Here is a 57,497-nt window from a genome sequence, read left to right on the forward strand (position 1 = left end):
CGTCAGCAGGCCCGAACCTACGAAGCCCTGTGCAGCGCCATAGCCAACACCCTCGACAGCATCACGCCAAAGGAGTGCGCCAACTACATCACCAATGCAGGATACGCTTCAATCTAATATTGGAACGCTCTAGAGCGCTCCATCATTTGATTTGAACGGCCAGACGCACAGGCGGTCATCCCCGCCTCCGTGCGGGGGCAGCGGAAGACCCGGCGAATGCTGTCCATGTCGGCCATTCAGGAAGGCTCCCCCGGATAAACCAGGGGTGACAGTCCGGAAACCGGCGATTCATTCATACTGTCTGAACGGTTCAGAGCCGTTGTCCCGGCGCGCTGTTGCCCCTGTCAGCCTGTGCCGCCGACCGTCAGGCCGTCAATGCGCAGGGTGGGCTGACCAACGCCGACAGGGACGCCCTGTCCGGCCTTGCCGCAGGTGCCGATGCCGGGGTCCAGGGCCATGTCGTTGCCGATCATCGCGACCTTCTTCAACACTTCCTCACCCGAACCGATCAGGGTCGCGCCTTTCAGCGGACGGCCCAGCCTGCCATCCTCGATCTCGTAGGCTTCGGTGCAACTGAAGACGAACTTGCCGGACACGATGTCGACCTGGCCACCGCCGAAGCTGGTGGCGTAAACACCCTTCTTCACGCCCTGCAGGATCTCCTCGGGGTCGCGGTCGCCGTTCATCATCACCGTATTGGTCATGCGCGGCATCGGCATGTGGGCGAAGCTCTCGCGGCGGCCGTTGCCGGTGGGGGCAACCCCCATCAGCCGCGCGTTCAGCCGGTCCTGCATGTAACCGGTCAGGATCCCGTCCTCGATCAGTACCGTGCGCGACGAAGGCGTGCCCTCGTCGTCGATGGTCAGCGATCCGCGCCGGTCCGGGATGGTGCCGTCATCGACCACGGTCACGCCGGGTGCGGCCACGCGCTGTCCCATCAGGCCCGAGAATACAGAGCTTTTCTTGCGGTTGAAGTCGCCTTCCAGACCGTGCCCGATGGCTTCATGCAACAGGATGCCGGGCCAGCCCGGACCCAGCACGACGGTCTGTTCGCCCGCAGGCGCGGCGATGCTGTCGAGATTGACCAGCGCCTGCCGCAGGGCCTCGTCGACCTCCTGCTGCCAGCGAACGGGGTCCATGTAGATATCGAAGCCCGTGCGCCCGCCCGTGCCTGCCGAGCCGCTTTCCTGCCGGTCGCCGTCGCCGACCACGACCGCGACGTTCAGACGGACCAGCGGACGGATATCGGCCGCGCGCTGACCGTCGGCGCGGATGATCTGCACGGCCTTCCATGATCCGGCCAGCGAGCAGGTGACCTGTCGTACGCGCTCGTCCTTCGAACGGGCATAGGCGTCGATCTCCTGCAACAGCTTCACTTTCTGCTCGAAGCTCGGCTGACCCAGCGGGTTCTCATCGCCATAGAGGATGCGGTTGGTGCCTGCTGGGCCATCGGCCTGAGTGCCCGAGTGGCCGCTGGTGACGGCCTGTACGGTGTCTGTCGCGCGCCCGATGGCGGCTTCGGACAGTTCGGATGCGTGGGCGTAACCCTGAGCCTCGTCGGCAACGGCGCGCAGGCCGAAGCCCTGCGCCGTATCGAAGCTTGCGTTCTTCAGGCGTCCGTCATCGAACGCCAGCATCTCTGACTGGCTGTATTCCAGATAGAGCTCGCCGTCGTCGGCGCCTTTCAGCGCCTCGGCGACCTGGCGTTCCGTCTTCCCCAGATCCAGACCTGCGCGGTCGAAAAACAGGTCGTCGGTCTGGGAAAGATTGGACATCGGGTACTCCGGCTGTTGGGCAAATGCTGCTACGCAGAGAATAGGGTGGCGGACCCTTCACTCCAAGAGGCGTCGTCGGCCTCGGCGTCTTTGCTGCTCAGGCTGAGATGCAGGGCCTCGGCAATCGGCGTGTGCGGTTCCTCACCGATCCGCTCCAGCAGCCGGGTGTTGTCCAGCGCCGCATCGACCTGCCAGAGGTAGCGCATCTCCCGGATCTCGCGCAGCAGGGGAACGAAGGGTGCTGCGAAGAACGTGGCGGCCCACGGAAAGGATTTCACTTTCGACGCGGGTAAACCCGATGCCTCGGCGATCTGAACGGCGAAGTCACGACCGTTCGCGAAGTAATGACCCGCGAAGTGCAGGTCCTCGAACCGATCCATGCGCGCATCTTCCTGCATCAGGCGCACAAACGTACGGGCGAGGTCGGGCAGGTAGGCAAAGGCATGGCCGGCGTCCGTGCCGGGCCAGATCACCTTTCGCACGGGCTTGCCCGGCGTACGCATGACCGTTTCGAACCAGGACGCCGGTGCGTGGCGGCCGAAGAAATCGCCGGCCCGTAGGATCGTGACCTTCGCACCGCTGTCTTTCAGCATCCGCTCCATCTCGACCCGGACGCGGCCCTTGGCGGAAACCGGATTCTGTTCGGCCCCCTCGCGGATCAGCGGCATGGCATCCGGTCCGAAATTATAGATGCTGCCCGGGATGAACAGGCGCGCGTCGACGCTCAGCGCCGCGCGGGCTGCGTTGCGCGCCATCTTCACCACCGTCCTGTCCCAGTTCCGGTAGCGGGGCGGATTTGCGGCATGCAGGATGAAATCGCATCCCCCTGCCGCCCGCACCACGTCCGCTGTCACCATCGCGTCGCCGGCCACGACGTCGATGGCCGGGTTGAGGTCGAGTGCGCCGGGGTGCCGGTGCATGGCGCGGACGTCATATCCGCTGTCCAGCGCGGCGCTGGCCATCTCGCAGCCCGCGCCGCCGGTGATTCCGATGATCAGGATTCGCTGTGTCATGGTTTGATCCTCCAACAGGTTCATTGAACATGACGGAAGAATGGTCGCGGCTGTGACGAATGGAAATTGACTGAAATCGAACTTTATCTATACTTTTTTGTATGAATGAGAATCTTGACTGGGATCATCTTCAAAGCTTTCGGGCCGTTCTGCGCGAAGGGGGCCTGTCGCAGGCGGCGCGGGCGCGTGGCATGAGCCAGCCCAGCATCGGGCGGCATGTCGATGCGCTGGAGGTTCGGCTGGGCGGTGCGCTGTTCACCCGTTCCCGGATCGGCATGACGCCGACGGCCCTGGCGCTGACGCTGGCACCGCATGCTGACGCCATGGCCCATGCGGCTGCCGCGCTCAAACGGACCGCAGCGAGTGACAGCACGGCCATCAGCGGCCCCATCAGGCTGACTGCCGCGGAGGTCATGGCGCAGGAAGTTCTGCCGCGGATTCTGACTGAATTCGCCGACGACCATCCCGATATCGAGTTCGAACTGGTGTCCTCCAACCAGCCGCTGGATCTGCTGACCCGCGAGGCCGACATGGCGGTGCGGATGGTGCGCCCGGAGCAGCAGGCCGTCATTGCCCGCCGGATCGCGACCAGTCGCATTCACCTCTATGCTCATCGCGCCTACATCGAGGCGCACGGCATGCCGCAGGCGATGAAGGATCTGCAGGGGCATCGTCTCATCGGCTATGACCGCAACCCGATGGCGATCAGGATGGCCGCCGGGCTTGGCATCCCGGTGACGCCGGACACCTTCACCTTTCGCAGCGATTCCGAGACGGCACAACTGGCGATGCTGCGCGCCGGGTACGGGATCGGCGGGGTACAGGTGCCGCTGGCGGCGCGCGATCCGGATCTGCTGCCTGTGATGTCGGACCGGCTGTCGTTCGATCTGGAAATCTGGCTGGCCATGCACGAACGGCTGAAGACCAGCCTGCCCATGCGCCTGCTGATGGACCATCTCGCGTCGGGTCTGGCCGACTATGCGCGTGGTGCTGACGCCGTTTGACAGTACACTCCCGCCCGGAGCGTTCTGACGGGGGAGGAAAACGGGCATGCGCGCATGGGAAATCATATCGGGAGACGGTGTCGACGCGCTGCATCTGGCGAAACGCGAAACGCCGGAGCCGGGTCCCGGACAGGTCCGGATACGGATGCACGCGAATTCGATCAACTACCGCGACCTGACCACCATCGAGGACCCGGTTAGCCGGAAACTGCCGTTCCCGACGGTACCCAATTCCGACGGGGCGGGCGTCGTGACGGCCGTCGGCGCCGGTTGCAGTCTGAAGGAGGGGGACCGTGTCACCTCCTGCTTCTTCGAGGACTGGACCGGCGGTGAGATCAGTGCCGCCGCCATGGCCTCGGCTCTCGGCGGCGCGCGTCAGGGCGTGCTGGCGGAAGAAGTCGTCCTGCCGGAACGGGGCGTTGTCCCGACGCCGGACCATCTGACGGATGCCGAGGCGGCGACGTTGCCATGTGCGGCATTGACCGCCTGGCATGCGCTCACCCTGCCGCGGCCGGTGCTGGCGGGAGAGACCGTCCTTCTGCTTGGCACCGGTGGTGTGTCGGTCTTCGCGCAGCAGTTCTGCGCGATGATGGGCGTCAATACGATTGTCACGTCGTCCTCCGATGCGAAACTGGCACGCATGAAAGAACTGGGAGCCGGTGAGGCCATCAACTATCGCAATACACCCGACTGGGATGCAGCGGTGCTGGAACTCACCAACGGCAAGGGTGTCGACCGGGTGGTCGAGGTCGGTGGACCCGGAACCTTCGACAGGTCCGTGAACGCCGTCCGCGTTGGCGGTCTCGTGGGTCTCATCGGCATTCTGACCGGTGTTGCCGGACAGGCCAGTCCGACCGCGATCATGCGAAAATCCGTGACCGTGCGCGGTATCTATGTCGGGTCGCGTGACATGTTTCTGGACATGAACCGGGCGATCACGACGCACGGGTTGAAGCCTGTGATCGACCAGACGTTCGATTTCGACGATGCCCGCGCCGCCTATCACACGATGCGCGGTGCCGGCCATTTCGGAAAGCTGGTGATCGAGGTCTGAGAGATACGCGTTGCCTGCTCAGATATGGCGTGACTGCAGAACGCCGTCGGCGCTGAGTCTTTCAATCTCGCTCGCGGACTTGCCGAGCCGTTCGGACAGCACCTGTGCGTTGTGCTCGCCCATGAACGGCGCGGTGAGATCCAGCTCTTCGGGGAAGTCCGAGAAACGCAGCGGGCTGCGCGGGATGCCGAAACTGCCGACGCCGCGATCCTCGATCCGCCGGATCGTGCCGCGCTCGATCAGGTGCGGATGCTCGACGGCCTCGGCGACGGTCAGTACAGGCGCGCAGGGGACACGGGCTTTCTCAAGCGCATCCAGCACCGCGCGATCGGTCTTGAACGTCTGCAGCCAGCCTTCGATGATCGCCGCAAGTGCCTCACGGTTGGCCAGACGGTCGGTGCCATCGACGAACCGTGGATCGTTCATCAGTTCTTCCATGTTCATGGCCCGGCAGAGGCGCTGCCACTGGTCACCCAGCGCGATGATCACGATGAATCCCTCGGGTGCCTTGAAGATACCCAGCGGCGCGACCAGCGGGTGATGACTGCCGTTCCGGGTCGGCTGTGTCGCGCCCCGGGTCATCGTGTAGGACTGCACGTTCAATTCATGGGCGTGGAAGTAGAAATCCAGCAGCGAGATATCGAGATACTGTCCGTCTCCGCCCGTACGCTCGCGATGGAACAGTGCCGCATTGATGGCGGCCAGCGACGTGATCGCGGTCCCGATGTCGCCGACCGCCAGACCCGCAACGGGCGGGGCCTTGTCCGGTTCGCCGATCATCGAGGTCACGCCGGCAACGGCCTGGGCGATATAGTCGAAGCCCGGCAAGTCACGCAGCGGACCGGACTGACCGAATGCCGAGATCGAGCACATGATGGCACGCGGGTTGATCGCGTGGACGACGTCCCAGCCGAGGCCGAGGCGGTCGATGACGCCGGGCGAGAAATTCTCGATCACGACATCGGCCTGCGCGATCAGGCCCTTCAGCAGATCGACGGCCTCCGGCTTGCGAATGTCGACACAGACCGACTGCTTGCCCTGGTTGTGCTGCACGAAATAGGCGGAGCGGCCCTCGCGCAGTTCCGGCAGCACCCGGCAGAGGTCGCCGTTCGGGGCCATCTCGATCTTGATCACGTCCGCGCCCATTTCGGCCATCAGGCGCGTACAGGCCGGACCCGCGATGAATTGCGTGAAGTCCAGGACGGTCACGCCGTCCAGCACGTGTGTGTATGTCACTGTTCCCTCCCCAAGGAGCAGATCCGGGGCGATGTATTCCCGGTGCCGAAGCCAGCTTAGCTGAGCAGAGCGGTCAGAAAAAGAAAAGCCGGCCAACATGTTGACCGGCTTCCCTTCGTTTGCCGTATTTCTCACCCGGCGGCGCGCGTCTGTGGCAGCGCTCGGCCCGGGCTTCCCTCCCGAGACTTGGGCAAAAGATGAATATCTATTACGCAAACATCGCACCTGCCGCAAGGGAATTTGCACAGCAGATGATCATGCCGCGTGAACTATGCCGCCATTTCGTCCAGTTCGCGGATCAGCGCCTCGGTCATCTGCTCGGTCGAAACCGCCGTGCCGCCCGACGCCATGATATCCGGCGTGCGCAGGCCCTTGGCCAGCACGTTGTTCACGGCCTTCTCGATCAGGTCGGCGTCGTCGGGCAGGTCGAACGTGTAGCGCAGGGACATGGCATAGCTGAGCAGGGTCGCCAGCGGATTGGCCTTGCCCTGACCGGCGATGTCGGGTGCCGACCCATGCACGGGCTCGTACAGCGACTTGCGGCGGCCGGTCTCGTCCACATCGCCCAGCGATGCCGACGGCAGCATGCCCAGCGAACCGGTCAGCATCGCGGCGGCGTCCGACAGCATGTCGCCGAACAGGTTGTCGGTGACGATCACGTCGAACTGCTTCGGTGCCCGGACCAGCTGCATCGCGCAGTTGTCGGCGTACATGTGGGACAGCTCGACGTCGGAGAACTCCTCGGCGTGCAGCTTGGTCACTTCCTGCCGCCAGAGCACGCCGGATTCCATCACGTTGGCCTTCTCGACCGAGCAGAGCCGGTTGTTGCGCTTGCGGGCCAGGTCAAAGCCGACCGCGGCGACGCGGCGAATTTCTGATGTCGTGTAGACCTGTGTGTTGATGCCCCGGCGTTCGCCGTTGGGCAGGTCCTCGATACCGCGCGGTTCACCGAAATACACGCCGCCGGTCAGTTCACGCAGGATCATGATGTCCAGCCCGGCGATGATCTCCGGCTTCAGCGATGACGCCTCGACCAGCGCATCGAAGCACAGCGCGGGCCGCAGGTTCGCGTAGAGACCCAGATCCTTGCGCAGGCGCAACAGGCCGCGTTCCGGTTTCTGATCGAACGGCAGTTCATCCCACTTCGGCCCGCCGACCGCGCCCAGCAGCACCGCGTCGGAGTTCATCGCCGTATCGACGGTCTTGTCGGTCACCGGAATGCCGTGGGCATCGATGGCCGAGCCACCGACCAGGTCTTCCTCGACGTCGAAGGAGACCGCGCGGCGCTTGTCCATCCAGTCGATGACCTTGCGCACGGTGACCATGACCTCGGGGCCAATGCCGTCGCCCGGCAGGATCAGAAGCTTGCGGTTGGATGCCATTGGTGATGTCTCCTTCAATCTCGATGGTCATCCCCGGGACTTGATCCCGGGGTCCATGCCAGAGCGCGTCTGAATGCGCGAGGATTGCGGCAAAGCTCAGGCGTGGGCTCCGGCATCAAGTCCCGGAGCAGGTGGTGGTCTATTGCTTCAGGCGCCGGCGTAAAGCCAGGGCTGGGCGGCTTTCTGGGAACCTTCGTAGGTGTCGATGGACTTCTCCGACTGCATGGTCAGGCCGATATCGTCCAGCGCGTTCAGCAGGCAGTGCTTGCGGAACGGATCGATCTCGAACTCGAAGGTCTTGCCGTTGGACGCCTTCACCGTCTGGCTTTCCAGATCGACGGTCAGTTCCAGGCCCTCGGCGGCGTCGGCCAGCAGATAGTCGATGGCCGCCTTGGGCAGCGGCACCGCCAGAATGCCGTTCTTGGAGCAGTTGTTGTAGAAGATGTCGGCGAAGCTCTCGGCGATCACGCAGCGGATGCCGAAATCGACCAGCGCCCATGGCGCATGCTCGCGGCTGGACCCGCAGCCGAAGTTCTTGCCGGCCACCAGGATCTCGGCGTCGCGATAGGGTGCCTTGTTCAGCACGAAGTCCGGTTTTTCCGCACCGTCCTCGGTATAGCGCATCTCGTCGAACAGGTTCTTGCCCAGTCCGGACCGCTTGATGGTTTTCAGGAACAGCTTCGGGATGATCATGTCGGTGTCGATGTTGTCGATCTTCATCGGCGCGGCGATGGCCGTCAGCTTGTCGAATTTCTGCATGGTGGACTGCTCCCTCAATGTCTTGGGCGTTGTCATAGCGCCGCGCGCCGCATAATTAAAGACGATAGCAGCAGAGAAAGCGCAAACAGTCATGTCTCGACCCGATGCCGAATTTCCCGGCGGCAACGACAATCAGGCTTCGGCAAATGCCGCAGAATATGAAGACAAGCGGAAATCCGTTCTGGCAGCCTATGTCGTCTGGTTCTTCCTCGGCTGGCTCGGCCTGCACCGGGTCTATCTGGGGCGGATCGTGTCGGCGGTGCTCATGTTCGTGCTGTGGTTGATCGGATCAGGCATCACGGCGGTGATCTGGCTTCCCATCTTCCTCATTCCCTGGGGATTGTGGTGGCTGCTCGATGCCTTCCTGATTCCGGGCATGGTGGCATCCGAAAACAAGGCGCTTTTCGACCGCATCGAACGGGGTCGGTAACGACCGGGCGCACAGGTTCCGGCTGCCGTCGGTCCCTGCCCGATCGGCTGTCGAATGTCACATCAAAGGTGTCACCCCCACGCAGAGGCGGGCATGACACCGAGGAAGCCCATGGAAGCCCAGACTGCCCTCAATCCAGATCGCGCACGTCCGCCAGCTTGCCTTTTACCGCCGCCGCGGCGGCCATGGCCGGGCTGACCAGATGGGTGCGCCCGCCGCGGCCCTGACGGCCTTCGAAGTTGCGGTTTGATGTCGATGCGCAGCGCTCGCCCGGCTGCAACCGGTCGGCGTTCATGGCCAGACACATGGAACAGCCGGGTTCACGCCAGTCGAAGCCGGCCTCGATGAAGATCTTGTCCAGACCTTCCTGTTCGGCCTGTTCCTTCACCAGACCGGAACCCGGCACGATCATGGCGTAGACGCCGCTCGCCACCTTGCGCCCCTTCGCCACCGCAGCGGCGGCACGCATGTCCTCGATCCGCCCGTTGGTGCAGGATCCGATGAAGACCTTGTCGATGGGAACATCCGTCAGCTTCACGCCCGGCTGGAGGCCCATGTAGTCGAGCGCGCGCTCCAGCGAGGAGCGGCGGATCTCGTCTTCTTCCTCGGCCGGGTCGGGCACGCGTGACGTGATCGGTGCGACGTCCTGCGGGCTGGTGCCCCAGGTGATGTGCGGGGTGATGTCCTCGGCGGCGAGATGGATTTCCTCGTCATACCGCGCGCCCTCATCGGAAACGAAGGTCTTCCAGTAGTTGACGGCGGCTTCGTACTGACCGGCCTTCGGCGCCATCGGACGGCCCTTCATGTAATCGAAGGTCACCTGATCGGGCGCGATCAGCCCGGCGCGCGCACCCGCCTCGATCGACATGTTGCAGACCGTCATGCGGCCTTCCATTGACAGGTTGCGGATCGCCGACCCGGCATATTCGATGACGTAGCCGGTGCCGCCTGCCGTCCCCGTTCGACCGATGATGGCCAGGATCATGTCCTTGGCGGTCACGCCGATGGGCAGGTCGCCCTCGACCGTGATGCGCATGTTCTTGGATTTCCGCTGCAGCAGGCACTGGGTCGCCAGCACGTGCTCGACCTCGGACGTGCCGATACCGAAGGCCAGCGCACCGAATGCGCCGTGCGTTGCCGTGTGGCTGTCGCCGCAGACGATGGTCATGCCGGGCTGGGTGAAACCCTGCTCGGGGCCGATGATGTGCACGATGCCCTGACGGATGTCATCCATGCCGAAATAGGGCACGCCGAAATCGGCGCAGTTCTTCTCCAGCGTCTCGACCTGGATGCGGCTTTCCTCGTCGGTGATGCCGGCGGAGCGGTCACTGGTCGGCACATTGTGGTCGGCGACGGCCAGCGTGGCGTCGGTGCGGCGCACGGTGCGGCCGGTGTTGCGCAGCCCTTCGAATGCCTGCGGACTGGTGACTTCGTGCACCAGATGCCGGTCGATATACAGAATCGAGGTGCCGTCCTCGCGGGTCTCGACGAGGTGTGAATCCCAGATCTTGTCGAACAATGTTCTTGGTGCGGTCATGACGGCGGTCTCTTCCCCGGATGGCGGTACAGGTACGTACGGAAAACGGGGCTATCCCTATGCAAACCGGGGCCGCAGGTCAACGACAGAGAGTGGGTCGCACCGCTGTCTGCCGGTCACACGACCGCATGCGGCGGCGCGCCGTGTTCAGGCACCCATCTGCTTGCGGGCGTTGCGCAGGCCGATCTCGTCCATCTGCTCCTGCTCGCGCCGGTCGAGCCGTCGTTTCCGCTCGGCGCGCCGGTTCTCCAGCACCTGCTCGTAGCGCTTGCGCTCCCGGAAGGCTTCGGAGACCTTCTCGCGGGCCACTTCGATCTGCCCGTCCAGTTCGGCGATGGAGATGCGCAGACGCGACTGGCGGTCCCGCGCCGCTTTCAGGAAACCGCCGAGGGTGTTGGTCAGCATGGGGTTGGTCTGGGCGGCCTGCATCTCGTGGGCGATCTCATTGTCGATCTGGATCACGCGGTCGGCCAGGTCGGCGCGCACGACCTCCAGATCGGTCAGCGCCTGCCGGGCCTGATCCAGCGTCAGTTGCGCCATTCCGATCAGTCTTTCGAGGGTCTTCATGCGGCAGCCCTTTCATATCCGAGCAGTTCGGCCAGCCGGGCGAAACCGCCGTCGATCGTTTCATGCTCTTCCATGTCCTGTGACAGGAAGGCCTCAAGTTGCGCGTTGTAGGCAATGGCTTCGTCGATGCGCGGATCCGAGCCCTTGCGATAGGCACCGATGCGGATCAGTTCGCCCATCTCGTCATAGGCCGCCAGCAGTTCACGCGCCCTGCCGGAGATCTCGCGCTGCTCCTTGGTCTGGCAGGCGGGCATGGTCCGGGAGATGGATTTCAGAATGTTGATGGCCGGATAGCGGCCCCGCTCGGCGATGGCCCGTTCCAGCACGACGTGGCCGTCCAGAATGCCGCGCACCGCATCGGCGATCGGTTCGTCGGTATCGCCGCCTTCGACCAGCACCGTGAACAGGCCGGTGATGGCCGATCCGTCGGTGCCCGGGCCGGCACGTTCCAGCAGTTGCGGCAGTTCGGCGAAGACGGACGGTGTATAGCCCTTGGCGGCGGGCGGCTCACCCGCGGACAGGCCGATCTCGCGCTGCGCCATGGCGAAGCGGGTGACCGAGTCCATCATGCAGAGCACATCCTTGCCCTCGTCGCGGAAATACTCCGACAGGGTCAGGGTCATGTGCGCGGCCTGGCGACGCATCAGCGCCGGTTCGTCCGACGTGGCGACGACCACGATGCTGCGGGCGAGGCCTTCCGGTCCCAGATAGTCCTCAATGAATTCCTTCACCTCGCGGCCGCGTTCGCCGATCAGACCGATCACCGCGACATCGGTTTCGGTGAACTTGGCCAGCATCGACAGCAGCACCGACTTGCCGACGCCGGAACCGGCGAAGATGCCCATGCGCTGCCCGCGGCAGGTGGTCAGGAAGGTGTTCAGCGACCGGATGCCGGTATCCATCGGCTCACCGACGCGATCCCTCAGATGGGCTTGCGGCGGACGGCCCCGCAGCGGGCACGAGCGCGGGCCGTTCCTGAGCGGCGGGCCGCCGTCGATGGGGTCGCCCAGCGCATTGACAACCCGGCCCAGCCAGCTTGCGTCCGGCTGTATCACCGGTTGATCGGCCTTGATCACAGCCTGACAGCCGACGCCGACGCCATCCAGCGCGCCGAAGGGCATGGCCAGCGCCGTTTCATCGCGGAAGCCCACGATCTCGGCCTCGACCTGGCGGCCATCGCGCGCGCCAAGGGCAACCCGGGCACCGACACTCAGCCGCCATGAGATGCCGCCGATCTCGACCATCAGGCCCTGAACCGCGGATACGCGACCGAAATAGCTCTTTGGTTCTATCCGTTCCAGTTCTGCAAGCAGGCTGTGCACGATACCGACCGACCCCGTGAATTGTTTAACGAAGCGACCGTCACACGATTGGCTTAATGTCGGGTTAAACATGGCCGGGCCCGGAAAATTAGGGTTCTCGACATAAAAGTTAACGCTGTTAACCTTTGGTTAAGATTAATCGGAAATTATCCTTCGCATGGCCTGCGGGCACAGGTAAGGGAACAGAAACATGCGCGTACTGCTGATCGAAGATGACATGGCGATGTCACGCGGTATCGAAACGATGCTGGCTTCCGACGGGTTCAACGTCTATGCGACCGACCTCGGGGAAGAGGGCGTCGATCTTGGCAAGCTCTATGACTATGACATCATTTTGCTGGACCTGAACCTGCCCGACATGCACGGCTATGACGTGCTGAAGAAGCTGCGGGTCTCGAAGGTCGATACCCCGGTTCTGATCCTTTCCGGCATGGCCGACGTGGGCGGGATCGTGAAGGGGCTGGGCTTCGGTGCCGACGATTATCTGACCAAGCCCTTCCGCCGCGAGGAACTGATCGCGCGCATTCACGCCATCGTCCGCCGGTCCAAGGGCCACGCCCAGTCGGTCATCCGCACCGGCAAGCTGACCGTCAATCTGGACACCAAGTCCGTCGAGGTCGAGAACCAGCGCATCCATCTGACCGGCAAGGAATATTCCATGCTGGAACTGCTGTCGCTGCGCAAGGGCACGACCCTGACCAAGGAAATGTTCCTGAACCACCTGTACGGCGGCATGGACGAACCCGAACTGAAGATCATCGACGTATTCATCTGCAAGCTGCGCAAGAAGCTCGCGTCGGCCACCGGCGGCGAGCATTACATCGAAACGGTCTGGGGCCGCGGGTATGTGCTGCGCGACCCGGAAGCTGCCGAAGCGGCAGCCTGACCCGGTCAACCTCCTTTAGCGTCCCTCCCTGTCGGGGGCTCCGGTTCTGCCGGAGCCCCTTTTTCGTTCGGGGCGGGCGGTCCGGCTCAGTTCACGCCTTTCTCCACGCCTTCCCAATAGGGTTTGCGCAGTTCCGTCTTCAGGATCTTGCCGGCGCCCGAGACGGGCATCGGTTCGGTCCGGAAACTGACGCTGCGGGGACACTTGTAGTTGGCGATCAGGTCATGGCAGAAGGCGATGATCTCGGCCTCGGTCGTCGACTTGCCCTCGTGGCAGCGGACGATGGCGTGCACGCGTTCGCCCCACTTGTCGTCCGGCACGCCGATGACCGCGCATTCGACGACGGCAGGATGCTGGTAGACGGCGTTCTCGACCTCGGCGGAATAGACGTTCTCGCCGCCCGAGATGATCATGTCCTTCACCCGGTCGACGATGTAGACGAAGCCGTCCTCGTCCAGATAGCCGCCGTCGCCGGTGTGTATCCAGCCGTCCTTCAGCGTCTGCGCCGTCAGTTCGGGCTTGTTCCAGTAGCCCTGCATGACATTCGGCCCCTTCGCGCAGACCTCTCCGATCTCGCCGGGCTTCAGGATGTTGCCGTCCTCGTCCTTGATGCACAGCTCGACGCCATAGGTGGCGCGCCCGGCGGACTTCGCCTTGCCGCCCTCGCCGAAGCTGTGGAACTGCGGTTTCAGGATGGTCAGCAGGGGCGACGTCTCGGTCTGGCCGTAGGCATGATAGAAGCCGACGCTCGGGATCAGTTCCATCGCCTTGCGGATCACGGCCTCCGGCATCGGTGAAGCGCCGTACAGGATGCCGCGCAGCGAGGACAGGTCGCGCCTGGTGACGTCGGGATGGTTGACCACCATGTTCATCATCACCGGCACGAACAGACCGTTGGTGACCCTGTGGGTCTCGATAGCTTCCAGCGCCGCCGCGGGTTCGAACTTCGGGATGAAGCGGTGGCTGGCCGCCAGCATGGTTGCGGCAAAGGTCGATGTCCCGTCCGCCAGATGGAACATCGGGCCCGAATGCAGCCAGATCATGTCCTCCTCGAAGTCGGAATCGCGCATCATGTGCAGGGCGTTCGACACGAGGTTGCGGTGGCTCAGCATGACGCCCTTGGACACGCCGGTCGTGCCGCCGGTGTAGAAGAGCCCGGCCAGATCCTCGCCCTCGCGCCCGGCGTCTTCGATGGCGCTCTGGCTGTCGATCAGGGATTCATAGTGGATCAGGCCGTCGGGCGCGTCGCCGTCGCCGACATAGACGATCTTCTCGACCGACGGCATGTTGCCCTGCAGCTTTGGCAGGAACGGCAGGAAATCATCGTCGATGAACAGCACGCGGCTCTCGGAGTCCGACAGCCAGTAGGCCACTTCCGGCGGGGCCAGGCGTGTGTTGACGGGTACGAAGACGTTGCCGGCCCAGGGCACGGCGAAGAAATATTCCAGATAGCGGTCGGAGTTGTTGGCCAGCAGGGCGACCCGTTCGCCGGCATCCAGACCGAGTGATTGCAGTCCGGCCGCCAGCCGGGCGACGCGGTCGTGGAATTCCGACCAGGTGCGCGTGCGGTCGGCGAAAACGGTCGCGACGCCGTTGCGATTGACCTGCGCCGCGCGCCGGACTCCCTGCGTCAGTGACATGTGCATTTCCTGAACCCTCCCCGGAACCTCGAAACAAGCGGCCAGAGCGTATGGGGCAGGCCCGATGGTGACAAGCCTCGCTGAAACGGGGCAGGCCGCCATGCTGTCCGGAACGGCGATGCCGGTTGCCTGGCCGTGCCGCAGCCCGATCCTGTTTCAATAATGGTGTGATCCGAACCGTTCGGCGCGCCAGACGGCGGGGCTCTTGGGCAGCATGACGCAGACCGCCGCGATCAGGCAGAGCATGGCCCCGACGAGGATCGGATATTCATAGGATCCGTAGGCATCGAACAGGTCGCCGGCCAGGGCCGGGCCGATCAGTGCGCCGACGCCGACCGACGCATAGACGAAGCCGATGATGGAGCCTGTGTGCTGCACGCCGAAATAGTCGGCCAGCAGTGTCGGCGCGAGCGCGACGAAGCCGCCGTAAAGCGTGCCGAAGACAACGCCGAAGACCAGCAGGTGCCAGTATTCGGTGGAAAAGTTCCAGCCGACCATCGACACCGCCAGCCCGAAGTACAGGAACGTCACCACCGGCTGACGACCGAATTTCTGCGCCACCGGACCCAGCGCGATGCGGCCCAGAATGGAACCGATTCCGATGGTGCTGATCACCCAGAACCCCTGATCCTCGGAAAGCCCGATTCCTTCGGCGAACTTGGCGATGTGAACGAAGGGGACGAACAGGCCGATCGAGACCAGCATCGCGCCGGCAAAGATCATCCAGTGCGGAAAGGTCCGGCGCGCCTCGGGTCCGGTCAGGGACGGACCGGCATTGATGCCCGTGGGCGGACCGTCAGACCCATCGGGGAACTGGCCACGCGAATCCGGCGCATTCGAGAGCAGGGCCGCCGCGCCGACGCCGATCACCAGCACCGCGAGGGCCAGAATCGCATAGGCATTGCGCCAGCCGCCCTGTTCGATCAGCAGGTCGGCCACATGGGGCGCGATGAAGGTGCCGACGCCGATGCCCATGATGGCCATGCCCGACGCGGTGGCCCGCCGCACCGCGAACCAGCGCTGCACGACACCGATGGCGGGGACGTACATGCAGCCGACACCGACGCCCACACCCAGGCCATAGGCCCAGTAGACCTGGGTCACGCTTTCCGCGCGGGATGCCAGGAACAGCCCGAGCGCAGTCACGATGCTGCCGAAGATGACGACGGGACGGGCCCCGATCCTGTCGCCGGCCGGTCCGCTCCATGCGCCCAGGAAGAAGTACAGGAAACCGGCGATACCAAAGATTCGCGAGGTGTCGCCGCGATCGATGGCGTACTCGCTGGCCAACGGGTCGAAGAAGGCGGGAAACGTGTAGGCCACACCGAATCCCACCATCAGGATCGCGAAGGACGCCCAGACCATGATCCAGCCGTGGAACGGGCGTTTCTGCGCCGGTGCCATCGGCCTGTCTGCTGCCATGGATGAGTTGGTCATGCGTTCCCCTCTGCGCGCACAGTCTGGGTGGACGCGCCGGATTGCGCAACTATGATCCTCCGCCGAACAGGGGAGGAATGCAGTGACCGATTGGCCCGACGCCATCTATGGCGAACTGAAGTCGGCGGATGTCCGGCAGATCGCATATGTGCCCGATGCGGGCCACAGCCGCCTGATCGGCCGGTGCCGTGGCGATGCGGACATGCGCGCCATCCCGCTGACCAACGAGATGGAGGGACCGGCGGTGCTTGCCGGGGCCTGGCTGGGCGGACAGCGCGGTGCGCTGCTGATGCAGTCCAGCGGTGTGGGCAACTGCCCGAACATGATCGCGACGTCGGTGACCTGCCGCTTTCCGCTGCTGATGCTGATCACGATGCGCGGGGAGTTCGGCGAATTCAATCCGTGGCAACTGCCGATGGGACAGTCGGCCCGGCCGCTGCTGGAGCAGATGGGCACCATCGTCTACCGGCTGGATGACCCTGACGATGCGGCCTCGACGGTTGCCGCCGCCGCCAACCTGGCATTCGAGGGGCTGACGCCCGTGGCCGTGCTGATCGCGCAGAAGCTGATCGGTACCAAGAGTTTCGGGAAGTGAACGACATGACCGATCGCGCGAACACCTATCCGCTGCGCCGCCGGGACCTCTCGGCGCGCATCATGGGAGACAATCCCGAAGCCCTTTTCATTGCCGGACTTGGCGCGACCGCCTGGGATCTGACTGCCGCCGGGGACCGCCACACGACGTTCCCGCTCTGGGGCGCAATGGGCGGCGCGGCGGCGATGGGGCTCGGCCTCGCGCTGGCGCAGCCGGACCGGCGTGTGATCGTCGTGACCGGCGATGGCGAGCAGCTGATGGGGATGGGCGCGCTTGCGACCGTGGCCGTCCAGCGCCCGAAGAACCTGGCGATTGTCGTCTTCGACAATGAATCCTACGGCGAGACCGGCATGCAGGCGACCCACACGGCCGAAGGCGTCGATCTCGCAGGGGTCGCCCGGTCGGTCGGTCTGCCCGTCGTGGCCTCGGCGTCGACCGCCGACGAGGCGGAACGGCTGCACGGCCTGATCCACGATGCCGAAGGTCCGGTCTTCGCGAGCTTCAAGATCAGGGCCGAGCAACTGCCGTTCTCCCTGCCGCCCAAGGACGGTGCCTGGCTGAAGGACCGTTTCCGGCTGGCGGTGCTCGGCCCGTCGGGTGTCAACGAGGGCTGATCGGAGGACCCGCCCGGGATGCGATCCCGTTGTGACCGCCGATGCAGCAGGGGCGCGAAACCGCCGGGTGACATACCGCCGCCCTTGGCGGGTCCGGCGCGGGCGGGTATAGCAATCTCACATCCATTTCCGCAGGAGCGATCGTGAGCGGCGAGACCGAAAGCATCGAAGTCAGCGAAGTCCAGCACGACGACAAGAGCGGACGCCCGAAGCCGAAGAAGGTGAATGCGCTCGTCCGGCTATGGCCGTTCGCCAGACCGTACCGCCCGCTGATCCTGTTTGCGATCGTCGCGCTGGTCGGCGCCGCGGGTGCCACGCTGGCGATCGGCCAGGCCGTGCGCCGGATGGTCGATTACGGCTTTGCGGCCCCCGGCGAGGCTGCCAACGCGGGTTATCTGGACGAATATTTCCTCGCCCTGTTCGGCGTGTTCGCCATGCTCGCGGTGTTTACCTTCGCGCGTTACTACACGGTGACCTGGCTGGGCGAGCGGATCGTCGCCGACATCCGTAATGCGGTCTATGCGCATGTGCTGCGGCTGGACCCGTCCTTCTTCGAGAAGACCAAGACCGGCGAGGTGATGAGCCGTCTGACAGTCGATACCGAGCTGATCCAGACGGTCGTCGGTTCCAGCGCCTCCATGGCGTTGCGAAACCTGCTGATGTTCGTCGGCGGTCTGGCGATGCTGATCATCACCAGTCCCAAGCTGGCCGGCATGGTGCTGGCCATCGTGCCGCTGGTGATCATTCCCATCATCCTGTTCGGCCGCAAGCTGCGCGGGCTCAGCCGCCAGAGCCAGGACCGCGTCGCAGAGGTGAACTCCCGCGCCGAGGAGAGCCTGAACGCCGTGCAGACGGTGCAGGCCTTCACGCAGGAGGATCACGAACAGCGCCGGTTCGCCGGTGCGGTCAGTGCGACGCTGGCTGTCGCGAAGAAGCGGATCTGGGTGCGGGCCTGGCTGACCGCCGTCGTCATCCTGTGCATCTTCGGTGCGATCGACATCGTGCTCTGGCTCGGCGCGACGGATGTCGCCAACGGGGTGATGTCCAGCGGTGAACTGACGGCCTTCGTGTTCTACGCCATCGTCGTGGCCGGGTCGGTGGGCACCCTGTCCGAGATGTGGGGCGATCTGCAGCGCGCGGCGGGCGCCACGGAGCGGCTGATGGAACTTCTGTCGATGCCGCCCGGTATCGCGACGCCGGCGCAGCCGACCGCACTGAATCCTGCCGAGGGCAGCATTGCTTTCCAGGACGTGGGTTTCCGCTATCCCGCACGGCCGGAAGTGTCGGCACTGGACGGTTTTGCGATGTCGGTCGCGCCGGGCGAGAAGGTCGCGCTTGTCGGCCCGAGCGGTGCCGGCAAGTCGACCGTGTTCCAGCTTCTGCTGCGCTTCTACGACATCGAACGGGGGCAGATACTGGTCGACGGTACGAACATCGCCGATGCGGACCCGGTGGAGGTGCGTCGCCGCTATGGGCTGGTCGCGCAGGATCCGGTGATGTTTGCCGCCACGGCGATGGAGAACATCCGCTACGGTCGCCCCGAGGCGAGCGACGAAGAGGTGCGCGAAGCCGCCGCCGCCGCCGGTGCCGCAGAGTTTCTCGACCGTCTGCCGGAAGGCTATGACACCGAACTGGGCGAGAAGGGGCAGCGGCTTTCGGGCGGGCAGCGTCAGCGCATTGCCATTGCCCGCGCGCTGCTGCGCGATCCGTCGATCCTGTTGCTGGACGAGGCCACATCGGCGCTGGATGCCGAATCCGAACGTGCGGTTCAGCAGGCCCTGGAGACCCTGATGCAGGGGCGGACGACACTGGTCATCGCGCATCGGCTGGCCACGGTCCTGAAGGCGGATCGGATCATCGTGATGGATCAGGGCAAGGTCGTCGCGTCGGGCACGCATGCCGAACTGATGGCCCAGGACGGGCTGTATGCGCGTCTGGCGAAGCTGCAGTTCGATGCCTCCCGCGATGCCATGCATGAAGCGGCTGAATAGATCGCGGCGTATCGCCCATGTCTTCACCGACGGTCACCTCGTGTTCGGCGGGATGCGTCTGAGATGCACTCTGGGCAGAACGGGAATTGTCGCGGACAAGCGGGAAGGTGACGGCGGAACGCCCGTCGGCCTGTTTCCGGTTCGGCATGTCCATTTCAGAAATCGGGCGGGACGCCCCCGCACGCTGCTTCCTGCAACGCCGGTGCTGCGGTCCCATGGCTGGTGCGATGATCCCGGCCATCCGCGCTACAACCGGTTTGTCAGGCTGCCGTTCCCCGCGCGGCACGAAAAACTCTGGCGTGGCGACCGGCTGTATGACTGCCTGATCGTGCTGGGGCAGAACGACCGGCCCGCCGTGCCGGAACGGGGGAGCGCGGTGTTCGTGCATGTCATGTCCCCTGCTGCCGAGCCGACCGAGGGGTGTGTCGCGCTTCAGCCGGGCGATCTTCGCCGTCTTCTGGTCCTGCTGAGGCCCGGCGATCTCTTTCGCATTCACAGTCCGGGCGGAAAAACACCTGCCTTTCCCCTACGTCGGGCTTGTATCCCCCAGACAGCTATGGTCGGTTAACCGGCAACTGACCGGTATTCATCAGGAGAAGGCAAGATGGCGACACTGGAAGAAATCACCGAGGGTATGCGCGACCGCGTGGGCGAGAAGTCCGGGCTGGATGCGACGCTGAAGTTCGATTTTGGCGATGACGGGGTGATCTATGTCGATGGTGTCTCATCGCCGAACACGGTCACAAATGAAGACAAGGAAGCCGATTGCACCATGAAGATGTCGAAAGAAGACTTTCTGAAGATGGTGAATGGCGAACTGGACGGCACGACCGCCTTCATGATGGGCAAGCTGAAGATCGAGGGATCCATGGGCGTCGCCATGAAGCTGCAGAGCGTTCTGAAGTAATTTCAGCTGGATCAGCCGGTTTTACCGGCCTGAAAAGTCGAAAGGGCGGCCCGGGGAGGAGTGGGCCGCCCTTTCTGTATTCGAGCCGGGCGCTATTTCGGGGAGGAGACGCGACCTTGTCAGCTCGAAACTTGTTAAGACATAAACGAATCAAAACTCGATATGCAAAAAGATTGCCATGAAGCAAGCAAATTTGAAACAGAAAGTTTTTTTGCAACGCAGCAATTTATATGCACTGCAACATAGTTCCGGCACCCGGATCCGTCAACACCCTTTTTGTGATTGAATTTCGTTTTTTCCGGGTTCAAAAGGTACGGCATCGCAAGACATATCCGATGATCGGCGGCGCTCGCAATTTCCGGAAATAATATAGTTTCTCCGGGTATTTAACTGTCGTTTCGCGCCTCCCGATTGTTCGATCCGATCGTCCGAACCTGACTGGAAAAATCTGATGGAAAACCTTACCGCCGACGACATCGAAGCGGCGCGCGGTCGGATCGCGCGGGCCGTCCGCCGGACGCCGTTGCTGCATGCCCGTCCGGTGGCAGGCCGCGATCCCGGCTGCGATCTGTTTCTCAAGCTGGAGAATCTGCAGATCGCGGGCTCTTTCAAGGCGCGTGGTGCCGCCAATACGGTACTGTCGCTGGACAGGGCGTCGCTGCAGCGGGGTCTGGTCACCGCGTCGGGCGGCAATCATGGTCTGGGGGTCGCCGCTGCAGCGCAGGCAGCGCAGGTTCCCGCCGTCATCCACCTGTCCACGAATGCCACGCCGGACAAGGTGAAACGGCTGCAGGCCTTCGGTGCCGAGGTCGTGCTGGAGGGCGAGGTCTGGGACGACGCCAACGCTCTGGCGCTCGCGCGCGCGGCGCAGGATGGCAGCACATATGTTCACCCGTTCGCCCAGCCGTCGGTCATCGCGGGGCAGGGCACGGTGGCGCTGGAGCTTCTGGAAGACCTTCCCGATGTCGAGACGGTGGTCGTTGCGATCGGCGGCGGCGGACTGATTTCCGGCATGGCGACCGCCTTGAAGGCGAAACGTCCGAAGGTGCGCGTCATCGGAGTCGAAGCGGAAGGCGCACCGACCCTGAAGCGGTCGCGGGAGGCCGGCGAACTGGTCACCCTTGAGAAGATCACCAGCAAGGTGGCGACGCTCTCGCCGCGCCGTTCAGCCGAAATCAACTTGCGCATCGTGCAGGAACTGGTCGACGACATCGTCCTTGTTTCCGACGCCGAGATGAAGGATGCGGCCCGCTGGCTTTGGTCGGATTTCGGCATTGGTGCCGAACTGGCCGGGGCAGCGGGCATGGCGGCCGTCCTGCAGCGACGGTTCAGCTTCCGACCGGACGAGAAGGTCGGTGTGCTGGTCTGCGGTGCGGGAACGGATGGTCTGTCATAGGCTCTGCAGGCGCAGGATGTGACTCCGGCCAGGTACTCTGCCGTGCGGTTGCCGTGCCGGTCGCGTGACAACGGCAGGTGACTGGTCCAGACCCGATACCGCAAAGGCCGCCGTGATACTTTCAAGTACGGGCAGGACGGTGCCGAGACCGCTGCCGAACATCATCTCCGACATCAGGGTCGCTGCCAGGTCCTGGTGACCATCGCCGGCAGCCGTGAAGGTGCGGCAGAGCAGCATCTCGTCACGGCTGAGTTCGGTCGCGGACCGGATGCGGACGTCGATCGTGCGCCGCGCGTGCGCCGCCAGGGCGCTCATCAGGTCATCGATGTCGGACGCAGCCCCTTCAAGCATATGTGCGCGCAGCGCCGGAAGGATCTCTTCCGTCGGGCTGACCTTGCGAAACATCGCGCCGACCCAGCGGCGCGTGCACCACAGGAACAGGCGTTCCCCCTCTGTCAGATCGCCGGTTGTCAGGGCCGGTGTCGCGGGATGGATCAGGATGGTCATCGGTCTCTCCGTTCTTAATATGAAAATGATAATCATTATTAAAAAAGGATGCAACATTGCCGTGCGCCACGCTGATCGGTAAGGCGGCGTCACAGAAAGGGAGATCGTGATGAGACGATTTGAAGTGCGCCGTGCCCGGCCCGGCGATGCCGCCGGCATCGCGGACATGTTCAATGCCCTGGACCGTGAGGATCTGGGCGATGCCGCGCTTTGCCCGTTCACGCCACAGATCGTCCTGCGGGACGCGGTCGGCGAAGCCAGCCTGCTGGCGACGGAAGTGGCGGTCGCGGACGGGAATGTCATCGGCGCGGCGGCGCACAATCTGGCCTACCACGCCGAGACGGCGCGTCCGGCCCGCTGGCTGGAGATGCTGTACGTCGTGCCGGAATGGCGCAAGGCGGGCGTCGGCCGGGCGCTGATGCACGCGGTTTCGCGCGCGGCGCTGGCGGGCGGATGCGATGCGGTGTTCTGGGCGGTGCGCCGGCACAATGATGGCGGTGCGGACTTCTACGACCGTCTGGGCGCGGGCGATGAGGACGCCAACGTCCGGGTGCTGCTGGACGACGCGCTGCGCCGACTGACGGGTGAAATCGCCGAGGGTCAGTAGTCGGCGAAGACCTGGTCGATCTTTTCCTTCAGCGTGAGCGCCGTGAAGGGCTTGACGATATAGTTGCTGACGCCCGCATGCTTGGCGGCGATGACGTTCTCGGTCTTGCTCTCGGCGGTGACCATGATGAAGGGCAGGTCGTGAAGCCCCTCGTCAGCCCGGATTTCCTCCAGAAGCTGGTAACCGGTCATGGGCTCCATGTTCCAGTCCGAGATGATCATGCCGAAATCGTTCTTGCGCAGGGTCCGCAGCGCCTGCGCACCGTCGGAGGCGGTCGTGATATTGGTGTAGCCGATTTCCTTCAGCAGGTTGCCGATGATCCTGAGCATCTGGTGATAATCATCGACGATCAGGATCGGCATGTCGGGATCGATACGCATTCGAGGGTCACCATCATCACGGAACTGGGACGCATTCTGCGTCTCAAGCCCTCAATTTTCGGTAAATGGTTCCCGGCCGGGCGTGAGCCTTGTGGCGCGGGTGTGCCAATCCTATAGTCCGCGCCGCAGTCTGGAAATACAGCCGTGAACAGATGGGGAGAGCCGCGCCGATGTCCGTGATCACCGAAAAGGGAACCACCTACTATCTGGATCAGATGGAAGTGGGCATGGCCGCAGAATACACCGACACCATCACCGAGGAACTGATCCAGTCCTTCGCCGACGCGTCCGGTGACGACAATCCGCTGCACCTGGACGAGGACTATGCCAGGACGACCATGTTCAAGGGCCGGATCGCGCACGGCATGCTGTCGGGCAGTTTCCTGTCGACGATCTTCGGGACCATCTTCCCCGGTCCGGGCGGCATCTATCTCAGCCAGAACATGAAGTTCGTGGCACCCGTCCGGATCGGTGACGTCGTCACGGCCCGGGCCGAAATCGACGAAGTGCTGGCCGACAAGGGCCGCGTCCACTTCGTCTGCACCTGCAAGGTGGCCGGCAAGGACGTGATCGTCGGCGATGCCTGGATCATGCCGCCCAAGCGCAAGAAGTAATCCCGTCCATGCACATTGTCAGACTATCGAATCCCGTCGCAGCGGATCTGCGCGGTGCCGCGATCGCGATCGGTAACTTCGATGGCGTGCACAGCGGACACCGCATGCTGATCGAGCGCGCGCGCGACGCCGGAACGGCACGGGATGCGCACCATGGCGTGCTGACTTTCGAACCGCATCCGCGCGAATATTTCGCCCGGAACGCGCCGCCCTTTCGCCTGACCAATTTCCGCGCGAAAGCCGCCGGCCTGTGTCATGCCGGCGTCGATCTGATGGCCGTCGCAAGCTTTGGCCGGCGCATGGCCAACATGTCGGCAGCCGACTTCGTGGACCGCATTCTGGTCGAGCGGCTCGGGGTCGGGCATGTGGTCGTCGGCTATGATTTCGCGTTCGGCCACAAACGCTCGGGCAATGTGAGTTACCTGAGGGCGGCGGCGGACCACCACGGCTTCGGACTGACGGTGGTCGATCCCATCCGTGAGGGCGATGAGGTCATCTCGTCGACCCGGATCCGGGACGCCCTGTGGCAGGGCGAGCCGCGCCGGGCAGCCGCATTGCTGGGCCACTGGTGGGAGATCCACGGACGCGTGCGCAAGGGGGATCAGCGCGGCCGCACCATCGGTTTCCCGACGGCGAACATCGCGCTGGGCGGTTATCTGGAACCCCAGTTCGGCGTCTATGCAGTACAGATCGGCTGGCCCGAGAGGGGCGAGATCGTCTGGCGCGACGGCGTCGCCAATCTGGGCCGCCGTCCGACGTTCAACAAGACCGAAGTGCTGCTTGAAGTGAATGTCTTCGATTTCTCGGGCGACATTTACGGCAAGCGGGCGCAGGTCCGGTTCATCGATTTCATCCGGCCCGAGCAGAAGTTCGACGGCCTGGATGCGCTGAAGGCGCAGATCGCCGCCGACGCCGAACGTTCGCGGGAGATACTGGCCAGCTTATAGCGTGGCGAATCCGCCGTCGACCACCAGTTCCTCGCCGAGGACGTAGGAAGAATCGTCCGAGATCAGGTAGAGCGCCGCCTTCGCGATTTCGTCGGCGCGTCCGACGCGACCCATGGGCACGACGGTCTTGAGCTTCTCGCGCATGCCTTCGATCTGATCTTCCGACCACCCGAGCTTGCCGTAGATCGGCGTGTCGATCGCACCGGGGCACAGGGCATTGACGCGGATGCCCTTCCCGACGAGTTCCGCCGACAGCATCCGGGCCATCGATCGCTGCGCCGCCTTCGATGCGCCATAGAGGCAGGATCCCGCTGCACCGGTCTGATTGCGGACCGACGTCGTGATCACGATGGCGCCTCCGTCCGACATCAGCGGCACGCATTGCTGTGCCGAGAAATAGGTGCCCTTGACGTTGATGTTGAAGATGCGGTCGTACTCGGCTTCGTCGGCCTGATCGAGACTCGTGAAGCCGGTCACGCCCGCGTTGAGAAACAGGCCGTGCAGCGTGCCGAGACTGTCTTTCACTCCGGTGGCCATGCGGGCGATGCTGCGCACGTCCGAGACGTCCGCAACGATGCCCACGACACCTTTCCCGAGTTGCTCAAGGGCCTTGTCGACGGTCTCCTCGCGGCTGCCGGTGACCGCGACCGTGGCACCCTCTTCGATGAACAGCCGGGCGCTGGCCATGCCGATACCCGATGTGCCGCCCGTGATCAGAATATTCTTGCCAGTCAGACGGCCCATGATTGCATACTCCTGTCAATGCGATGCCTGCGTCAGGTAGGTCGCGCACGGCAAAAGGAAATGAAGGAACGGGCATGGCGGAGAAAATCGGCTTTATCGGATTGGGGGCCATGGGCGGGCCGATGGCGGCAAACCTGGCGCGCAAGGGCAGCGATCTGATCGTCTATGATATCGATTCGGCGAAGGTTCAGACACTCGTCGATCTGGGCGCGACGCCTGCCGGATCGGTGGCGGAGATCGCGAAGGCCGCCGACATCATCCTGACGATGCTGCCCGATTCACCCGAAGTCGAGGAAGCCGTGCTCGGCCCTGACGGGATACTGGCGCATGGCCGTCCGGACCAGTTGGTCATGGACATGTCGACCATCGCACCTTCGACCACCGACAGGCTGCTGAAGACGCTGAACGAGGCGGGCATCGGTTTCGTCGACGCGCCGGTCGGGCGGCTGGTCACGCACGCGATCGCCGGCGAATTGCTGTTCATGGTCGGCGCGTCGGGCAATGATTTCGGACGGGTGAAGCCCCTGATCGAAGGGATGGGCACCACCATCCATCACTGCGGCGCGCCCGGCACCGGCATCCGGACCAAGCTGGTGAACAATCTGATCGCGATCTCGGTCTGCCAGATCGATGCCGAGGCGATCACGCTGGCGCAGGCGTTCGGACTGGACGTGCAGAACACCATCGATGTCATCAACGGCACCACGGCGATGAACGGCCACCTGATCACCAACTGGCCGAACAAGGTCCTGAAGGGCGATACGTCGCCGGGCTTCCGGGTAGCGCTGGCGCACAAGGACGTCAGCCTGGCGCTCCAGGCGGCGCATGAGGCAGGCATTCCCATGTTCACCGGCGCGAGCGTGCGCGAGGCCTATGCCTCGGCGCGGGCCGCCGGTTACGGGGATCAGGATTTCTCGTCCCTCGTCGATTTTCTCTGCGAGAAGGCGGGGATCGAACCGCCAAGGCTTTGAAATGTAATACTGTTACACTTGCCTTGGGGGCAGGACTTCCGTGATCATGAATCGATTACCTTCTGCAAAAGAAGGAATTGGGGGGTCGGAAAAAACCGGCTCTGTGGGAATCACGGAGGAAATCTACAGTGAAAAGAGTTCTTATGGGCGCGGGTCTCGCGCTGGCCTTGAGTGCGGGAACCGCATTCGCACAGGAATGCAAACCGTCGAAATACGGTGCCGATGACGAGATCGGTGCCGCCAATCTAGTGACGCCCGAGCGCGTCGCGGCGGCCGCGAAACTGGTCAAGAAGGGTGAATCGCACCCGCTGGGCATCGTTGTGGATCCCAACATGCCGGCGTTTCCGCCGCGCGGGATGATGCTTCAGATCGTTTCGCCCGGTCAGCAGAACGGCCGGACGCTCGGCCAGGACTTCGGCTGGGATTCGATCTACAACGACGACATCGCGCAGCTCTGGTTCGGCATCGGCCCGCAGATCGATGGTCTGGGTCATCTCGGCGAGGGCACCTACTACAACTGCAACGATCCCAAGGAAATCTCTGCGCTGACCGGCCTGACCAAGCTGGGCATTCACAACATCCCGCCGCTGATCGGCCGTGGTGTGCTGATCGATATCGCCAAGCATCGGGGCGTTGAGTCCCTGAATGCGGGGGATGCCATCACGCCTGAGGAACTGGAAGCGGCATCCAAGGCACAGGGCGTGACCTTCAAGGGCGGTGACATCATCCTGATCCACACCGGCTGGACCGACGCCAAGCTGGAATCCGATCCGACGGCATGGGTGTCCGGCGAGCCGGGTACCAACAATGCAGCCGCCGTATGGCTGGCCGACAAGGATCCGGTTGCGGTTGGCGCTGATACCTGGGGCGTGGACGTTGTGCCGCCGGCACCGGGCGACAAGGTTTTCTACGGCCATGTCACCCTGCTGAAGGAAAACGGCATCTACATCCTGGAGACCATGAACACCGGTCGTCTGGCCGCTGAAGGCGTGAACGAGTTCATGTTCGTGCTGGGACAGGCGCGCATCAAGGGCGCGGTGCAGATGATCATCAACCCGGTTGCCATGTGGTAGCCACGATCGGTTTCATCGATCGACGACGGGGAAGGGGGCTCTGAAGCCCCCTTCTTCTTTCCGGACGTGAGGGACACGCATGACGACATTGGCTGAGGCGCTGGTCGGCGCGCTGAAGGCGCGGGGAACGCGGCACCTGTTCGGTGTGCCGGGCGGCGGATCGAGTCTGGATCTGATCGAGGCCTGCGGCAAGCACGGCATCACGTTCGTCATGGCCCGGGGCGAGAATGCGGCGGTGCTGATGGCGGCGGCAACCGCCGAGATCACCGGCGCGCCGGGCGCGGCGCTCGCCGGGGTCGGACCGGGAGCGGCAAGCGCGGTCAACGGCATGGCCTACTGCCATCTGGAACGTGCGCCGGTCGTGCTGTTTACCGACCGGGTGCCGGTCAATCCGAACCGGCCGAGCTGGCATCAGAAATTCGATCAGGTGGCGATGTTCGAACCCGTATCGAAAGCCGCGGCCTACATCACGCCCACCACCTCGGGCGACGAGATCGCCGAACTGCTGGACAGGATGACCCTGCCGCCTTTCGGGCCGCTGCACGTGGACCTGACAGCTGCAGAGGCAGGCCTGCCGTTCGAGGACGAAATTCCGCAGCCGCCGCCCGGTGACAGGGGTGTTTCGCCCAGGCTCGATCGCATGGCGGGTACGTTGGACGGCACCCGCAAGGTCGCGATGATCGTCGGCATTCAGGCGCGTCATCAGGGCGATGCGGCGCTGCGGCTGGCACGGGCCCTGAACGCCGCATGCCTGACGACCTACAAGGCAAAGGGCACTATCCCGGACGATGATCCGCTGCTGGTCGGTCAGTTCACGGGCGGCACCGCCGAGGCCGCCGTCCTGCATGAAGCCGACGTGATCGTGCTGTATGGGCACGATCCGGTCGAGGCCATTCCGGGGGCCTGGATGTACGACGCGCCTGTGCTCGCCCTGTCGGACTGGGACTGGGTGGCCGAGCAGGGGCATCCGACACCGGAGGTCTTTGCGGTTGGCGATCTCGGCGCGATGGCCGGACAACTGGCCGAAAGTGCCAGCGGTGCCAACTGGACGGCCAGCATTTCGCAGCACAGGCAGGACTATCGCGCCCGCACCGCCTATCCGGTCGTCGCGGGCATCAGTCCCGATGACGCGGTGCGAACCGTGCAGTCGCTCGCCGGTCCCGCGGCGCGGCTGGCCTGCGATGCGGGTGCGCACATGATCCCCGCGCTGGCCCAATGGGTTGCGCGCGATCCTGCAGGCGTTCTGAAATCCAACGGACTTTCGACCATGGGATACGCCTTGCCCGCGGCCATAGGCGCGGCGCTGGCCGAGCCCGACGTTCCGGTGGTCGCGATCACCGGGGACGGCGGCGCCATGATGTGTCTGGGTGAGCTGGCAACGGCGAAGGAACTGGGGCTCGACATCACCTATGTCATCCTGAACGATTCAGCCCTGTCGCTGATCGACGTCAAGCAACGCAACCAGCAGCGCCCGCGGTCCGGCGTGGCATCGGAGACATTCGATTTCGCGGCCATTGCAAGGGGGTTCGGCTGGTCGGCGGCAACCGTCGACAGGTCGGAAGACCTGCGCGAGACGGTGACCCGGCTGGCTTCGGAGAGCGGTCCGACCCTGCTTGACATCCGGATCGACCCGTCGGGTTACGGCGCGCAGTTCGAAGCCATGCGCGGTTAAGGTGATGTTCGATAGTGGTCCAGCGTGTTGCGGATCATGCCTTCCAGGCTGAAGGACCGCTCGGCCCATTCTTTCGCCGCGGAACTCATGTGTCGCAGTCGTGCGGGATCGGAGACCAGATCGAACAGGTGGTCCGCCAGGACACCGGGATCGCCGCTGTCGACCATGATCCCTGTCTCGCCGGGGATCATGGTCTCCGGCACACCGCCGACCTGGGTGGCCGCGACGGGAACGCCGAGAATCTGGGCCTCGATGAGCACGTTCGGCAGACCTTCCATCCGTGAGGTCAGCACCAGCACCGACATGCGGGCCATCCACGGTTCGACCGGTCGTTTCGCGCCGGGCATGTGAATGCGATCCGGCAGGCCGGCTTCCGCCACCTTGCGCATCAGTTCAGGCCGCAACGGACCATCGCCGACCAGGATGAAATGGGCGTGCGGCAGCCGCGCGGACAGGGCGATGGCGGCGTCCGTGAACAGTTCAGGCCGCTTTTCCTCCGAGAACCGCATCACGCCGCCGATCACCGGCGCGCTTTCGGGGATGCCGAGCGCGGCAAGGCTGCCGTCGTCAGGCGCAGCCGTCGCCGTCGCCCGGATGCGGTCCACGTCGAAGCCGTTGTGAATGACGCCGACGGACCCGTCGGGCAGGCCCAGCCAGTCCTCGTAGTCCCGTGCGCCGTTGCGGGAATTATTGACCATGCGGACGTTGGGCAGGGCAAGCATCGCGTGATAGCCCGGTTCCAGATACCGTCGCATCCGCCGGCGCGCGTCGGGCCGTGTGGAACGCGTACCCATGACGATGTTCGGCACCCCGGCCAGCAGGGCGGCAAACCCGCCCGCCACGTTCACCGTGTCCTGCCAAAGGTGCACGACCTCGGGGCGGTGTTTCAGGAACACGCCCAGCAGCGGCAGCGTCAATGCCTCGACTTCGGCGGGCATGGCGGCGGCCAACCGGATGGCCTCGCGGTGGCGGATCGCGCCGTCGCCCAACTGGCGGATGTGATCCATCGCCTCCCTGTCCCCCAGGTCGATCACGCCGTAGCCGGATTCCCTGACGAGCGGTAGGAAGAAATCGTGACGGTGATCGGCGTTCAGGGACCGCGCGACCAGATGGACGTCGTCATAGCCGTGGTCGACCCGCGCCAGCGCCTGCATCGAGAACATGACCTGCCGCTCGGAGCCGCCGCTGCCGAGGCTGCTGGTGACCAGCATCGCGCCCCGTCGGTCACCGGCATCGTCCGCCGGACGCGGCCAGGTGCGCCGGGCGACATGGCTGAACAGGTCGTCGGGCACGCGAACATCGGCGTAGCGCGCCGGATCGGTCGCGGGCCAGTCCGCATGCATGGTCTGCAGAACCGATGCGGTCTGTACCAGCGCGGATGTGATGATGCGGTCCGTGCGATCGATCCGGCGGCCCTTCTGCGCCAGATCCCAGGCCTTCCCGTATGCCCCCAGGTTCATGTTGAAACGGACCGCGCGCCGCCAGAGGACGACATCGTTGGGTGAAAGGGTAAGGGCCCGATCGAACAGTTCGTCGGCGTCATCGGGCAGATCGACGACCTCTGCCAAGCGTGCGAGATCGGCCAGGGCGATCGGGTCGGTTTCGCTGACGGACTGCCGGGCACGATCGAGCAGCGCGCGCGCCTCGCCGACCTTGTCTGCGGTCATCAGATTGTTTGCGTGGCCGATCCAGAACCCGATGTTGCCCGGATAGAGGTCGATGCCGCGCATGAAGGCCGTGTTGGCGGTCTCTGGTTGTCCCAGACGATGGTTCAACGTGGCGAAATAAAACAGGCCGCCCTCGTGATCGGGGTCGATGTTCAGCAGTTTTTCGGCGAGGGGCAATGTCTCCCGGGCCGACAGTTCCTGTGAGAACATCTGATTGATCAGTCGGTAGAGCAGTTCCGGATCCTGCGGGAACAGCTCCGTCGCGCGTCGCCAGAAGCTGAGGGCGCGATCGTGATCCTGCTGCGATTCGATGGCGCGTCCGAGTTGCAGCAGCGCGGCGGCATCCTGCTTCAATGTCTCGAAGGCGGTCTCCAGACGCCGGTCCGTTTCCGCTGCATCCATCAGGCGGTAGCCGATCAGCACATGCAGCACCGCGCCGCGCGGGCGATCCGGGTGGCGCGTCCGGAATGTTTCGTTGGCGCTGTCGGCGGCGTGAAAATCGCCGCTTCGCAGCAGGCTGGTGATCAGACCTTCCCGGGAATCCAGATGGTCGGGATTGATCTCGACCGCCTGCCGGAAGTGCACTGCCGCCGTCTCGAAATCGTTGGCCTGAGAGGCGCAGCGCGCCAGGAAGACATGAGGTTCGAAGGGGCGGACCACGGTTTCCGGCGCGTCCAGAAGCTGCTGCCAAAGTGCGCCCGATGCCTGATAGTCGCGCGCAGCATAGAGCAGGCGCGCCTTGCGCAAGGCGACCTCCTGCGGCGGCGGATCACGACGCATGCCTTTGTTGGTCCAGTCGTTCGCGGCCTCCAGTGCACCCAGGCCGACAAACCCGTCCACCAGCGTCGTGATCAGGCGAACGGGCAGGCGCTCCTCGGGCCCTCGCGCGACGGCTTGCGCAAACGCTTCGAGACCGGGAAGGTCTTCGAGGCGGGAAAGCTGACGGGCACACAGGATCATGGCCGCATCGTTTTCCGGGTCGATCGCCAGCGCGCGCTCGCCGCAATCGAGGGCTTCGCGGCGCTGACCGAGCTGTTCGTAGGCTGTCGCCGCCTGCAACAGCGGGCCGACCCGCCCCGGCTGCAGTTCGGCAAGAGCCGACCATGCCCGCGCCGCCGCCGCCCAGTCGCCGCAGCGGTTGCTGGCGAAGCCGGCGATCTCGGCGGCTGCGCTGCTGGATGCGTCGGCGCTCAGGATCCGGAAGGCGCAGTCGCGCGCCTCGGTGTGACGGTCTTCAGCCAGATGCTGACGTGCCACTGTCAGCAGCTCGTCGGGCGAGGTGTCGGATTCCACCGGTTGCGGCTCGACCGGATCGTCATCGGGTACCGCCATCGCCGGCAGCTCCGTTTCCGGCGGCGCGGCAGGCAGGTCGGGCTCTGCCGCGGGCATGTCGTCGGCAGAAGGGTCCTCCGGGACCGGCGCGTCGGCAGGTGCGGTGCCGGCCAGCCATTTATCGATCCGCGCCGCCGTTCCCGGCGCGATCGCGCGCGCCTCGGCAAAGTGTTCTTCCGCCAGGGCACGGTCACCGCGCCGCAACGCGATGCGGCCCAGGAACAGCAGGGGCTCCTCGGCCCTGACCTTGTGGGCACCGGATGCGGCGATGGCTTTCCAGCGCGCCTCCGCGGCATCCCAGTTGCCGGTCCGATAGTCCATGCGCGCCAGATAGATCTCGGCGGGCGCGGTGGTCGCAGGGTCCGCAAGCGCCGTCTCGAACAGGGGCCGCGCCCGCGCGTCATCGGACTGACGCCAGAAGAACCGCGCCAGCACCAGCGCAATCCGGCCTGACGATTCCGCGAGCGTCCGCATGTCGGGCTTGCCCGCTTCGCGGCGCAGGTCCGCGTCCATCCCCAGTCGTTCCAGAAGCGTGACGCGGCGATAGGCGATTTCCTCGTCTTCCGGCAGGTGCGCGCGTGCGATGTCGCTGGCTGCCGCCGCCTCGGACAGGCGTTCCTGACGCATCAGCGCACGGATGTAGTTCAGGTGCGGGCGCGGCTTGTCCGGTGTCTGCAGGGCGCGCTGTCCCCAGATCCGCGCGGCCGCGCTCCAGTCCCCCGCACGGTTGGCGGCGATGCCAGGGTCGATCTTCTTCTCGGTTGCGGCCGGTCGGACCGGTTGTTCCGGCTCAGGCGCCGGCGCATCCGACTCCTTGCGGGCACGCAGCCGTTCGATCCAGGCGAGCGCACGTATCACGCAGCCGCACCCTGCGTTTCGGAACCGCGCACATCGACCGTGAGCGGCTGTCGTCCGTCGCCGTCGATATAGGTCTGATACCAGAGCTCCAGACACAGCAGCGTCCACAGGCGCGTGCCGTGATCTTCGGTGCCCGAGATATGCTGGCCCAGCATGTTGTCCAGATAGGCGGAATCCAGCAGGCCGCGCTCGCGGAACCGCTGGGCGGTCAGCGTGTCGTAGACGAAATCGGCGATGTCATGGGCCATCCAGTGGGCGACCGGAACGGAAAAGCCCATTTTCCTGCGATACAGGCATTGCTCGGGGACGTGGGGCTCCATGGCGTGTTTCAGCAGGGCCTTGGCCTGCAATTCGCCATGGCGCTGGTAGATCCGGCTGGACTGCGGCAGCCGGGCCGCCCACTCGGCCAGCACGTGATCCAGCAGCGGGCTGCGGCCCTCCAGGCTGTGCGCCATGGTCGCGATGTCCGCCTTCACCAGCAGGTCGTCGGGCAGATAGGTGTCCACATCCGCGCGCGCCGTCCGCTCCGCCGCGTTGGCGGGGGTCGCGCCCTCCATCCGGGCGAACCAGTCCGACGGCGGGTTGAGGCAGAACGGCAGCAGCGCCGGCCCGTATCCGCGCAACCGGTGCTCGTCCCGGAATTTGCCGACGATACGTTCATAGCGGTCCCGCATCAGAAGCGCGCTGCCGAAGGGACCGACCCTGCGCGACGCCAGATTGGCGGGCAGGTCCTGTCCCATCCGCAGGTAGCGGGAATAGCCCAGGAAGATCTCGTCGCCGCCGTCGCCGGTGACGGCCACTGTGACGTGGCGGCGGATCTCCTTCGAAAGCGCATAGGTCACCAGCGCCGATGAATCGGCGTATGGCTCGCCATAGTTCCAGATGATCTGTGGCAGCACGTCGATCAGGCTGTAGTCCATCTGGAAATCGCGGTGCTCGGTTTCGTAGCGATCGGCGACGGCCTTGGCGAACTGCAGTTCGTCATTGCCGATGTTGCCGAAGCCGACCGAGAAGGTTTTCAGGGGTTCCGACATGCGCGGGGCCATGCGCGCGACGACGGCTGAAGAATCCACGCCGCCCGACAGAAAGCAGCCGATGGGCACGTCGGCAATCATGCGCAGGGCGACGGACTCGTCGAACAGCGCCATGAATTCCTCAAGCAATTCGTCGGTCGGCCGGTCCGCCAGCGACTCATCGACCTCCGGCAACGTCCAGTACCGCCACCGGCGGACCTCGCCGTCGGGCCGCAACACCATCGCCGTTGCGGGGGGCAGGCGCATGATACCCTCGAACGCGGTCTTCTCGCCGGTGCAGTAGCCGAGGCCGAGATAGTCGTGGATGGTTTCCATCACCGGCACCCGCGGGACGTCGGGGTATCTCAGGATGGCCTTGATCTCCGAGGCGAACAGAAACTCCGTCGACGTCTGCCGGTAGAAGAAGGGCTTCTTGCCGAACCGGTCGCGTGCCGCAAACAGTTCCTGGCGCTGCACGTCCCAGATCGCGAAGGCGAACATGCCCCGCAGCCGGTCGAGCACGGCATGGCCCCAGTGGGCGTAGCCGAGCAGCAGCACTTCGGTGTCCGATGTCGTGCGGAAACTGTAGCCCGCCGCCGCCAGTTCCTTCGCGAGCGACTGGTAGTTGTAGATCTCGCCGTTGAAGACGATCCGGTAGCGACCGTCCAGAACCCGCATCGGCTGGGCGGAACGGTCGTCGATGTCGATGATCGCGAGCCGCTTGTGTGCCAGTCCGAGCGGCCCGTCGACGTCGATGCCGAACCCGTCGGGGCCCCGGTGATGGATCGCATCCAGCATGTCGCCCAGAACATCCCGCGCGTTGCCGGGCAGGGACTCGCTGCGCAGTTTCAGGACGCCAGCAATGCCGCACATGTGGTGTTCCTCCCGCTGACCGCCCGCCCGAAGCTAACCGGCGGTCAGTCTGTCACGAATAATCTGGGCCGACTCAAGGCCTGCATCGAGTTCAAGCGCGCGATTGGCCGCCGTCAGGGCCGCTTCACCGGCACCGGAACGCTCAAGGCACTTGGCGTATTGCAACTGCATCCGCGCGTTGTCGGGCAGGCTGACGGTCAGGCTGCCCCATACATCGGCTGCTTCGCGGTATCGACCCGCGGTCATCAGCGCCTGACCCATGACCTGCCGGACGTACACGCTGTCGGGATCCCGGTTCAGATGCGCCCTGGCCAGGGCCAGCGTCCGGGGTGATTCCGCCTTGTGTGCGGTCATCACCTCGTCGATCGACAGGCGCAGGATCGCGGACCGGATGCCGGACTGATCCTGCACCTCCGGATGATCCTGGATCAGTTCGAAAAGCGACCAGGCGCGTTCGGCATCACCTTCGCCCGTCGCCTGCCGTACCATCAGGATCAGACGGCTGAGCAGGGAGCGCAGGTTGGCTTTGGCTTCCTCCAGATGATAGCCGTCGGTGCGGGAGTTCGAGGACATGTCTTCCAGTCCGCGATAGGCCACGAACGCCGCGTCATATCTTCCACAGGCTGCGAGCGCGCGCGCGAAATTCATGCGGTATTTGATGCTGTCACGATCCAGCGACGCCGCCTTGCGGAACAGTTTCTCCGCCGTTTCCATGTCATCGCGGGCATAGCAGTCACGACCCAGGATGTACCACGCCTCGGGATCGTCCGGATGCCGGGTTGCACGTGCGATGGCTTCGTCGAACGATCTGGCGTTCGGATCTGATTGCAGATGTTCACGCAGGCGCTCCAGCAGCGTCGACGGAGCCTCGGCCTGTTCCAGTTCCTTGTCGTAATCGATCGAGACGGGTCGGGTTTCCCTGGTTTCGACGGCAGCACCCGACCATTCGACGAGGCGTTTCAGGGCGTCGCGCGCTTCCGGCCAGAGACCGGCGGTGCCCGGGTCGTCCAGTCCGCGGGCGAGCGCGGCACCCAGCGCATCGGCGGACTGACCGGCCGTCGATGCTTCCTCCGCTTCGCCGGTCAGACCCGCCATCGCATCGTGTGCGACCAGCAGCGCCTCTTCCGACGGCTCGGCATGTCTGAGCGCGTGACAGAGATAGACCAGCGCATTCAGCGGCTGACCGGATCGGGCGGCAAAGGCCGCGACCGCAAGCGCCGCTTCGGAGCGTGCAGGGTCGATCTCCAGGACCGCGCGCCATATCCTGTCGGCGTGGGCGGGCCGGTCTTCGGCGGCCGCCTGCGTCAGCAACTCCTGAACAGCGGGGTCGGCAGTTTCCGGAACGGGGTTATGCGTCTCTGCCATGACCGGTCAGACCGCCGCCGCGGAGGGCTTGTGTTCCGCTGACGCGACTTCAGCGATCTTCTCGTACAGGTGGTCGGCGATGTGTGCGTCGAATTCCGGTGAATAGTGATACAGGTCGCGGCCCTCGTTCTTCAGCGCCTTTTTGCGGCCATAGGCCATCAGATGGGGCGAGGGATCGAAACAGGCGTGACCCGTCTCGCTGGCGACCTGCTCGACCAGCCTGCGGTTGCGCGTCCGCTGATTGGAAATGGCGTTGTCTTCGTCATCGAAACTGAAATGCGGGACCAGAATGATCGGCAGACCGGAATAGTCGGCGACCTTCCGGATGCCGGCGACGAAAACATCGTCGGCAAGCTCCTCGAACGTCAGCGTGCGGATGATCTCCTCATCCGACGGTTTCAGGTCGTCGCGCCGTTTTCCGATCAGTTCGTCCGCCGTTTCCGACACCGTATCCTTGCGCTGGGTGACGTCGCGCCACCAGGAAAGGAAATCCACGCCGCCCTTGCGGACGAAATTTTCCGAGAAATAGTTCTGCTGGAATTCGTACATTCCGCAGCGAAGACGCGCGAAACTGGAAATCTCGACGATCAGGAAATCCAGCGTCTTCATGATGTCGGCAAGCCGGCTTTCGACATCCGGGGCCCTGTCGGTGCGAAAGATGAACGGCGCAAACGGGTCCGGTACCTGGACATCGCCGCGCGCGAACCGCAGATATTGCAGCGCTTCCATGGGACCATGGGTAAAGGCGTTGAATTCGCGCCAGATCATCTCGGCGCGCCCCTGATCGATCAGCGAACGCATCGGATTGTGCACGCGGCAGGTTCCGATCACGCCGAACCGGATCGGCGCGTGATTGTTCCCTGTCTGGTTTTCAACGCTGGCGATCAACATGCTTGGTTACCTGATTGGGTCCGCAGACTATCGTACGGCTCCCGTGAATGAAACGAGACTCAACTTCCCGTTCCGGCCAGCAATGCAACAAGCTCGCCAACTGTTGCAACCGTGTAACTTGCATCGATATCCACGGGCTGTCCCGCGCGTGCCTCGATGTTCAGCATGATTCTGACGTGGGCGAGGGAGTCCCAGCCGGGCACGTCGGCCGCCGTCGAGTCCGCCGAAATTTCGCTGGCCGGCGTTTCGGTCTCTTCCGCGACGGCGGCAACCACGTGCTGCATCCATTCATTGGCGTCCATCAGCCCGTCCTTTCGACTGTTGTTCCAGAAATTTCGCCAGATTGGCGGCGCGGCCGATCTTGCCGCTGGTCGTCTTGATCAGCCAGCCGGGATCGACCAGTTCGACAGATCTCGGCATCACCTGAAACACCGAGAACAGCCGGTCCGAAATCTGTCGGCGCACGTCGGCGTCCGGGTGGCTGGACGCCGGATCCCGCTCGGCCAGCACAAGCATGACCTGCGATCCGACGCGCTCGTCCTCGTGGCCCAGCACGACCGCCCGTCCGGGTTTCAATCCTGCGATCTGTGCCAGTTCGGCTTCGGCTTCGTGGCAGTAGATATTGCGGCCGTTCACGATCATCAGGTCATCGGTACGGCCCAGCACGAACAGATGACCGTCATGCGTGAACCCCTTGTCTCCGGTGTGATACCAGCCTTTGTCCAGCTTCGCTGCGGTGCGCTCGGGATCCTCATTGTAGCCATCGAACAGAAACGCACCCGAAATCGCGATCTCGCCGACCCGGTCGTCGCCCAGTGCGGCGCGGCTGTCGTCGCGGATCTCCACCGACAGCCCATCCAGCACCCTGCCGCTTTCGATCAGGTCCAGGACGTCATCGCCTTCCGCGGCTTCGGGCACCGCGATGACCTGACCGGTCTCGCGCAGGGCGTTCGCATCGACGCTGATGCGCGCGGGTGGACGGTCCAGCTCGGTCTGGCTGACGGCGAAAACCGTTTCCGCCATGGCGTAGCAGCACTGCAGTTGTCCGGGCCGCACGCCGGCCGCCGCAAAGGCGGTGGCGAAACGATCGAAGGTCGACGGCTTGCAGGGTTCCGAGCAGTTGATGAACGCACGGACGTGGCTCAGGTCGAATTCGCCCGCCCGTCGTCCGCTGGTCAGTGCCAGATGCTCGAACGCGAAATTCGGCAGCCAGCACAGGGTGCCGCGATCCCGCTGCAGCAGATCCAGCAGCATCGCCGGGCGGGTCAGCCAGTGGAACGGATCGATATGGGTGACAGGGATGCCGAGAAACGCCGGCGTGATCATGCAGGCGATCAGGCCCATGTCGTGATACAGCGGCAGCCACGACACGACACGATCCCCGGAGGAGGCCCGCAGTGTTGCCGCATAGCTGTCCACCTGCCGCTGAATGGCCTCGAACGACAGCCTCACACCCTTTTTCAGGCCCGTCGTCCCCGAGCTGTGCTGCAACAGGGCGATCCGGTCGGCGGGCGGGGGCGTGAAGGTCGCCGCCCCGGCACCGTTCGCGACGGTTTCGATCGCGATCTGGATGATTCCCGTCATGTCGAGGCCCGCCGAACGCATTTCGGCGAATGTCTCCCGGTCCGCGACGAGCGCTGAGGGCCGGATTTTTCGCAGCAGCTTGTTGTGCGATTGCCAGTAGAGTTCCGGATCCTGGCGCGGTGACGAGCACGGCATCAGCGCGGGAACGTAGCCCGCCAGCATCGCGCCGAAGAAGCTGCCGTAGAGCTGCGGCACGTGCCTGAGAAAGATCAGGACGGTCGAACCCTCTGCGAGATTTTGGTGTCGGTAGGTTTCGGCAAAGCGGCGGCAATCCAGTGCCATGTCCCCGAAGGTGAGGTCCAGCCGTCCGGATGCCGTCACGAAGGAAGCAGCGCGATCGGTCTCGCGATCGCGGAAGTGCGTCATCAGCCGGTCTGCAAAGGGATTCGGTCGCTCTGAAGTCATGGTCGCGCGGCTGCTTTCAAACTCGGTTGTTCCCGGTTGTGGTATTTTTCAATTTCGGTCTTCGAACAAACCCGTCTAGCCGATCTAGCTTTTCCGACGGGGAAAATGATAAACCTCACGCGCGGAAAATCGGCGGTCCAGATTTGCGAATCTGGTTTTCAACGTCACATTTTCCGCAGAAATTTGAAAGCCGGACTCTGAAATGGCTGCCGTGCAGGATATGCGGTTGCGACCCCGAACAGGGATCCGGAAAGACGGGCGGCGTAGATGAGTTCAAAGGCGATTGCAGGCGGCGGAATGCCGGCTGGCGAAGCGGGCGTTGATGTTTCGATCCGACCCCGGACCGAAATCGACCGGCTGTTGGCCCTGTGTGTGCTGGAGCCGGAACAGACCGGCGAAGCGCTGCGGATCGCGATCGATGCGGGCGGCGAGAGCGGTGCTCTGGCGGTTCTGCTGGAAATCGCGACAGCAGCCGGAAGGGCCCGATCGGATTTGAGCGGTGCGGATGGTTCCGCCTGCGCCGGGATGCTGCCCATGGCTGCGAAACTGGTAGAGCAAGGCGATTTCAGCCGGGCGGGCGCCCTGATTGCGCTGATGCGGCGTCTGGGATCTGACACCGAAGGCGTTGCCGCCCTGTCGGGGACGATTGCCGCTGATCTGACCCGTGCCATGCGCGCGGCACTGGCGGACGGTGACGATGACGCGGCAGCGCGCATGGCACAGACGCTTACGGGCGTGGCACCCGATGCGGCGGAAGGCTGGCAGACAAGCGGACGACTGAAGCTGAAGGCAGGTGATCCGCAGGGGGCGCTGGATGCGCTGAGAACGGCTGTCGCGTTGCATGACCAGTCCCAGAACACACTGCTCAATCTCGCGCGTGCCGAGGCGGCCTGCGGTCTGTATCAGGAAGCAATCCTGTCGCTGTTCAAACTTCAACGGATCTCCGAGAGCGGAGACGGTCGCTACCGGCCATTGGCGGTTGCCCAGCTCGAATCGCTGTTTGCCGGGATCTCGACCGCCGCCGTGGAGGCGGAACGTGCCAATGACGCGGTGCGCTTGCTGGCCTGTTTCAATATGCTGAGCGAGATCGCCCAGAGCGTTTCCGGAAGCCTGATCGAGTATGTCGTGTCGTCGCGCAATATCGCGCGGACCGCGACCGGTTTCGCGCGGGTTGCGCTGGCGGTCGGACAGGGACGTCAGGGCATCGATGTCTGCGATGCCGCGATCGAGCTTGAGCAGGAGAACGCCGGCCTGTGGAGCGCCCTGGGCCGGATGCGCCTGCATTATCACGAGAACCGGCAGGCGATACACGCGTTTCGGCAGGCGCTCGATCTGGCACCGGACCAGCCGTCGGTGATGGACGGTCTTGCCGAAGCGCTGTTCCGCGAAGGGGATGCCGATGCGGCGCTTGAGACGCTGCGCAAGGCGCTGACATTGGATGGTGCCAGCAGCGCGATCCGGACCCGGCTCGAGCGCATAGAGGCGGCTCAGGCCGCCCGGACCGATGGCATGGCGGACGGCGACGCGCCGCGACACATTGAAATTCTCGGCCTGCCCAATCAGGGCAATGCCCATCTGGGTGCGGTGCTGGCGGCCCGGTCCGGCGTGCACTACGTGGGTGAATCGATCTGGCTTGCCGGTCAGCAGGACGGCGAAGCGCAAGGCGATGCCCGGTTCGCTTCCTGCCAGCTTTGCAAGCGACCGGATTGCGACGTCTTCGATCTCGCATTCCGCCAGGCACTGACGGATGACCGGAAAAACTGGTTCACCAGGATTGCGGCGCAGTGCGGGGCGGAGGTGCTGGTCACGACCGACAACAGCCCCCAGATCGCGCGCACGCTGGATCCGTCCGTCGGCGGCGACTGCATCATCGCCTTTCGATCCCCGGCCAGCGCGTGGGGCGTGCTGAAGCAGCATTACTCAGCCAGCAAGCGTGCCCTGCCGTCGCTGTTGCAGTTCCTGCAGGGCTGGCATCGAACATATGCGACCGCGCTGCATGACTTCCCCAGCCGGGGTGCCAAGACGGCCTTCGATCTGGACAGGCTGGACGGGTCCGGCGCCGACGGACTCGCTGACCTGCAGGAACGTCTGGGGCTGGGCGGCGCGGGGCAGACCGGCGTATCCGGTGCGGATCATGTGTTCGGCGTGACCCTGTCGGAGATCGAACAGGCACCGGTGCATACCGACATCCAGCTGACTGCCGCAGAGAAAAAGGTCATCGAGGGCTTCGCCGATGCGGCGCGCCTGTATGACGAACTGGTGGCTGCGGCGGTCTGACGGCTTTCGACAGACGGATGCGCCGGTCAGGGACTGCGCAGATCTACCCGCCCATGCCTTTCAGCATTTCGCCCGCAATGATCATCTTGCGGACTTCCGTCGTGCCGGCGCCGATCTCCAGCAGCTTGATCGACCGGTAGAGCCGGTTCATCTCCGACTCCCAGATGTAGCCCGATCCGCCGTGGATCTGGATGCCATTGTCCAGCACGCTGTGGCAGGCATTGGCGCAATACATCACCGACGCGGCCGTCAGGGCGTGGATGTCGCCGCGCCCGCCGCCGCCGATCTCCATCTCGGCGGCCTCGGCGAGGGTGCGGTAATTGAAGGTGCGCATGGTCTCCACCGAGACGTACATGTCCGCCAGCATCGACTGCACCATCTGGAACGAGCCGATGGGCTTGCCGAACTGCTGCCGGGTCTGGGCATACTCCAGTGATAGTTCCAGCGCACGTTCCGACACGCCGAGGCAGATCGGCGAGATCATGGCGCGCTCCAGATCAAGGCCGCTCATGACCACGGCGACGCCCTTGTTCTCCTCGCCCACCAGGTTCTCGGCGGGCACGCGGCAGTCGTCGAAGACCAGTTCGGCGGTCTGGCTGCCGCGATAGCCCATTTTCGTCAGCTTCTGCGCGACCTTCAAGCCGGGGAAGTCCTTCTCGACGATAAAGGCGGAAATCCCCTTCGGTCCCGCATCGGGGTCGGTTTTGGCATAGATAAGCAGCGTGTCGGCGACCGCGCCGTTGGTGATGTAGATCTTCGAGCCGTTCAGGACGTAATGGTCGCCGTCGCGCTTCGCGGTCGTCCGCATGGACCCCAGCGCGTCGGATCCGGCACCCGGTTCGGTCAGGCCCAGCGCGCCGACTTTCGCACCTGAACAGAGGTCCGGCAGATACTTGCGTTTCAGGTCGTCGCTCGCGTTGCGGTAGATGTTGTTCATGCACAGGTTGTCGTGGGCGACGACGCTGAGCGCGAGCGCATGGTTCCAGCGGCTGAAGGCCTGCAGGACAACGCCCGCCGTGGTCAGGTCCTGCCCCAGCCCGCCGTATTCCTCGGCCACGGTGATGCCCAGGAAGCCCTGTTCCCCCATCTTCGGGAAGGCGTCTTCGGGCCACCATTCCTCGTTATCCATCCGCTCGCTGTAGGGATAGAGTTCGTTCCGCGCGAAGCGGTCGGCCTGATCCAGGATCTCCCGCTGGTCCGGCGTCAGGTCAAACGGCCTGGCGGTGTCGTTGCGCAGCAAAGCATCTGTGTCGGGCATCTTTTCCTCCCCGGCGTGCGTCGCACCAGCATCCGCTTCGCACGATTTTCGATCAACGTGAAACTTATTGAATGATATTTACCATGTCCAATATTTTGCGCCCGTCTGGTGCAGTAGCCGATTGAAGTTCGATGCCATTCGCTGATTTGACAGGTGCTGGATGAATGAAGAGCGCATTGACAAGGTTGGTGAGCATCACTCACTATTATAGCGAAAGCCGGTTCGAAACGTCATGCCGGTGCCCTGGGGGACAGGTCGGTGAATGCCGTAGTCGAGAAGCGCAGTCATGTGAGATTGCCGCGTGATGAGCGGATGCGGCAGATCGAGGCCGCGGCGCGCGATGTATTCTCGCGGCACGGCTTCAACGACGCGTCCGTCAGCGAGATCGCCCGGCAGGCCGGTATTTCCGAAGGCGCGATCTACAAGTTCTATGCGAACAAGCGCGAGTTGCTGCATACCATCCTGACCGACTGGTACCGGGGGATGATTGCCGACTTCCTGACCAAACTGGAAGGCATCCAGGGCACCCGGACGCGCCTGCATGTCGTGATCTGGCAGCATCTGAAATCGATCCGGGAGAACCCCGACCTGTGCCGCCTGTTCTTCTCCGAGGTGCGCAGCGCGCCGGATTACCAAGACTCGGCCCTGCACGCGGTGAACCGGGAATACACCCGTGTGCTGCTCGATATCCTGAAAGCGGGGATCGCGGAGGGCGACATCCGTCCTGACGTGTCGCCGGCCCTTGTGCGCGACCTGATCTTCGGCGGGATCGAACATCACGTCAGCGCCTATGTTGCCGGTCGCGGCGCGCTTGAACATGACGATGTCGCGCACCGCCTGTCGGACATGGTGCTCACCGGTATCGCCGCGCCGCATCCGCCGTCGCAGGAATTCGGTGCCATCCTGACACGACTTGAAAACCTCGCCGACCGAATGGGTACGGCAGGCGGCGACCGATCTTCGAGAAGCACGACATGAGCGGGGGAGCTTCCATGTTCCAGAAAGTCCTGATTGCCAATCGCGGCGAGATTGCATGCCGGGTGGCGCGGACGCTGGCCGGGATGGGGATCGCCAGCGTTGGCGTCTATCATCATGCAGACCGCCGCTCGGCGCATGTGAGCGCGGTCGACGAGGCCGTCGAGATCACGGGCGACACGCCGGTTGCCGCGCATCTGGACGCGCAGCAGATCATCGGCATCGCAAAAGAGCGGGGCGCGGAGGCCATCCATCCGGGCTATGGCTTCCTGTCCGAGAACGCCGGTTTCGCCGAGGCGGTGCAGGCTGCGGGCCTGACCTTCATCGGTCCCTCGCCGGAGAGCATCCGTCTGATGGGCGACAAGATCGAATCCCGCAAGTTCGCCGAAGAAAACGGCGTGCCCGTCGCGCCGTCGGTGCTGCCGACGGGCGATATGGACGCGTTTCTGGCCGAAGCATCGTCCATCGGTTTTCCGCTGCTGGTGAAGGCGAGCGCCGGCGGCGGCGGCAAGGGCATGTCCATTGTTCGCGAAGCCTCGGAACTGGCGGACAAGGCGAATACGGCCTCGGCGGAGGCGGAGCGCTATTTCTCCGACGGGCGCATCTATGCCGAACGATATGTCGAGCGCCCGCGCCACATCGAGGTGCAGGTCTTCGGCGACGGCAGGGGCGAGGTGATCCACCTGTTCGAACGCGAATGTTCCATCCAGCGCCGCTTCCAGAAGATCGTCGAGGAAGCGCCCGCCGCCAATCTGGACCCCGACCTGCGCGACGAGATCTGTGCGGCGGCGGTGCGGCTGGCCAAGGCCGCGAACTACGCCAACGCCGGGACGGTGGAATTCATCCTGGCGCCCGACGGCGCGTTCTACTTCCTGGAAATGAACACCCGCCTGCAGGTCGAACATCCGGTCACCGAGATGATCACGGGCCTGGATCTGGTGGAGATGCAGCTGCGCGTCGCGGCCGGCGAGGGCCTTTCCGTCGCCCAGACGGACGTGACGATCGACGGCCACGCCATCGAATGCCGTATCTGCGCCGAGGATCCCGAGAACGATTTCCTGCCGGAGACGGGTCGGGTCCTGAGGTTGCGCGCGCCGCGCGGCGACACTGTCCGGTTCGAGAACGGTCTGACCGAAGGCCAGCCTGTCACCGCCGACTTCGATCCAATGCTCGCCAAGCTGGTCGTGCATGGCGACGACCGGACCGACGCGATTGACCGTGCGATTGGCGCGCTGGTCCACACGCTCCTGCTCGGTGTCGTGACGAACATCGATTATCTGGCACGGGTTCTGGACCACAGCGCCTGTCGCGAGGGTGCTCTGCACACCGGATTTGTCGAAGAACATGCCGCGTCCCTGGCAACGGCGCAGCCGGATGAAGATGTGCAGGACGCCGTTCTGATCGCCGCGCTGCTGGATGACCCGGCGTTTCGTATGCAACTGGACGATTGCCCCGAACCCTATGCGTCCATCGGCGGCTGGAGGAACTGAGCATGCCTTTCCCGGTAACACTTGATGGCGAGACACATGCTGTCGAGATCATCGCCCGCAAACCGAACCTGATCGTCGAGATCGATGGCCGCCGCCGCACCGTTGAAATGGTGGAGGACGAGGACGGCTATCGCGCCCTGTCTTTCGGCGGCCTGCCCCACGAATTCGAGACCGGGCAGGACGGCGAGACCGCCTGGGTCCGCAGCCTGGACGGCCGGACGTTCCGGATCACGGTCGAGGACCCCATCGCCGCAGCCGCCGATTCCGGTGCCGCCGCCGACGAGATCCGTGCGCCGATGCCCGGCTCCGTCGTCGAGGTGCTGAAGCAGGTCGGCGATGCCGTCAGGCGCGGCGACACGGTGCTGACCATCGAAAGCATGAAGCTGCAGACCAACCTGAAGGCGCCCCGCGACGGCGTGCTGGCCGAACTGCTGGTCGGTCAGGGCGACACGTTCGGCAAGGACGCCGCCGTCGCCCGCCTGGAATCTGAAGAATGAAAACGAAAAACACCAGCCTGTTCCGGGACTTGATCCCGGAACCCAAGCCTGAGCCCTTCCGGGCCCGTCATGTTGGCGGCGACGCTCAGGCATGGGCCATGGAATCAAGTCCCGTGGCGGGCCGGAGCAAGGGATAAAAGAATGCGCCGTATCCAGTCCGCTCTCAGCCCCTCCGATCCGACGTTCCGGGCCAACAGCGCCCACAATCGCGGCCTCGCTGCCGAACTGGCCGAAAAGCAGGAGGCGGCGCGTCTGGTCCGCCCCGACCGCGACGTCCAGCGCCTCGCCAAGCAGGGCAAGATGATGCCGCGCGAGCGGGTGGAGAAGCTGCTCGACCCCGGCACGCCGTTCCTGGAACTGTCCACGCTGGCCGGCAACATGGCCTATGGCGGCGAGAGCCCCGGCGCGTCGATCATCACCGGCATCGGCATCGTCTCGGGTCGTGAGGTGATCATCCACGCCGACGATTCCTCCATCAAGGGCGGGGCATGGTATCCGCTGTCGGTGAAGAAGATCGTCCGCTGCCTGGAGATCGCCATCGAGAACCGCCTGCCGGTCATCCACCTGTGCGACTCTGCGGGCGGCTTCCTGCCCATGCAGTCGGAGGTGTTCCCCGACAAGCACATGGCCGGACGCATCTTCCGCCATCAGTGCCAGCTGTCGAAGCTGGGTGTGAAGCAACTCGCGCTGGTGTTCGGGCAGTGTACGGCGGGCGGGGCCTATATCCCGGCCTTGAGCGACTACAACGTCATCGTGCGGGGCACGGGCGCGGTGTTCCTCGGCGGCCCGCCGCTGGTGAAGGCCGCGACGGGCGAGGTCGTGGGTGTCGAGGAACTGGGCGGCGCGCAGATGCACACCTCGGTCAGCGGCGTCTGCGATTATGCCGCCTCGACCGAGGACGAGGCCATCGCCATCGGCCGCGAGATCGTCGGCCAGTGGGACCGGCCAAAGAAGTGGGACTGCCAGCGCGAAACGCCCGAGGATCCCTATTACGACCCCGAGGAGCTTTACGGCGTGCTGCCCGACGACATCAAGAAGGGCTTCGACATGCGCGAGGTCATCGCCCGCATCGTCGATGGCAGCCGCTTTCACGAATACCAGCCCGATTACGGCACCACGCTGGTCTGCGGCTACGCCAACATCTGGGGCTGGAAGGTCGGCATCCTCGCCAACAACGGGGTACTGTTCAACGACAGCGCGCTGAAGGGCGCGCACTTCATCGAACTGTGCAACCAGAACAACACGCCGCTGGTCTTCCTGCAGAACATCACCGGCTACATGATCGGCAAGGATTACGAACAGAAGGGCATCACCAAGGACGGGGCCAAGATGATCATGGCGCAGTCCTGCTCCCACGTGCCGAAGTTTACCGTCATGTGTCACGGCTCGTTCGGGGCGGGGAATTACGGCATGTGCGGCCGCGCCTTCGACAGCCGCTTCCTGTTCAGTTGGCCCAACCACCAGATCGGCGTCATGGGGGGCGAGCAGGCCGTGAACACGCTGGCCGACGTGAAAGCCGCCCAGATGCGCCGCAACGGCGAGGAAGTCGACGAGGCCGTTGTGCAGCAACTCCGCGACGAAACCGGCGCGGCCTATCTGGAACAGCTCTCGGCCTACTACGCGACCTCGGAAATCTGGGACGACGGCATCATTGACCCCACCGGCACCCGCAACGCGCTCGGCATGGCCATCACCGTCAGCCTGAACGCGCCGCAGGGCGATCCGGGGTATGGGGTGTTCAGGTTCTGACCATGCCGTGGGGCGGCCAGTCGGGCAACTGTTCGGGCGGCGGGGTGCAGCGTACTGCCGCCGGGCGGTCGGTGCGGCCTGCGTCGGGGTCCGACCGGCCTGCCCAGTGATCGTGCCACCAGACATCGCTGTCATAGGCCCACGGCGGCGCTTCGGCGTCCGGCGCAATCTTCAGCCGCTTCATCTCATGCAGCCATTCGTCCTTCATGCTCTTCGGGAAGCGCCGACCGCACCAGGGCGAATAATGAATCCGGTCATAGCGCAGGGGCTGTTCGAACGTCGGTCGCTCCCAGTCGATCATCCGGATGCCATATTCCCGCCAGCGGGGATTGTAGGCGAATGGCGTCTGATGATCCGTCGCAAAGTCGCGCATGTACGCGCAGGAATAGGCAGGATTCCAGAGTTGATCGGCCGGTGGCGACTGAAAGCAATAGTCGGCATACACGGAATTTTCGAAATCTGTGTTCTCAAGGATCGCATGTTCACGTTCCTGAAGTATTTTCTCCACGTTCGGCGATCCAGAATTCTGCTTCCACCAGAAATTGCTTTCATATTCTTCCGGCAAAAAGGGATCCAGGTCGCCGGAATGTTCTTCCGCCTTCACAAGAAAATCTTCAAAAAGAAGCGTCATCGGGTTTGGTAGTTGACTGCCACAATAAGGGCAAAAAGAGATCAGTTCGACGACCGGCCAGTACCAACGGCGATTCTGAAATTGTTGGTCAGTACCGAATATAACGCCCCATCTGTGATCGGCCATGATTTCGCGATCTCGGATATAGATCAGTCCGTATTCACGCAAATTGGACCGATAATGCAGCAGCGTATCCCGGTCGTGCACGGCGCGGCGTAGGCCCGGACACCACCAGTCCTCCGCCTGATCTTCCGGCGTCACAGGCGTGCGCTTCTGCCGGTCATACCACTGCGTGGGTTTCATCGAATTTTGCCTGTCTTATTCCTGAGGGACCCGGACCGGGACCGGGACCGGCGGCCAGTCGGGCAACTGTTCGGGCGGCGGGGTGCAGCGTGCTGCTGCCGGGCGGTCGGTGCGGCCCGCGTCGGGGTCCGACCGGCCTGCCCAGTGATCGTGCCACCAGACATCGCTGTCATAGGCCCACGGTGGCGCTTCGGCGTCCGGCGCAATCTTCAGCCGCTTCATCTCATACAGCCATTCGTCCTTCATGCTCTTCGGGAAGCGCCGACCGCACCAGGGCGAATATCGAATGCGGTCATAGCGCAGGGGCTGTTCGAACGTCGGTTGCTCCCAGTCGATCATCCGGATGCCATATTCCCGCCAGCGGGGGTTGTAGGCGAATGGCGTCTGATGATCCGTCGCAAAGTCACGCATGTACGCGCAGGAATAGGCGGGATTCCAGAGTTGATCAGCCGTCGGTGATTGAAAGCAGTAATCGGCATATAAGGAATTTTCGTAGTCGGTATTCGCGCCAATCTCTCGTTCGCTTTCGCGCAGCGCAGTCTCCGCTTCCGGTGACGTGAACTCTGCTTTCCACCACGCGTTCGATTCGAAGGGTTCAGGAAGAACCGGATCCTTGCTGCCCTGGGCCTCTCGCATTTCCATCATGCGATCAAGCAACACGGAGGCGACAGGCTGCGGAAGCAAGCTGCCGCAATAGGGACAGAATTCCATCGTAATCATCGTTGGCCAATACCAGCGCCGATTCTGGTACTGCTGCTCCGTGCCAAAAATGATGCCCCAGCGGTGCTCTGCCATCACCTTCTGGCTTCGAAGATATATCAATCCGTAATCACGCCAGTTCGACTGGTAGTGGAGCGGCGTGTCCCGGTCATGGATGGCGCGGCGGAGGGCCGGACACCACCAGTCCTCCGCCTGATCCTCCGGTGTCACCGGCGTGCGCTTCTGCCGGTCATACCACTGCGTGGGTTTCATCAAATTCTCTCCCGAGATCGATATTTTCTGGCATTTTCCGTTTATCCACGGGGCCGCCATTGCGTTGGCCTGTGATGCTGTCGAAAGATCCGATGTGATCACCATTGTGGTCGAACACCTCGAGCTCATTCTTCTTGCGATCCCACGAATAATACTGGCGTCGCCGCCCTTTTAGGCCATTGTGCCTATATTGCCTGTTGTCGGTGCCTTTCCCTCGTTTTGAGACTTGGTGCCTGTTGAGTCGCGACCAGATATATCCTTTGTCACCCGTTGGGCGCATGACATTTCCTTCACTGTCAAAGCGCTCATTGTGCGCTAATAACCCTGTTTTGTTCCACCAATGTTCATATTCTTGTCGGTCAAAAAATATCTTCGAGGTCAAGGGCTGAATCGATCTTCGGTGGTTTCTCGCTGATTTCAAGGGGGCGTTTGGGTGTCGGGTGGTCGGGGTCTTCGAAAGGTTGCGGCAGCTCCGCCCTTGACCATTTGACTGCCTTCAATCCTTCCTCGGTCGTCAGGTTGCCGAGTCCGTCCGCGATGTCGTTCTTGCGGTCATCGCTGGCACCGGCGGCGTCGTGCGCGCTGTCGCGCAGCCGGGCAGCCAGGTCGGGGTCCGTTTCCGCCACGGCGTCGATGTCACTGTAGACTTCGTGCAGATTGTTGTAGTCGACCTTCCGGATGCGCCGGACGGTTCGAAGGACTTTCGGCAGTTGCGAGATGACCGCCGCCTCGATGGCGGTGCGGAGCGTTTCACGCTCCGGATCCTCGGGCGGCTCATCGCCATTCGACCCCTGTGCGTTTAGGCGTTCCGGGAATCTTCGGGGCGCGGGGGGAACCCACGAGAAAACATGCTCTGGGGATGCGTTGGCATCGGCTCGCCCGCATCCGATCGATCCCGACCCGAAATTAATCTATGTTGACAAAGCCGGTGAGAAATCATCGCCTTCACGTTGCGGATGTATGGCACCGCGCGAAACATGCCTATGACATTACAGGGAGATCAACATGCTGAACAAAGCAGCCTGCCTCGCCGGAGCCTCGGTGCTCGCGCTGGGCGTGTGGGCGACCAGCGTCGCCGCCGAGACCTTCGTGACCATCGGGACCGGTGGGCAGACGGGCGTCTATTACCAGGTGGGCGGCGCAATCTGCCGGCTGGTGAACAAGGGCTCCAAGGAGCACGACATCAAGTGCACGCACACGACCGGCGGGTCCGTCGCCAACATCAACGGCATCCGCAACGGCGACATCGACATGGGCGTCGCCCAGTCGGACTGGCAGTATCACGCCTATAACGGCACCTCGCCGGAGACCTTCCCCGAAGGAGCCTACAAGGATCTGCGGGCCGTCTTTTCGGTGCATCCGGAACCGTTCACGGTCGTCGCGCGTGCCGATTCAGGCATCGAGACGTTCGAGGACCTGAAGGGCAAGCGCGTCAATCTGGGCAATCCCGGTTCCGGTGCGCGGGCGACCTTCGAGGTCGTGATGGAGAAGATGGGCTGGACCGCCAACGATTTCGCGCTGGCCGCGGAACTGAAGTCGGCGGAACAGGCAGCGGCGCTGTGCGATGACAAGATCGACGCCATCGTCTTCACCGTCGGCCACCCGTCGGGCACCATCCAGGAAGCCACCACGTCGTGCGATTCCAAACTGATCAACGTCAACAACGACACGATCCGCAAGCTGGCCGCCGACAATGACTTCTATTCGATGGCCACGATCAAGGGCGGCACCTATCGCGGCAACGACGATGATGTCGAAACCTTCGGCGTGGGCGCGACCTTCGTGACCTCGACCGACACGCCGGACGAAGTCGTCTATCAGATGACCAAGGCCGTGTTCGACGACTTCCGCCGGTTCAAGAAGATGCACCCGGCCTTCGCCAATCTGGAGGAGAAGGACATGATCGTGAACAACCTGTCCGCGCCTCTGCATCCCGGTGCCGTGAAGTACTACAAGGAAAAGGGCTGGATGTAGTCGATCTGACGCCCATCCAGGACGAGACCGGGCGGCGCCATCCGGGTGCCGCCCGGCTACCTGCCCGAGGGGGGCAGCTGATTCTTTGATCAATTGAGGGGGTAGGGGCCATGTCGGACAAGGCAGCCAAGGGCGCATCGGGCGGGGGCCTGAGCGACGCCGAACTGGACGATCTCGTCGCCTCGACGGATACCGGCGGGCGCAAGCCCGACAGCCGCGTTCTGGTGAAACTGATCGCCGGACTGGCGCTGGCCTGGTCGCTGTTCCAGCTCTGGTTCGCCTCGCCGATCCCGTCGGTGCTTTCCAGCTTCGAGGCGACGCGCTGGCTGGCCAACATGACGGCCTTCAATTCCGGCGAGGCGCGGTCGATCCATCTGTCCTTCGCCATCCTGCTCTGCTTCCTCAGCTATCCCGCGTTCAAGGGTTCGCCACGCAACCGGATCCCGGCGGCGGACTGGGCGCTGGCGATCGTCGGCGCGTCGTGCGCCTTCTACCTGTTCCTGTTCAGCCGCGACTACATGGGCTGGGTCTTCGGTTCCACCCTGTCGGACAGGCCGGCCAATCCCAATCAGGTCGATATACTGGTCGCCGTCGTTGGCGTTCTGGTCCTGCTGGAAGCGACGCGTCGCTCGCTGGGGCCGCCGCTTGCCATCGTGGCAATGATCTTCATCGGCTACACGTTCCTTGGCCCCTACGCGCCCGGCCTGCTGGCCTGGAAGGGCGCGAGTTTCGGCGCGGTTGCCGACCACCAGTGGCTGTCGACCGAAGGCGTGTTCGGCATCGCGCTGGGCGTTTCCACCGATCTGGTCTTCCTGTTCGTGCTGTTCGGCGCGCTGCTGGAGAAGGCCGGGGCCGGCAACTATTTCATCAAGGTCGCCTTCTCGCTGATGGGGCACCTGCGCGGCGGTCCGGCCAAGGCCGCCGTCGTCGCCTCGGCCATGACGGGGCTGATCTCCGGTTCGTCCATCGCCAACGTCGTCACGACCGGCACCTTCACCATCCCGATGATGCGCCGCGTGGGCTTCTCTGCTGAAAAGGCGGGGGCGGTCGAGGTCGCCTCGTCCGTGAACGGCCAGATCATGCCGCCGGTCATGGGCGCCGCCGCCTTCCTGATGGTCGAATATGTCGGCATCAGCTATTTCGAGGTCGTCAAGCACGCCTTCGTGCCTGCGGTGATCAGCTATATCGCGCTGGTCTACATCGTTCATCTGGAAGCGATGAAGGCCGACATGCAGGGCCTGCCCAAGACGGGCCAGACCAAGCCCTTCAAATGGGCACTGATCGCGTTCCTCAGCACGGCGATCTCCTTTTTCATCGTGGCGGGTGCCATCGGCTGGGTCATGACCGCGTTTCTGGCCATCCAGGACCCGGTGATGCAGGCCATCGTCTCGATCGGGGCATTCGTGATCATCGTGGCCGCGCACTTTCTCATCCGCAAACTGATGAATCCGGGCAGCCGTTGGAAGTTCATGTCCACCGGGGCGCTGGTGCTCGGTTATGCCGTGGTGGCGTCCTTCCTGATCTTCTACGTGCTGGCCGGTGCCCGCGCCCTGCTGGGCGACGGGACGGGCTGGTTCGTGGCGATCGCGCTGGCGGTGGCCTATGTCTTCCTGCTGCGCCACGGCACGAAGTTCCCGCAGCTGACGCTGGATGATCCCAATGCGCCGGTGACGCAACTGCCCGAGCCCGGGCCGACCATCAACGCGGGCCTGTTCTATCTGCTGCCGGTGCTGCTGCTGATCTGGTGTCTGATGGTGGAACGGCTGTCGCCCACCACGGCGGCCTTCTATGCGACCCTGCTGATGATCGTGATCCTGCTGACGCAGAATTTCCTGAAGGCGATGTTCCGCAAGGAAAACACGTCGGGAACCCTGAAGCAGGGCTTCGACGAACTGATCGACGGCCTGATCACCGGCGCGCGCAATATGATCGGCATCGGCATTGCGACCGCAACGGCAGGCATCATCGTCGGCGCGGTCAGCCAGACCGGCGTCGGCGCGGTGCTGGCGGCACTGGTCGAATTCCTCAGCCAGGGCAACATTCTCGCGATCCTGCTGCTGACGGGCATCCTCAGCCTGATCCTGGGCATGGGGCTGCCGACGACGGCGAACTACATCGTGGTGTCGTCCCTGCTCGCCCCCGTCATCGTCACGCTGGGGCAGCAGAACGGCCTGATCGTGCCGCTGATCGCGGTGCATCTGTTCGTGTTCTACTTCGGCATCATGGCGGACGTGACGCCACCGGTGGGGCTGGCGTCCTTCGCGGCGGCGGCCGTGTCCGGCGGCGATCCCATACGGACCGGCTTTGTCGCCTTCTTCTACAGCCTCAGGACCGCGCTGCTGCCGTTCCTGTTCATCTTCAACACCAGCCTGATCCTGTATGAGGTGACGCCGCTGGAGGCGGTGCCCATCTTCATCATAGCGACGGCGGCGATGTTGATATTCACCGCCGGGATGCAGGGCTTCTTCTTCGCGCGGAACAGGGTCTGGGAATCGCTGGCGCTGATCCTGATCGCGTTCACGCTGTTCCGTCCGGGCTTCTGGATGGATCAGGTGGTTCCGCCCTATCAGAACTACCAACCGGCGCAGCTGGTCGAGGTCGTCGGCCAGGCGGAGCCCGGCGAGAAGATCCGGCTGGAAGCGAACGGGCTGGACGATGTGGGTGAGCCGGTCTCGCTGACCCTGATCATCGAGGTGCCGGAAGGCGAAAGCGGCGAGGAGCGGCTGCAGACCTTCGGTATCGACCTTCTGGAACAGGACGGCAAGCTGATGATCGACGGCGCGTCCTTCGATTCCGCGGCCGAGAAGGCCGGCTTCGACTTCGACCAGGAAGTCCTGATCGTCAAGGTGCCCTCGGACCAGCCGCCCCGCGAGCTGTTCTTCATTCCGGCGCTGCTGCTGCTGGGGCTGATCTACTGGCTGCAGAAGCGCCGGATGCCCAGGGCGCCGACAGCAGCACCGCAGACCGCAAGGGAGGCAGACCATGTTTAAGGACATTCTGGTCCCGCTGGACCTGGGCGACAAGACGGAGTCCGAACGCCTGCTCGGCAGGGCGGAGACGCTTGCGGCCCAGTCGGACGCGCGATTGCATGTGATGACGGTCGTGCCGGATTATGCCACGCCCCTGGTCGCCTCCTTCTTTCCGAAGGACTATGAGAAGAACGCGGTGGCGGAGGGCGAAAAGGACCTGAAAGCGTTCGTCAGCGGCCATTCGGCCAAGGGCATCGTCGCGCAGTACATCGTCGGGCACGGATCGGTCTACAAGGAAGTGGTCCGCATGGCCGGAAAGACGGGATGCGATCTGATCATCATGGGGCCGGGTGCCAGTGACGAGAGCGACTATCTGCTGGGCCACAACGCCGCCCGTGTGATGCGGCACGCCGCCTGTTCGGTGCTGTTGCTGCGCTAGCAGGCGTCTGCAATATTGCGCTGGAAACGCGCGCCGCACGCAACCGGCGCGACACGAGAGTTATCGCCTTTTCCTTGGAGAGTTTCATGAATTTCCGTCTGAAAGCCGCGGGTATCGCCGCCATTGCCGGGCTGGCCATGACCGCCAGCGCGACCGCCGAGACCCGCGTGACCTACAAGTCCGCCAAGACGACCTCGTCCTACTATCAGATGGCGGTCCAGATCGCCGAGGCGATGAAGGCGGGCTCGAACGGCGAGATCATCGTCACCGTCGAGGAAAGCCAGGGCTCGGTCCAGAACGTGATGGAGACGCGCGCGCGGGGCGGCGACTATGTCTTCACCACGCCGCCGGTGCTGGTCAGCCTGGCACAGGGCGGCAAGGCGATGTTCAAGGACAAGGGCAGCCCGAAGTTCGACGAGATCCGCGCGCTGTTCCCGATCCCGTCGCTGACCATGCACTTCGTCATGTCCGAAGAAAGCGGTGTCACCGACTTCGCCGGCATGGAAGGCAAGACCATCCTGCTGGGCAAGGGCTCCTTCGGCGCGCGCGAAGGCGAGAAGTACCTGAAGCTGTTCGGTCTGGAAGGCAAGGTCGAGATCGCCGATGTCGAGCTGTCGAACGCGGTGCCGGCCCTGAAGAATGGCCAGATCGACGGTTTCGTGACTGCCGGATCCTGGCCCGCCCCGAATGTCATCGAGGCCGCCGCGTCAACCGGTGTCAACGTGATTTCGCTGAACGACGAGCAGATCGCAGCCTCCAAGCGCACCAGTCTGACCATCCCGGCAGGCACCTACGCCGGGCAGGAAAGCGACATCACCACCACGTCGCTGCCGGTCGTGGCCTACACGACGACCGCGATGAGCGACGATGTGGCCTATGCGCTGACCCGGACCTACTGGGAGCAGAAGGCGAAGATGGGGGCGGATGCCGCCTGGTGGAACGGTGTCGACGCAGGGCTGATGTCGAACATCACGGGCAAGCTGCATCCCGGTGCGATCCGCTATTACAAGGAAGCCGGGTTCGATCTGACCGACGCGCAGATGTAGGTCGTTCAGTCGGTCGCGGTCTTTCGTGACCAGACACCCACCTGCACCGGGACCTGATCCCGGTGCCCAGCGCAGCGGTGATGACCGACCGGGTTGCGGGATCAGGTCCCGCAACGATTCGCGCCTTGATCGGCCGGAAACTAAATGGCTGCGAGACGAGAGATGATCCGAACGCTGAAACTCTCGCTCGCCCTGCTCCTCGTAACCTTCCATGTCGGCCTGATCTTCTCCGGCCTTGTGCCGAACCTGGTCGCGCGACCGCTGCATCTGGCGCTGGCCCTGCCCTGGATATTTCTTTTCGCAGATCCGCAAGGCGCATGGCGGCGCCGGTCGGGGCTGGTGCTTGTCGCCGTCGGCGTTGCCTGCTGCATCTGGGTGGCGATCAGCGCCGATGCGCTTGCGGATCAGTACGGCTTTCTGGAAGGCGGCCTCCAGATCGGTATCGCCGTGGCGCTGCTGCTGGTCGTTCTGGAAGGCGCGCGGCGGGCCATCGGGTGGCCCTTGCCGATCGTGGCGGCCCTGGCGCTGACCTATGGCCTATGGGGGCAGCACATACCGGGTGAATTCGGGCATTCGGGCACGCCACTGGCCAGCTTCCTCGGGACACTGACGATCGCCGAGGGGGGAATCTGGGGGCCGCTGACGGGCATCTCGGTCGGTGTGGTGGCGATCTTCGTGATCTTCGGCGCCGTGCTGAACGCGGGTGCGGCGGGGCAGGGTTTCATGAACCTCGCTGCCGCCTCGGCCGGACGTCTGAAAGGCGGCGCGGCCAAGGTCTCGGTGCTTTCGTCGGCGCTGTTCGGCTCCATCTCAGGCTCCGCATCCGCGAACGTGGCATCGACCGGGGCCGTTACCCTGCCGGCGATGACAAGGCTCGGATATCCGAAACGGCTTGCCGCGGCGGTCGAGGCCGTCGCCTCGTCCGGCGGGCAGATCATGCCGCCGCTGATGGGCGCGGGGGCCTTCGTCATGGTCGAACTGACGGGCACGCCCTACACCGGCATCATGGCGGCGGCGCTGTTGCCCGCGATCCTGTTCTTCGTGGCGGTCTGGGTGGGCATCAACGCCTACGCCACGCGCTTCGACCTGCGTGGGCTGACGCGGGCAGATCAACCGCCCCTGAAAGCCGTCCTGATCACGGCGACCTTCTTTCTGGTACCGTTCACGGTGTTGCTCGGTGCGATGTTCTGGGTCGGATTGACACCGCAGTATGCCGCCAGTCTGGCCATTCTCGCGGGGTTCCTGATGCTGTTCTTCAGGGCCGATGGCAGGTTCGACCTTTCCGGACTGCCAGGCAGGATCGAAGCGGCATGTCTGACGGCTGCCCGGCAGGTCTCGATGATCGCCGCGATCATCATCTGCGCGTCGATCATCATCGGGGTGCTGTCGATCACCGGGCTGGGCGTGAAGCTGACGTCGCTGATCCTCTCGGCATCCAGCGGCATGCTCTGGCCGTCGCTGCTGCTGACGGCGCTGGCCTGTCTGATCCTGGGTATGGAGACGCCGACGACTGCGGCCTACGTCATCTGCGTTTCGGTGGCCGGGCCGGCCCTGATCCAGCTCGGACTGGAACCGCTGCAGGCGCATCTGTTCGTGTTCTGGTTCGCTCTGATCTCGACCATCACACCGCCGGTCTGCGGCGCAGTGTTCATCGCCGCGGGCATGATCGGCGAGAACTGGCTGAAGGTCGCCCTGACGGCGATGGCGCTGGGCGTGGGGCTTTACATCATCCCGCTTGGCATGATCGCGAATCCGGCGCTGATCGACCTTGCCGACGACCCGCTGATGGCCGTGTTCGCGTTCCTGCGCATCGGGGTCGGGCTGACGCTTGTGTCCTATGGGCTGATCGCCCGCTGGCGTGCGGTCTGG

The 57,497-nt window shown here is 64.1% G+C and carries 50 protein-coding genes (1 of these 50 running past the window's edge); 26 read left to right on the forward strand and 24 right to left on the reverse strand.

What is annotated here, in order from left to right; all coding sequences use genetic code 11:
• Window positions 1–344: 344 nt before the first annotated feature.
• Complete coding sequence (gene tldD / locus ACN0X7_RS00005) at window positions 345–1,775, reverse strand: metalloprotease TldD (protein WP_417512789.1); 1,431 nt, start codon at window positions 1,773–1,775, stop codon at window positions 345–347.
• A 29-nt stretch (window positions 1,776–1,804) separates the two neighbouring features.
• The gene (locus ACN0X7_RS00010; protein ID WP_417512791.1) at window positions 1,805–2,788 is read right to left on the reverse strand and encodes an NAD(P)H-binding protein; all 984 of its coding nucleotides are present in this window, start codon (window positions 2,786–2,788) and stop codon (window positions 1,805–1,807) included.
• Between the two features lie 101 nt (window positions 2,789–2,889).
• Between ACN0X7_RS00010 and ACN0X7_RS00015 the strand changes: the two genes are divergently transcribed.
• Window positions 2,890–3,792: a LysR family transcriptional regulator gene (locus ACN0X7_RS00015; RefSeq protein ID WP_417512793.1), complete on the forward strand. Its 903-nt coding sequence runs from the start codon at window positions 2,890–2,892 to the stop codon at window positions 3,790–3,792.
• Between the two features lie 46 nt (window positions 3,793–3,838).
• Complete coding sequence (locus ACN0X7_RS00020) at window positions 3,839–4,846, forward strand: zinc-dependent alcohol dehydrogenase family protein (RefSeq protein ID WP_417512795.1); 1,008 nt, start codon at window positions 3,839–3,841, stop codon at window positions 4,844–4,846.
• Between the two features lie 18 nt (window positions 4,847–4,864).
• Here ACN0X7_RS00020 and ACN0X7_RS00025 read toward each other — a convergent pair whose 3' ends face one another.
• From ACN0X7_RS00025 to leuD, 3 genes are all read right to left on the reverse strand, one after another.
• Window positions 4,865–6,082 carry a CaiB/BaiF CoA transferase family protein gene (locus tag ACN0X7_RS00025; protein ID WP_417512797.1) on the reverse strand — a complete coding sequence of 406 codons (1,218 nt, stop codon included), beginning with the start codon at window positions 6,080–6,082 and terminating at the stop codon, window positions 4,865–4,867.
• A gap of 269 nt (window positions 6,083–6,351) precedes the next feature.
• Window positions 6,352–7,464 (reverse strand): 3-isopropylmalate dehydrogenase, encoded by a 1,113-nt coding sequence (leuB, locus tag ACN0X7_RS00030; RefSeq protein ID WP_417512799.1) that lies wholly within the window; start codon window positions 7,462–7,464, stop codon window positions 6,352–6,354.
• 147 nt (window positions 7,465–7,611) lie between these two features.
• Complete coding sequence (gene leuD, locus ACN0X7_RS00035; protein WP_417512801.1) at window positions 7,612–8,223, reverse strand: 3-isopropylmalate dehydratase small subunit; 612 nt, start codon at window positions 8,221–8,223, stop codon at window positions 7,612–7,614.
• Window positions 8,224–8,314: 91 nt separating this feature from the next.
• Between leuD and ACN0X7_RS00040 the strand changes: the two genes are divergently transcribed.
• Complete coding sequence (locus tag ACN0X7_RS00040) at window positions 8,315–8,653, forward strand: TM2 domain-containing protein (protein ID WP_417512803.1); 339 nt, start codon at window positions 8,315–8,317, stop codon at window positions 8,651–8,653.
• 130 nt (window positions 8,654–8,783) lie between these two features.
• On the opposite strand, the gene leuC is transcribed toward ACN0X7_RS00040, so the two are convergent.
• From leuC to fliI, 3 genes are all read right to left on the reverse strand, one after another.
• A complete protein-coding gene (gene leuC, locus ACN0X7_RS00045) occupies window positions 8,784–10,190 on the reverse strand; it encodes a 3-isopropylmalate dehydratase large subunit (RefSeq protein WP_417512805.1) in 1,407 nt (468 codons plus the stop codon).
• Between the two features lie 147 nt (window positions 10,191–10,337).
• Entirely contained in the window at window positions 10,338–10,757 is a 420-nt protein-coding gene (gene fliJ / locus ACN0X7_RS00050) for a flagellar export protein FliJ (protein ID WP_417512807.1), read from the reverse strand.
• Window positions 10,754–12,079, reverse strand: coding sequence for a flagellar protein export ATPase FliI (gene fliI, locus ACN0X7_RS00055; protein ID WP_417512809.1), 1,326 nt, complete (start codon window positions 12,077–12,079; stop codon window positions 10,754–10,756). Before fliI ends, fliJ begins: the two co-directional genes overlap by 4 nt.
• Before the next feature lie 190 nt (window positions 12,080–12,269).
• Here fliI and ctrA point away from each other — a divergent pair, with 190 nt between their 5' ends.
• Window positions 12,270–12,965 (forward strand): response regulator transcription factor CtrA, encoded by a 696-nt coding sequence (ctrA, locus tag ACN0X7_RS00060; RefSeq protein ID WP_417512811.1) that lies wholly within the window; start codon window positions 12,270–12,272, stop codon window positions 12,963–12,965.
• A gap of 86 nt (window positions 12,966–13,051) precedes the next feature.
• Here the strand turns inward: ctrA and ACN0X7_RS00065 are convergent, their stop codons facing one another.
• Both ACN0X7_RS00065 and ACN0X7_RS00070 read right to left on the reverse strand, forming a co-directional pair.
• A complete protein-coding gene (locus tag ACN0X7_RS00065) occupies window positions 13,052–14,605 on the reverse strand; it encodes a long-chain-fatty-acid--CoA ligase (RefSeq protein ID WP_417512813.1) in 1,554 nt (517 codons plus the stop codon).
• 156 nt (window positions 14,606–14,761) lie between these two features.
• Complete coding sequence (locus tag ACN0X7_RS00070; protein ID WP_417512815.1) at window positions 14,762–16,042, reverse strand: MFS transporter; 1,281 nt, start codon at window positions 16,040–16,042, stop codon at window positions 14,762–14,764.
• An 82-nt stretch (window positions 16,043–16,124) separates the two neighbouring features.
• Here ACN0X7_RS00070 and ACN0X7_RS00075 point away from each other — a divergent pair, with 82 nt between their 5' ends.
• The 6 genes from ACN0X7_RS00075 (at window position 16,125) to ACN0X7_RS00100 (ending at window position 21,545) form a co-directional block, all read left to right on the forward strand.
• Entirely contained in the window at window positions 16,125–16,637 is a 513-nt protein-coding gene (locus tag ACN0X7_RS00075; RefSeq protein WP_417512817.1) for a phosphonopyruvate decarboxylase, read from the forward strand.
• Between the two features lie 5 nt (window positions 16,638–16,642).
• Window positions 16,643–17,251, forward strand: a complete 609-nt coding sequence (locus ACN0X7_RS00080) for a thiamine pyrophosphate-dependent enzyme (RefSeq protein ID WP_417512818.1) — start codon at window positions 16,643–16,645, stop codon at window positions 17,249–17,251.
• Window positions 17,252–17,394: 143 nt separating this feature from the next.
• Window positions 17,395–19,242: an ABC transporter transmembrane domain-containing protein gene (locus ACN0X7_RS00085; RefSeq protein ID WP_417512820.1), complete on the forward strand. Its 1,848-nt coding sequence runs from the start codon at window positions 17,395–17,397 to the stop codon at window positions 19,240–19,242.
• Window positions 19,226–19,810 (forward strand): L,D-transpeptidase family protein, encoded by a 585-nt coding sequence (locus ACN0X7_RS00090; protein WP_417512822.1) that lies wholly within the window; start codon window positions 19,226–19,228, stop codon window positions 19,808–19,810. The genes ACN0X7_RS00085 and ACN0X7_RS00090 overlap by 17 nt, the downstream gene beginning before the upstream one ends.
• A gap of 36 nt (window positions 19,811–19,846) precedes the next feature.
• Complete coding sequence (locus tag ACN0X7_RS00095) at window positions 19,847–20,149, forward strand: SCP2 sterol-binding domain-containing protein (RefSeq protein ID WP_417512824.1); 303 nt, start codon at window positions 19,847–19,849, stop codon at window positions 20,147–20,149.
• Window positions 20,150–20,600: 451 nt separating this feature from the next.
• Entirely contained in the window at window positions 20,601–21,545 is a 945-nt protein-coding gene (locus ACN0X7_RS00100; RefSeq protein ID WP_417512826.1) for a threonine ammonia-lyase, read from the forward strand.
• On the opposite strand, the gene ACN0X7_RS00105 is transcribed toward ACN0X7_RS00100, so the two are convergent.
• A complete protein-coding gene (locus ACN0X7_RS00105; RefSeq protein ID WP_417512828.1) occupies window positions 21,540–22,052 on the reverse strand; it encodes a hypothetical protein in 513 nt (170 codons plus the stop codon). The genes ACN0X7_RS00100 and ACN0X7_RS00105 overlap by 6 nt on opposite strands.
• 109 nt (window positions 22,053–22,161) lie before the next feature.
• On the opposite strand from ACN0X7_RS00105, the gene ACN0X7_RS00110 reads away from it, so the two are divergent.
• The gene (locus ACN0X7_RS00110; RefSeq protein ID WP_417512830.1) at window positions 22,162–22,659 is read left to right on the forward strand and encodes a GNAT family N-acetyltransferase; all 498 of its coding nucleotides are present in this window, start codon (window positions 22,162–22,164) and stop codon (window positions 22,657–22,659) included.
• On the opposite strand, the gene ACN0X7_RS00115 is transcribed toward ACN0X7_RS00110, so the two are convergent.
• A complete protein-coding gene (locus ACN0X7_RS00115) occupies window positions 22,653–23,039 on the reverse strand; it encodes a response regulator (protein WP_417512832.1) in 387 nt (128 codons plus the stop codon). The two genes, ACN0X7_RS00110 and ACN0X7_RS00115, sit on opposite strands and share 7 nt — an antisense overlap.
• A 170-nt stretch (window positions 23,040–23,209) precedes the next feature.
• Between ACN0X7_RS00115 and ACN0X7_RS00120 the strand changes: the two genes are divergently transcribed.
• A complete protein-coding gene (locus ACN0X7_RS00120) occupies window positions 23,210–23,653 on the forward strand; it encodes a MaoC family dehydratase (RefSeq protein WP_417512834.1) in 444 nt (147 codons plus the stop codon).
• An 8-nt stretch (window positions 23,654–23,661) separates the two neighbouring features.
• Complete coding sequence (locus ACN0X7_RS00125) at window positions 23,662–24,600, forward strand: bifunctional riboflavin kinase/FAD synthetase (protein ID WP_417512836.1); 939 nt, start codon at window positions 23,662–23,664, stop codon at window positions 24,598–24,600.
• On the opposite strand, the gene ACN0X7_RS00130 is transcribed toward ACN0X7_RS00125, so the two are convergent.
• On the reverse strand, window positions 24,595–25,344 hold the full coding sequence (locus ACN0X7_RS00130; RefSeq protein WP_417512838.1) for an SDR family oxidoreductase: 750 nt from the start codon (window positions 25,342–25,344) through the stop codon (window positions 24,595–24,597). The two genes, ACN0X7_RS00125 and ACN0X7_RS00130, sit on opposite strands and share 6 nt — an antisense overlap.
• Before the next feature lie 74 nt (window positions 25,345–25,418).
• Between ACN0X7_RS00130 and ACN0X7_RS00135 the strand changes: the two genes are divergently transcribed.
• The 3 genes from ACN0X7_RS00135 to ACN0X7_RS00145 all read left to right on the forward strand — a co-directional run bounded on the left by ACN0X7_RS00135 (window position 25,419) and on the right by ACN0X7_RS00145 (window position 29,060).
• Window positions 25,419–26,315 (forward strand): NAD(P)-dependent oxidoreductase, encoded by an 897-nt coding sequence (locus tag ACN0X7_RS00135; RefSeq protein ID WP_417512840.1) that lies wholly within the window; start codon window positions 25,419–25,421, stop codon window positions 26,313–26,315.
• A 128-nt stretch (window positions 26,316–26,443) separates the two neighbouring features.
• Complete coding sequence (locus ACN0X7_RS00140; protein WP_417512842.1) at window positions 26,444–27,388, forward strand: cyclase family protein; 945 nt, start codon at window positions 26,444–26,446, stop codon at window positions 27,386–27,388.
• Window positions 27,389–27,467: 79 nt separating this feature from the next.
• Window positions 27,468–29,060 (forward strand): thiamine pyrophosphate-binding protein, encoded by a 1,593-nt coding sequence (locus tag ACN0X7_RS00145; protein WP_417512844.1) that lies wholly within the window; start codon window positions 27,468–27,470, stop codon window positions 29,058–29,060.
• Here the strand turns inward: ACN0X7_RS00145 and ACN0X7_RS00150 are convergent.
• From ACN0X7_RS00150 to ACN0X7_RS00175, 6 genes are read right to left on the reverse strand one after another with little or no spacing between them, the layout of a single operon-like run.
• Window positions 29,057–32,917: a glycosyltransferase gene (locus ACN0X7_RS00150; RefSeq protein ID WP_417512846.1), complete on the reverse strand. Its 3,861-nt coding sequence runs from the start codon at window positions 32,915–32,917 to the stop codon at window positions 29,057–29,059. The genes ACN0X7_RS00145 and ACN0X7_RS00150 overlap by 4 nt on opposite strands.
• Window positions 32,914–34,803 carry an asparagine synthase (glutamine-hydrolyzing) gene (gene asnB, locus ACN0X7_RS00155; protein WP_417512848.1) on the reverse strand — a complete coding sequence of 630 codons (1,890 nt, stop codon included), beginning with the start codon at window positions 34,801–34,803 and terminating at the stop codon, window positions 32,914–32,916. The genes ACN0X7_RS00150 and asnB overlap by 4 nt, the downstream gene beginning before the upstream one ends.
• Before the next feature lie 33 nt (window positions 34,804–34,836).
• Window positions 34,837–36,168 carry a tetratricopeptide repeat protein gene (locus ACN0X7_RS00160; protein ID WP_417512850.1) on the reverse strand — a complete coding sequence of 444 codons (1,332 nt, stop codon included), beginning with the start codon at window positions 36,166–36,168 and terminating at the stop codon, window positions 34,837–34,839.
• A 6-nt stretch (window positions 36,169–36,174) separates the two neighbouring features.
• Window positions 36,175–37,059 carry a hypothetical protein gene (locus tag ACN0X7_RS00165; RefSeq protein WP_417512852.1) on the reverse strand — a complete coding sequence of 295 codons (885 nt, stop codon included), beginning with the start codon at window positions 37,057–37,059 and terminating at the stop codon, window positions 36,175–36,177.
• Between the two features lie 59 nt (window positions 37,060–37,118).
• Entirely contained in the window at window positions 37,119–37,361 is a 243-nt protein-coding gene (locus tag ACN0X7_RS00170) for an acyl carrier protein (RefSeq protein WP_417512854.1), read from the reverse strand.
• A complete protein-coding gene (locus ACN0X7_RS00175) occupies window positions 37,348–39,009 on the reverse strand; it encodes an AMP-binding protein (RefSeq protein ID WP_417512856.1) in 1,662 nt (553 codons plus the stop codon). Before ACN0X7_RS00175 ends, ACN0X7_RS00170 begins: the two co-directional genes overlap by 14 nt.
• A 306-nt stretch (window positions 39,010–39,315) precedes the next feature.
• Between ACN0X7_RS00175 and ACN0X7_RS00180 the strand changes: the two genes are divergently transcribed.
• On the forward strand, window positions 39,316–41,325 hold the full coding sequence (locus ACN0X7_RS00180; protein ID WP_417512858.1) for a tetratricopeptide repeat protein: 2,010 nt from the start codon (window positions 39,316–39,318) through the stop codon (window positions 41,323–41,325).
• A 43-nt stretch (window positions 41,326–41,368) separates the two neighbouring features.
• On the opposite strand, the gene ACN0X7_RS00185 is transcribed toward ACN0X7_RS00180, so the two are convergent.
• Window positions 41,369–42,583 carry an acyl-CoA dehydrogenase family protein gene (locus ACN0X7_RS00185; RefSeq protein WP_417512860.1) on the reverse strand — a complete coding sequence of 405 codons (1,215 nt, stop codon included), beginning with the start codon at window positions 42,581–42,583 and terminating at the stop codon, window positions 41,369–41,371.
• 258 nt (window positions 42,584–42,841) lie between these two features.
• On the opposite strand from ACN0X7_RS00185, the gene ACN0X7_RS00190 reads away from it, so the two are divergent.
• The 4 genes from ACN0X7_RS00190 (at window position 42,842) to ACN0X7_RS00205 (ending at window position 47,294) form a co-directional block, all read left to right on the forward strand.
• Complete coding sequence (locus ACN0X7_RS00190; RefSeq protein ID WP_417512862.1) at window positions 42,842–43,561, forward strand: TetR/AcrR family transcriptional regulator; 720 nt, start codon at window positions 42,842–42,844, stop codon at window positions 43,559–43,561.
• 14 nt (window positions 43,562–43,575) lie between these two features.
• Entirely contained in the window at window positions 43,576–45,048 is a 1,473-nt protein-coding gene (locus ACN0X7_RS00195; protein WP_417512864.1) for an acetyl-CoA carboxylase biotin carboxylase subunit, read from the forward strand.
• A gap of 2 nt (window positions 45,049–45,050) precedes the next feature.
• Window positions 45,051–45,545 carry a biotin/lipoyl-containing protein gene (locus ACN0X7_RS00200; RefSeq protein ID WP_417512866.1) on the forward strand — a complete coding sequence of 165 codons (495 nt, stop codon included), beginning with the start codon at window positions 45,051–45,053 and terminating at the stop codon, window positions 45,543–45,545.
• 141 nt (window positions 45,546–45,686) lie between these two features.
• Window positions 45,687–47,294, forward strand: coding sequence for an acyl-CoA carboxylase subunit beta (locus ACN0X7_RS00205; protein ID WP_417512868.1), 1,608 nt, complete (start codon window positions 45,687–45,689; stop codon window positions 47,292–47,294).
• Here the strand turns inward: ACN0X7_RS00205 and ACN0X7_RS00210 are convergent.
• Genes ACN0X7_RS00210 through ACN0X7_RS00225 form a run of 4 tightly spaced genes read right to left on the reverse strand, consistent with a single transcriptional unit; the run spans window position 47,284 to window position 49,826 of the window.
• Window positions 47,284–48,228, reverse strand: coding sequence for a DUF6980 family protein (locus tag ACN0X7_RS00210; RefSeq protein ID WP_417512870.1), 945 nt, complete (start codon window positions 48,226–48,228; stop codon window positions 47,284–47,286). The two genes, ACN0X7_RS00205 and ACN0X7_RS00210, sit on opposite strands and share 11 nt — an antisense overlap.
• A gap of 15 nt (window positions 48,229–48,243) precedes the next feature.
• On the reverse strand, window positions 48,244–49,200 hold the full coding sequence (locus tag ACN0X7_RS00215; RefSeq protein WP_417512872.1) for a DUF6980 family protein: 957 nt from the start codon (window positions 49,198–49,200) through the stop codon (window positions 48,244–48,246).
• Window positions 49,178–49,582: a colicin E3/pyocin S6 family cytotoxin gene (locus tag ACN0X7_RS00220; protein ID WP_417512874.1), complete on the reverse strand. Its 405-nt coding sequence runs from the start codon at window positions 49,580–49,582 to the stop codon at window positions 49,178–49,180. The genes ACN0X7_RS00215 and ACN0X7_RS00220 overlap by 23 nt, the downstream gene beginning before the upstream one ends.
• A complete protein-coding gene (locus ACN0X7_RS00225; protein WP_417512876.1) occupies window positions 49,560–49,826 on the reverse strand; it encodes a hypothetical protein in 267 nt (88 codons plus the stop codon). The genes ACN0X7_RS00220 and ACN0X7_RS00225 overlap by 23 nt, the downstream gene beginning before the upstream one ends.
• 379 nt (window positions 49,827–50,205) lie before the next feature.
• On the opposite strand from ACN0X7_RS00225, the gene ACN0X7_RS00230 reads away from it, so the two are divergent.
• The 5 genes from ACN0X7_RS00230 to ACN0X7_RS00250 form a co-directional block, all read left to right on the forward strand.
• Entirely contained in the window at window positions 50,206–51,174 is a 969-nt protein-coding gene (locus tag ACN0X7_RS00230) for a TAXI family TRAP transporter solute-binding subunit (RefSeq protein WP_417512878.1), read from the forward strand.
• Between the two features lie 110 nt (window positions 51,175–51,284).
• Entirely contained in the window at window positions 51,285–54,164 is a 2,880-nt protein-coding gene (locus ACN0X7_RS00235; protein WP_417512880.1) for a TRAP transporter permease, read from the forward strand.
• Window positions 54,157–54,582: a universal stress protein gene (locus ACN0X7_RS00240; RefSeq protein ID WP_417512882.1), complete on the forward strand. Its 426-nt coding sequence runs from the start codon at window positions 54,157–54,159 to the stop codon at window positions 54,580–54,582. Before ACN0X7_RS00235 ends, ACN0X7_RS00240 begins: the two co-directional genes overlap by 8 nt.
• A gap of 86 nt (window positions 54,583–54,668) precedes the next feature.
• Window positions 54,669–55,628, forward strand: a complete 960-nt coding sequence (locus tag ACN0X7_RS00245; protein WP_417512884.1) for a TAXI family TRAP transporter solute-binding subunit — start codon at window positions 54,669–54,671, stop codon at window positions 55,626–55,628.
• Between the two features lie 162 nt (window positions 55,629–55,790).
• A protein-coding gene (locus ACN0X7_RS00250; RefSeq protein WP_417512886.1) for a TRAP transporter permease crosses the window boundary here: on the forward strand, window positions 55,791–57,497 show its 5' portion. The gene runs 60 nt beyond the window's last position; 1,707 of the gene's 1,767 nt are visible here — the first part of the coding sequence; its start codon is at window positions 55,791–55,793; its stop codon lies beyond the right edge, outside the window.

Source organism: Minwuia sp. (assembly GCF_048263705.1).
In the GTDB taxonomy this organism is placed as follows: Bacteria; Pseudomonadota; Alphaproteobacteria; order Minwuiales; family Minwuiaceae; genus Minwuia.

Coding starts and splice junctions, on each gene's coding strand:
- tldD (WP_417512789.1), bottom strand. CDS start 1,775: ATGTCCAATCTTTCCCAGACCGACGACCTGTTTTTCGACCGCGCAGGT.
- ACN0X7_RS00010 (WP_417512791.1), bottom strand. CDS start 2,788: ATGACACAGCGAATCCTGATCATCGGAATCACCGGCGGCGCGGGCTGC.
- ACN0X7_RS00015 (WP_417512793.1), top strand. CDS start 2,890: ATGAATGAGAATCTTGACTGGGATCATCTTCAAAGCTTTCGGGCCGTT.
- ACN0X7_RS00020 (WP_417512795.1), top strand. CDS start 3,839: ATGCGCGCATGGGAAATCATATCGGGAGACGGTGTCGACGCGCTGCAT.
- leuB (WP_417512799.1), bottom strand. CDS start 7,464: ATGGCATCCAACCGCAAGCTTCTGATCCTGCCGGGCGACGGCATTGGC.
- leuD (WP_417512801.1), bottom strand. CDS start 8,223: ATGCAGAAATTCGACAAGCTGACGGCCATCGCCGCGCCGATGAAGATC.
- ACN0X7_RS00040 (WP_417512803.1), top strand. CDS start 8,315: ATGTCTCGACCCGATGCCGAATTTCCCGGCGGCAACGACAATCAGGCT.
- leuC (WP_417512805.1), bottom strand. CDS start 10,190: ATGACCGCACCAAGAACATTGTTCGACAAGATCTGGGATTCACACCTC.
- fliJ (WP_417512807.1), bottom strand. CDS start 10,757: ATGAAGACCCTCGAAAGACTGATCGGAATGGCGCAACTGACGCTGGAT.
- ctrA (WP_417512811.1), top strand. CDS start 12,270: ATGCGCGTACTGCTGATCGAAGATGACATGGCGATGTCACGCGGTATC.
- ACN0X7_RS00065 (WP_417512813.1), bottom strand. CDS start 14,605: ATGTCACTGACGCAGGGAGTCCGGCGCGCGGCGCAGGTCAATCGCAAC.
- ACN0X7_RS00070 (WP_417512815.1), bottom strand. CDS start 16,042: ATGACCAACTCATCCATGGCAGCAGACAGGCCGATGGCACCGGCGCAG.
- ACN0X7_RS00080 (WP_417512818.1), top strand. CDS start 16,643: ATGACCGATCGCGCGAACACCTATCCGCTGCGCCGCCGGGACCTCTCG.
- ACN0X7_RS00090 (WP_417512822.1), top strand. CDS start 19,226: ATGAAGCGGCTGAATAGATCGCGGCGTATCGCCCATGTCTTCACCGAC.
- ACN0X7_RS00095 (WP_417512824.1), top strand. CDS start 19,847: ATGGCGACACTGGAAGAAATCACCGAGGGTATGCGCGACCGCGTGGGC.
- ACN0X7_RS00100 (WP_417512826.1), top strand. CDS start 20,601: ATGGAAAACCTTACCGCCGACGACATCGAAGCGGCGCGCGGTCGGATC.
- ACN0X7_RS00105 (WP_417512828.1), bottom strand. CDS start 22,052: ATGACCATCCTGATCCATCCCGCGACACCGGCCCTGACAACCGGCGAT.
- ACN0X7_RS00110 (WP_417512830.1), top strand. CDS start 22,162: ATGAGACGATTTGAAGTGCGCCGTGCCCGGCCCGGCGATGCCGCCGGC.
- ACN0X7_RS00115 (WP_417512832.1), bottom strand. CDS start 23,039: ATGCGTATCGATCCCGACATGCCGATCCTGATCGTCGATGATTATCAC.
- ACN0X7_RS00120 (WP_417512834.1), top strand. CDS start 23,210: ATGTCCGTGATCACCGAAAAGGGAACCACCTACTATCTGGATCAGATG.
- ACN0X7_RS00125 (WP_417512836.1), top strand. CDS start 23,662: ATGCACATTGTCAGACTATCGAATCCCGTCGCAGCGGATCTGCGCGGT.
- ACN0X7_RS00130 (WP_417512838.1), bottom strand. CDS start 25,344: ATGGGCCGTCTGACTGGCAAGAATATTCTGATCACGGGCGGCACATCG.
- ACN0X7_RS00135 (WP_417512840.1), top strand. CDS start 25,419: ATGGCGGAGAAAATCGGCTTTATCGGATTGGGGGCCATGGGCGGGCCG.
- ACN0X7_RS00145 (WP_417512844.1), top strand. CDS start 27,468: ATGACGACATTGGCTGAGGCGCTGGTCGGCGCGCTGAAGGCGCGGGGA.
- asnB (WP_417512848.1), bottom strand. CDS start 34,803: ATGTGCGGCATTGCTGGCGTCCTGAAACTGCGCAGCGAGTCCCTGCCC.
- ACN0X7_RS00160 (WP_417512850.1), bottom strand. CDS start 36,168: ATGGCAGAGACGCATAACCCCGTTCCGGAAACTGCCGACCCCGCTGTT.
- ACN0X7_RS00165 (WP_417512852.1), bottom strand. CDS start 37,059: ATGTTGATCGCCAGCGTTGAAAACCAGACAGGGAACAATCACGCGCCG.
- ACN0X7_RS00170 (WP_417512854.1), bottom strand. CDS start 37,361: ATGGACGCCAATGAATGGATGCAGCACGTGGTTGCCGCCGTCGCGGAA.
- ACN0X7_RS00175 (WP_417512856.1), bottom strand. CDS start 39,009: ATGACGCACTTCCGCGATCGCGAGACCGATCGCGCTGCTTCCTTCGTG.
- ACN0X7_RS00180 (WP_417512858.1), top strand. CDS start 39,316: ATGAGTTCAAAGGCGATTGCAGGCGGCGGAATGCCGGCTGGCGAAGCG.
- ACN0X7_RS00185 (WP_417512860.1), bottom strand. CDS start 42,583: ATGCCCGACACAGATGCTTTGCTGCGCAACGACACCGCCAGGCCGTTT.
- ACN0X7_RS00195 (WP_417512864.1), top strand. CDS start 43,576: ATGTTCCAGAAAGTCCTGATTGCCAATCGCGGCGAGATTGCATGCCGG.
- ACN0X7_RS00200 (WP_417512866.1), top strand. CDS start 45,051: ATGCCTTTCCCGGTAACACTTGATGGCGAGACACATGCTGTCGAGATC.
- ACN0X7_RS00205 (WP_417512868.1), top strand. CDS start 45,687: ATGCGCCGTATCCAGTCCGCTCTCAGCCCCTCCGATCCGACGTTCCGG.
- ACN0X7_RS00210 (WP_417512870.1), bottom strand. CDS start 48,228: ATGAAACCCACGCAGTGGTATGACCGGCAGAAGCGCACGCCTGTGACG.
- ACN0X7_RS00215 (WP_417512872.1), bottom strand. CDS start 49,200: ATGAAACCCACGCAGTGGTATGACCGGCAGAAGCGCACGCCGGTGACA.
- ACN0X7_RS00230 (WP_417512878.1), top strand. CDS start 50,206: ATGCTGAACAAAGCAGCCTGCCTCGCCGGAGCCTCGGTGCTCGCGCTG.
- ACN0X7_RS00235 (WP_417512880.1), top strand. CDS start 51,285: ATGTCGGACAAGGCAGCCAAGGGCGCATCGGGCGGGGGCCTGAGCGAC.
- ACN0X7_RS00240 (WP_417512882.1), top strand. CDS start 54,157: ATGTTTAAGGACATTCTGGTCCCGCTGGACCTGGGCGACAAGACGGAG.
- ACN0X7_RS00245 (WP_417512884.1), top strand. CDS start 54,669: ATGAATTTCCGTCTGAAAGCCGCGGGTATCGCCGCCATTGCCGGGCTG.